This window comes from Streptomyces alboflavus (assembly GCF_000716675.1).
GTDB classification, from domain to species: Bacteria; Actinomycetota; Actinomycetes; order Streptomycetales; family Streptomycetaceae; genus Streptomyces; species Streptomyces alboflavus.
In genome coordinates this window covers 1-57,671 of record NZ_JNXT01000047.1, presented here as the reverse complement: position 1 = coordinate 57,671, position 57,671 = coordinate 1, and the positions used below count along the sequence as shown (strand labels likewise).

Annotated in this window: 41 protein-coding genes and 2 pseudogenes; 20 read left to right on the top strand and 23 right to left on the bottom strand. The window is 72.7% G+C overall.

What is annotated here, in order from left to right; translation table 11 throughout:
- Positions 1–341 precede the first annotated feature (341 nt).
- Positions 342–1,037, top strand: coding sequence for a hypothetical protein (locus OO63_RS29830; RefSeq protein WP_030358929.1), 696 nt, complete (start codon positions 342–344; stop codon positions 1,035–1,037).
- On the opposite strand, the gene OO63_RS29825 is transcribed toward OO63_RS29830, so the two are convergent.
- The gene (locus OO63_RS29825; protein WP_030358928.1) at positions 1,017–1,895 is read right to left on the bottom strand and encodes a phosphatidylinositol-specific phospholipase C; all 879 of its coding nucleotides are present in this window, start codon (positions 1,893–1,895) and stop codon (positions 1,017–1,019) included. The genes OO63_RS29830 and OO63_RS29825 overlap by 21 nt on opposite strands.
- A gap of 225 nt (positions 1,896–2,120) precedes the next feature.
- Here OO63_RS29825 and OO63_RS29820 point away from each other — a divergent pair, with 225 nt between their 5' ends.
- Positions 2,121–2,672, top strand: a complete 552-nt coding sequence (locus tag OO63_RS29820) for a glycoside hydrolase family 25 protein (protein ID WP_030358927.1) — start codon at positions 2,121–2,123, stop codon at positions 2,670–2,672.
- On the opposite strand, the gene OO63_RS44985 is transcribed toward OO63_RS29820, so the two are convergent.
- Complete coding sequence (locus tag OO63_RS44985) at positions 2,669–3,115, bottom strand: endonuclease domain-containing protein (RefSeq protein WP_033264601.1); 447 nt, start codon at positions 3,113–3,115, stop codon at positions 2,669–2,671. The genes OO63_RS29820 and OO63_RS44985 overlap by 4 nt on opposite strands.
- Before the next feature lie 361 nt (positions 3,116–3,476).
- A complete protein-coding gene (locus OO63_RS29810) occupies positions 3,477–4,496 on the bottom strand; it encodes a zinc-dependent alcohol dehydrogenase family protein (protein ID WP_030358926.1) in 1,020 nt (339 codons plus the stop codon).
- A gap of 101 nt (positions 4,497–4,597) precedes the next feature.
- Here OO63_RS29810 and OO63_RS29805 point away from each other — a divergent pair, with 101 nt between their 5' ends.
- On the top strand, positions 4,598–5,539 hold the full coding sequence (locus tag OO63_RS29805) for an AraC family transcriptional regulator (protein WP_030358925.1): 942 nt from the start codon (positions 4,598–4,600) through the stop codon (positions 5,537–5,539).
- A gap of 24 nt (positions 5,540–5,563) precedes the next feature.
- On the opposite strand, the gene nadE is transcribed toward OO63_RS29805, so the two are convergent.
- The 3 genes from nadE to OO63_RS29790 all read right to left on the bottom strand — a co-directional run bounded on the left by nadE (position 5,564) and on the right by OO63_RS29790 (position 8,266).
- Positions 5,564–6,394 (bottom strand): ammonia-dependent NAD(+) synthetase, encoded by an 831-nt coding sequence (gene nadE, locus OO63_RS29800; protein WP_030358924.1) that lies wholly within the window; start codon positions 6,392–6,394, stop codon positions 5,564–5,566.
- A gap of 90 nt (positions 6,395–6,484) precedes the next feature.
- Positions 6,485–7,465, bottom strand: coding sequence for a class A beta-lactamase (gene bla, locus OO63_RS29795; protein ID WP_030358923.1), 981 nt, complete (start codon positions 7,463–7,465; stop codon positions 6,485–6,487).
- 90 nt (positions 7,466–7,555) lie between these two features.
- Positions 7,556–8,266, bottom strand: a complete 711-nt coding sequence (locus OO63_RS29790) for a FadR/GntR family transcriptional regulator (protein ID WP_030358922.1) — start codon at positions 8,264–8,266, stop codon at positions 7,556–7,558.
- 162 nt (positions 8,267–8,428) lie between these two features.
- On the opposite strand from OO63_RS29790, the gene leuA reads away from it, so the two are divergent.
- Together leuA and OO63_RS29780 are read left to right on the top strand one after the other, a co-directional pair.
- Complete coding sequence (gene leuA, locus OO63_RS29785) at positions 8,429–10,198, top strand: 2-isopropylmalate synthase (protein ID WP_030358921.1); 1,770 nt, start codon at positions 8,429–8,431, stop codon at positions 10,196–10,198.
- Complete coding sequence (locus OO63_RS29780; RefSeq protein WP_030358920.1) at positions 10,195–11,064, top strand: ABC transporter ATP-binding protein; 870 nt, start codon at positions 10,195–10,197, stop codon at positions 11,062–11,064. Before leuA ends, OO63_RS29780 begins: the two co-directional genes overlap by 4 nt.
- A 78-nt stretch (positions 11,065–11,142) precedes the next feature.
- Here OO63_RS29780 and OO63_RS29775 read toward each other — a convergent pair whose 3' ends face one another.
- The 8 genes from OO63_RS29775 to OO63_RS29740 form a co-directional block, all read right to left on the bottom strand.
- Positions 11,143–11,355 carry an EF-hand domain-containing protein gene (locus OO63_RS29775; protein ID WP_030358919.1) on the bottom strand — a complete coding sequence of 71 codons (213 nt, stop codon included), beginning with the start codon at positions 11,353–11,355 and terminating at the stop codon, positions 11,143–11,145.
- Between the two features lie 157 nt (positions 11,356–11,512).
- Positions 11,513–12,457: a LysR family transcriptional regulator gene (locus OO63_RS29770; protein WP_051811325.1), complete on the bottom strand. Its 945-nt coding sequence runs from the start codon at positions 12,455–12,457 to the stop codon at positions 11,513–11,515.
- Between the two features lie 93 nt (positions 12,458–12,550).
- Complete coding sequence (locus OO63_RS29765; RefSeq protein ID WP_234311195.1) at positions 12,551–13,771, bottom strand: YncE family protein; 1,221 nt, start codon at positions 13,769–13,771, stop codon at positions 12,551–12,553.
- Positions 13,771–14,535 carry a polysaccharide deacetylase family protein gene (locus OO63_RS29760; RefSeq protein ID WP_030358916.1) on the bottom strand — a complete coding sequence of 255 codons (765 nt, stop codon included), beginning with the start codon at positions 14,533–14,535 and terminating at the stop codon, positions 13,771–13,773. Before OO63_RS29760 ends, OO63_RS29765 begins: the two co-directional genes overlap by 1 nt.
- Before the next feature lie 413 nt (positions 14,536–14,948).
- Positions 14,949–15,452, bottom strand: coding sequence for an ATP-binding protein (locus tag OO63_RS29755; protein WP_030358915.1), 504 nt, complete (start codon positions 15,450–15,452; stop codon positions 14,949–14,951).
- Positions 15,453–15,716: 264 nt separating this feature from the next.
- On the bottom strand, positions 15,717–16,487 hold the full coding sequence (locus OO63_RS29750) for an enoyl-CoA hydratase/isomerase family protein (RefSeq protein WP_030358914.1): 771 nt from the start codon (positions 16,485–16,487) through the stop codon (positions 15,717–15,719).
- A 123-nt stretch (positions 16,488–16,610) separates the two neighbouring features.
- Entirely contained in the window at positions 16,611–17,852 is a 1,242-nt protein-coding gene (locus OO63_RS29745; RefSeq protein WP_030358913.1) for a L,D-transpeptidase, read from the bottom strand.
- Positions 17,853–18,024: 172 nt separating this feature from the next.
- Entirely contained in the window at positions 18,025–19,287 is a 1,263-nt protein-coding gene (locus tag OO63_RS29740) for a L,D-transpeptidase (RefSeq protein WP_078619449.1), read from the bottom strand.
- Positions 19,288–19,443: 156 nt separating this feature from the next.
- On the opposite strand from OO63_RS29740, the gene glgX reads away from it, so the two are divergent.
- The 3 genes from glgX to OO63_RS29725 all read left to right on the top strand — a co-directional run bounded on the left by glgX (position 19,444) and on the right by OO63_RS29725 (position 24,495).
- Positions 19,444–21,825: a glycogen debranching protein GlgX gene (gene glgX / locus OO63_RS29735; protein ID WP_051811323.1), complete on the top strand. Its 2,382-nt coding sequence runs from the start codon at positions 19,444–19,446 to the stop codon at positions 21,823–21,825.
- Positions 21,826–21,886: 61 nt separating this feature from the next.
- On the top strand, positions 21,887–22,840 hold the full coding sequence (locus OO63_RS29730; RefSeq protein ID WP_030358910.1) for a LysR family transcriptional regulator: 954 nt from the start codon (positions 21,887–21,889) through the stop codon (positions 22,838–22,840).
- 245 nt (positions 22,841–23,085) lie between these two features.
- Complete coding sequence (locus OO63_RS29725; protein WP_051811322.1) at positions 23,086–24,495, top strand: carbohydrate-binding protein; 1,410 nt, start codon at positions 23,086–23,088, stop codon at positions 24,493–24,495.
- A gap of 171 nt (positions 24,496–24,666) precedes the next feature.
- On the opposite strand, the gene OO63_RS29720 is transcribed toward OO63_RS29725, so the two are convergent.
- From OO63_RS29720 to OO63_RS29705, 4 genes are read right to left on the bottom strand one after another with little or no spacing between them, the layout of a single operon-like run.
- On the bottom strand, positions 24,667–25,299 hold the full coding sequence (locus OO63_RS29720; protein WP_030358908.1) for a response regulator: 633 nt from the start codon (positions 25,297–25,299) through the stop codon (positions 24,667–24,669).
- Positions 25,289–26,761 carry a sensor histidine kinase gene (locus OO63_RS29715; protein WP_234311194.1) on the bottom strand — a complete coding sequence of 491 codons (1,473 nt, stop codon included), beginning with the start codon at positions 26,759–26,761 and terminating at the stop codon, positions 25,289–25,291. The genes OO63_RS29720 and OO63_RS29715 overlap by 11 nt, the downstream gene beginning before the upstream one ends.
- A gap of 47 nt (positions 26,762–26,808) precedes the next feature.
- Positions 26,809–27,666 (bottom strand): ABC transporter permease, encoded by an 858-nt coding sequence (locus OO63_RS29710; RefSeq protein ID WP_078619448.1) that lies wholly within the window; start codon positions 27,664–27,666, stop codon positions 26,809–26,811.
- Positions 27,663–28,667, bottom strand: a complete 1,005-nt coding sequence (locus OO63_RS29705; RefSeq protein WP_234311193.1) for an ABC transporter ATP-binding protein — start codon at positions 28,665–28,667, stop codon at positions 27,663–27,665. The genes OO63_RS29710 and OO63_RS29705 overlap by 4 nt, the downstream gene beginning before the upstream one ends.
- Positions 28,668–28,873: 206 nt before the next feature.
- On the opposite strand from OO63_RS29705, the gene OO63_RS29700 reads away from it, so the two are divergent.
- Complete coding sequence (locus tag OO63_RS29700; RefSeq protein ID WP_030358904.1) at positions 28,874–30,721, top strand: ABC transporter ATP-binding protein; 1,848 nt, start codon at positions 28,874–28,876, stop codon at positions 30,719–30,721.
- Complete coding sequence (locus tag OO63_RS29695) at positions 30,718–32,736, top strand: ABC transporter ATP-binding protein (RefSeq protein WP_234311192.1); 2,019 nt, start codon at positions 30,718–30,720, stop codon at positions 32,734–32,736. Before OO63_RS29700 ends, OO63_RS29695 begins: the two co-directional genes overlap by 4 nt.
- 25 nt (positions 32,737–32,761) lie before the next feature.
- Here the strand turns inward: OO63_RS29695 and OO63_RS29690 are convergent, their stop codons facing one another.
- Both OO63_RS29690 and OO63_RS29685 read right to left on the bottom strand, forming a co-directional pair.
- On the bottom strand, positions 32,762–34,378 hold the full coding sequence (locus OO63_RS29690; RefSeq protein WP_030358902.1) for an FAD-dependent monooxygenase: 1,617 nt from the start codon (positions 34,376–34,378) through the stop codon (positions 32,762–32,764).
- Positions 34,379–34,502: 124 nt separating this feature from the next.
- Complete coding sequence (locus OO63_RS29685) at positions 34,503–35,519, bottom strand: MBL fold metallo-hydrolase (protein WP_078619447.1); 1,017 nt, start codon at positions 35,517–35,519, stop codon at positions 34,503–34,505.
- A 76-nt stretch (positions 35,520–35,595) separates the two neighbouring features.
- Here OO63_RS29685 and OO63_RS29680 point away from each other — a divergent pair, with 76 nt between their 5' ends.
- The 3 genes from OO63_RS29680 (at position 35,596) to OO63_RS29670 (ending at position 40,578) form a co-directional block, all read left to right on the top strand.
- Positions 35,596–36,324, top strand: coding sequence for a TetR/AcrR family transcriptional regulator (locus tag OO63_RS29680; RefSeq protein WP_234311191.1), 729 nt, complete (start codon positions 35,596–35,598; stop codon positions 36,322–36,324).
- 657 nt (positions 36,325–36,981) lie between these two features.
- The gene (locus OO63_RS29675; protein WP_030358899.1) at positions 36,982–38,661 is read left to right on the top strand and encodes a M4 family metallopeptidase; all 1,680 of its coding nucleotides are present in this window, start codon (positions 36,982–36,984) and stop codon (positions 38,659–38,661) included.
- 273 nt (positions 38,662–38,934) lie between these two features.
- A complete protein-coding gene (locus OO63_RS29670; protein WP_033264599.1) occupies positions 38,935–40,578 on the top strand; it encodes a M4 family metallopeptidase in 1,644 nt (547 codons plus the stop codon).
- A gap of 145 nt (positions 40,579–40,723) precedes the next feature.
- Here OO63_RS29670 and glgP read toward each other — a convergent pair whose 3' ends face one another.
- Positions 40,724–43,354, bottom strand: a complete 2,631-nt coding sequence (gene glgP, locus OO63_RS29665) for an alpha-glucan family phosphorylase (RefSeq protein WP_030358897.1) — start codon at positions 43,352–43,354, stop codon at positions 40,724–40,726.
- 215 nt (positions 43,355–43,569) lie between these two features.
- On the opposite strand from glgP, the gene OO63_RS47425 reads away from it, so the two are divergent.
- Both OO63_RS47425 and OO63_RS29655 read left to right on the top strand, forming a co-directional pair.
- Entirely contained in the window at positions 43,570–46,149 is a 2,580-nt protein-coding gene (locus tag OO63_RS47425) for a protein kinase domain-containing protein (protein WP_030358896.1), read from the top strand.
- A 109-nt stretch (positions 46,150–46,258) separates the two neighbouring features.
- Positions 46,259–48,613 (top strand): protein kinase domain-containing protein, encoded by a 2,355-nt coding sequence (locus OO63_RS29655; RefSeq protein ID WP_051811321.1) that lies wholly within the window; start codon positions 46,259–46,261, stop codon positions 48,611–48,613.
- 10 nt (positions 48,614–48,623) lie between these two features.
- Here OO63_RS29655 and OO63_RS29650 read toward each other — a convergent pair whose 3' ends face one another.
- The gene (locus tag OO63_RS29650; protein ID WP_030359005.1) at positions 48,624–49,013 is read right to left on the bottom strand and encodes a VOC family protein; all 390 of its coding nucleotides are present in this window, start codon (positions 49,011–49,013) and stop codon (positions 48,624–48,626) included.
- 84 nt (positions 49,014–49,097) lie between these two features.
- Positions 49,098–49,559 (bottom strand): annotated as a pseudogene (locus tag OO63_RS44030) (hemerythrin domain-containing protein); the annotation flags it as partial.
- Positions 49,560–50,190: 631 nt separating this feature from the next.
- On the opposite strand from OO63_RS44030, the gene OO63_RS29640 reads away from it, so the two are divergent.
- The 5 genes and pseudogenes from OO63_RS29640 to OO63_RS45640 all read left to right on the top strand — a co-directional run.
- A complete protein-coding gene (locus tag OO63_RS29640) occupies positions 50,191–51,390 on the top strand; it encodes a S8 family peptidase (protein WP_030358894.1) in 1,200 nt (399 codons plus the stop codon).
- Positions 51,391–51,678: 288 nt separating this feature from the next.
- Entirely contained in the window at positions 51,679–53,763 is a 2,085-nt protein-coding gene (locus OO63_RS29635; protein ID WP_078619445.1) for an alpha-1,4-glucan--maltose-1-phosphate maltosyltransferase, read from the top strand.
- The gene (gene treS / locus OO63_RS29630) at positions 53,760–55,478 is read left to right on the top strand and encodes a maltose alpha-D-glucosyltransferase (RefSeq protein WP_030358892.1); all 1,719 of its coding nucleotides are present in this window, start codon (positions 53,760–53,762) and stop codon (positions 55,476–55,478) included. The genes OO63_RS29635 and treS overlap by 4 nt, the downstream gene beginning before the upstream one ends.
- A 167-nt stretch (positions 55,479–55,645) precedes the next feature.
- On the top strand, positions 55,646–57,148 hold the full coding sequence (locus OO63_RS29625) for a maltokinase N-terminal cap-like domain-containing protein (RefSeq protein WP_051811320.1): 1,503 nt from the start codon (positions 55,646–55,648) through the stop codon (positions 57,146–57,148).
- 44 nt (positions 57,149–57,192) lie between these two features.
- Positions 57,193–57,671 (top strand): annotated as a pseudogene (locus OO63_RS45640) (hypothetical protein); the annotation flags it as partial.

Here is a 57,671-nt window from a genome sequence, read left to right as displayed (position 1 = left end):
CCCTCGAACGGAGAAGAGCGCCTGTTCCGCCCCTGCCAGGGCGACTACCACCGAAAGCAGAACGGCCGCGGCCGGTGGTTACGTCAACGGCCTTGAGGTCTGTACCCAACTCCCGCATTGGAGGAGCACGACCATGGCGAAAACAGCAACAAGTGTTACTCCCGTCGGCGTCACCAAGCACCTACCTTCTGTGCCTCCACAGTCCGAAGCCCTGATTGTGGACGCAGGAATGCATGCGCGTGTCTGTACCTGCTCGCCCAGGCGCTCGGGGTACCGCTGCCTGACATGCCAGCGCCGTTCGTCACGACCCGTATCCCCGCCAAGCAGACCGAGGTGACGCCGTGACCGCCACGATCCCCCTCGACCTCACCCTCACGGTCCGACGCGGAACCACCTCCCCCGGCAAGGCCGCCGATATCTGCGACATCAGCCCTGCCGACGGCACCGCCACCCTCGTCTACGACAGGCACCTCACCAACCCCGGCACCGCCGTCTGGCTCGCCCGCACCTTGCTGCGCCAGCACGGGTACGCCGTCCGCGAGGTGATCCTCGACGGCATGGGCCCGGGCATCACTGCCCTGTTCCGGGAAGCGTCCCGGCTCCGCCTGGACGTCCACCTGGGCAGCGGCAAAGGCACTCCCAGGGTCGTCACCTACGACAACAGCCCGGCCGCATACCAAGTCCCGGCTGGCTGGGACCTGGCGGACGCCACGGACCGGCTGCCCGCCGCGCATGCGGCGGCCCGCCCTCACGTTGTCCGCGTGCTGCGCGCCATCGACGTAGAGAAGGAGAACAACGGCGGGCGTATGGACAAGGCCCTCGACGTGGCAGCCGGGATGATCCTGGAGACTGGGAACCCCGACCAGGCAAGCCTGAGCAGGCCAAAAGTGCAGGTCAACCCGATGACCAATAACCGTCCACATATACGTGAAGTACAAGGAGACGGCGCGCGGCGGGCTCGCCGTGAACATCATCGAGTGCTGAGCCCGGCCGCGCGCCGCCCCTCCGGGCGGGCGCTAGTTGTGTGCGATCAGTGACTCCACCAGGCCGGCGCGGGTGTTGGGATAGTCCATCGGGACGATCCCGAGCCCGCGCCAGCCGCGTCCCTCGGCGCTTTCGAGCAGGGTGTGCGTCCTCGGGTTGAGGTCGTCGGAGTTCCAGCGCGGCGGGATCGCGGCGGCCGTGCTGACGAAGTTGATGTACTGCTTGCCGGGCTGGGCCGCGGCCTTCCTGAAGTGGGCCTCGATCTTGGGGAACTTGGCGGCGGGCACGGCGTTGTAGTCGTCCTGGATGTCGAAGAGGCCGCCGTCGCCCCAGCGGATGCCGCCGGGCAGGCCGCCGTTGTCGGCGATGAGGACGACCTTCCCGCGGACCTCGCCGAGGCGCGGCCAGGCGTCGCCGATGTGGAACAGGGAGCGCCAGCCGCGCCGGTCCAGATAGTCGTCGAAGATCGTCCGGAACGTCGCGTCGCCCTCCTCCGAATACTCCTGCTTGACCCGCATCAGGACGGTCTCCGTGGGCTGCCCGCGCAGGAAGTCCCGGCAGGCGCCGAGCACGTCGTCGAAGTTCAGGTTCTGGTAGAACGCGCCGTGGTGGATGGTGAAGGACCCCTCGAAGGCCCGGCACCTGATGTCCAGGAAGCGTATGCCGGAGCCCAGTTGCTGCCCCAGCGTCGTGTTCTGGCACTCCACCCACCAGCCGCCGAAGCGGGCACCCGAGTCGTGCGTCCCGGGAATCGTGAGGCGCTGCAGCGGAGTCCCCGCGTCGATCCCCGCCATCCAGTTCTGCACGCCGAGCGCGCGCGTGCGGGTCCTTGCGGAGGCGGGGGCGGTGAGGAGGGCGGTGGCGGCGGTGGCCGTGGCGCCGGTGAGGAAGGCGCGGCGGGTCAGGGGCATGTGGGGTCCCGTATCCGTGAGTGGGGGGCGCGACAGGGAGCGCGTGCACGTACACATACACGTACGAGGACCAGGAACGCCAGTACGAGGGTGGAACCAGTCCCTCACGGGGAACGGTCAAGTAACAGTCAACCATTCACCGTTCACCCACCCCGCACGCGCCGGACCCGGCCACCCCACGGCCCCGGCGCCGGACCCACTCCCCCCCCCACCGCTGGAGGCCCCATGCTGCGCGGCATCGACGTCAGCTCCCACCAGTCGTCCTTCTCCACCGACGGCCTCTCCTTCGTCATCGTCAAGGCGACGGAGGGCCGCTCGTACATCAACCCCCGCCTCACCGCCCAGACGAAACTCGCCCGCGACGGCGGCTGCGTCGTCGGCTTCTACCACTTCCTCTGGCCGGGGAACATCACCGCCCAGGCCGAGTACTTCGTGAGCAAGGCACCCGAGAAGGCCGGGGACTTCCTGGCCGTCGACTGGGAGTGGACGGGCGACCACACGGCCGCCACGAACGCGGAGAAGGACCGTTTCATCCGCGAGGTGAAGCGACTGCGGCCGAATCATCGCGTGATGCTGTACGCGAACCGCGATTTCTGGTTGAACCGCGACACGACTTCGTACGCGGGCGACGGCCTCTGGATCGCCGACTACGTGACGGCGGGCAAGCCCCGCATCCAGGCCAAGTGGCGCATCCACCAGTACACGTCGACGCCGCTGGACAAGAACGTGGCGGACTTCGCGAGCGAGGACGCGATGCGGGACTGGGCCACTCCCTAGCCGACCTGGGCAGGCGCCTCCGCCCGGAGCTGCTTCGCCGGCGGGTTGGCGAGGTAGCCGTTGAGCAGCTCGAAAGTGCGTAGCTCGGGCGGGAGCGCCTCGTACCAGGCGAGACCATAGGTGTTGCAGTTCGAGCACACGAGGCCACGCACGCATGCTCCGCAGCACCCCCGGCCGGGGCAGCAGGCGTGATCGTGGTCGATGTGCAGCGAGCGCCTCGCCTCCTCTTCGAAAACCCCGCAGATGGCGCAGGATCCTCTCTGGTGCCGGAGCAGCAGGTCGAGGAAGTCGCTCGTCACGCCGTAGAGAGCGAGCCGTACCCGTTCGGCGTGGCACGGCTTGCAGTAGGGACGTGGGGCGCCGCCCCGGTTGAGGAGGGAGTACTCCGAGACGGACTTGCTCTCTCCGCATCCGAGGCACTCGACGACACCGTGCCGGAGCATCGCCTGGTAGGACGCGCTGTCTCTCTTCTTCCGTAAGGGAGCGAGGGGCCGTCCCGCGCTCCGCTGGTCGTAGTGCCCTTTGCAGAGCCCTCTGGCAGAAACGGCCCGGTCACAGCCATCGAACGCACATGACGGGTAGCCACCCGGTGTGGAGCGATGACGCGTGATGCGGGCCAAGGGCCTGCCTCGATTGAACTGGGAGTAGTGGGCGGGGCACAGCCCCTTCGTCAGGCGATACCTGTCGGACGACCGGTCACACGTCCAGTCATCCCCGCTTGCAGAACAATTGCGCATGTATCGATCAACGAGCCGAACGGCCTTACGTCACCCCGGCATTGACGCCGGCGTGATCGCCCGATCGCTACGGCCGCACCACGATCTTGCCGATGTGTGTGTTCGACTCCATCAGGCGGTGGGCGTCCGGCATGTGGGCGAGGCCGTCGAAGGTCTGGGCGATCGCGGGGCGCAGGGTGCCGTCCCGTAGGCCCGAGTTGAGGTAGGCGGCGGCGCGGCGGCGGGCGTCGGGGGTGTCGGTGACCAGGGCGTTGTTGTAGCCGTGGACGGTTACCGGCCAGGTCATCGGGACGGTGGCGGGGCGGGCGTCGAGCCAGCCGTAGAGGATGTACGTGGCGTCGTCGGCCGCCGCCTCGCCGAGGGTCTGGAAGGCGGGGCCGCCGATCGCGTCCAGGACGATGTCGGCGCCTCGGCCTTCGGTGAGGCGTTTCGTTTCCTTCGCCACGTCTTCCGTGTCGGTGACTATGACGTGTTCGGCGCCCAGGTCGAGGAGTTGCCGGCGCTTGTCCTCGGTGCGGGTGGTGGCGATGGGCGTGGCGCCCGCTCGGCGTGCGACCTGGAGGGCCGCCGTGCCGACCCCGCTGGACGCGCCGGTGATCAGGACGTGGTCGCCGGGGCGCATCCCCGCGCGCAGGTGCAGGGCGCCGTAGGCGGTGGTGTACGTGAGCCAGACGGCGGCCGCCGTGACCGCGTCGACGTCGGCCGGGCGCCGGGCGACCGCCTGCTGCGGCAGGACGACCCGGTCCGCGTACACGCCGTGGGCGCTCAGCTCGAAGTTGCCGGTGGTCAGCACGGTGTCGCCGGGCGCGAACGCCGTGACGTCCGCGCCGACCGCCTCGACGACGCCCGCGGCCTCGTAGCCGTTGCGGGAGGCGGGCAGGGTGGGCTGGTAGTAGTAGGTGCCGGAGCGGAAGAGGGCGTCGGCGCGGTTGAGGCCGAGTGCCTCGACGCGGATGAGGACGTCGTCCGGGCCCGGGGCGGGGAGTTCCACCTCGCGCACCGTCAGGACCTCGGGGCCGCCGGTCTCGTCAAAGAGCACTGCCCTGGCGGTAGTTGTTGCCGTGGGTGCTGTCGTCGTTGTCGTCATGGCCTCCACGCTAGGCAGCGCGCACGAGACGAACCATGCTTGCTGGTCTCGGTTTTCTGTCTGTACGTCTCGCTGCTCGGGGTGCGCGCTACGGTTCGGACATGGACGTACTCAGTGACGCGGTCGCCTCCATACGGCTGGGTCGGCCGCACTCGGCGATCTGGGACAAGTACGCGCCGTGGGGCGCGCGGTTCGAGGCGTCCAGCGGGGCCGGGTTCCATGTGCTGCTGCGGGGGTCGGCCTGGCTGGTGCCGGGGCGGGAGGGGACGGAGCCGATCGCGCTCGCGCCGGGGGACATCGTGTTCGTCGCCCACGGCTGCGGGCACGCCCTGATGAGCGAGCCCGGCGCACCGCTGGAGCCGTTCGAGCTGGAGCCGGACGGCACCTGGCCGCGCCCGCCCGAGCGGCTGCCGGACGTGGCGGCGGGCGAGCCGCCCGCCGCGGTGCTCCTCTGCGGCGCCTACCGCCTGGACCGCGCCCGCGCCCACCCGCTCCTGGCCGAGCTGCCCGAGGTGGTCCACCTGCCCGCCCGCGTCGGCGCGCACAGCTCGCTGCGCGCGGCCGTGGAGCTGCTCGGCGCCGAGCTCGACGACCCGAAGCCGGGCTCGGACACGATCGTGTCGGCGCTGCTCGACACGCTGCTCCTGTACATCCTGCGGGCCTGGTGGCTGGGCGAGCGGCACGGCTCCGGACATCCGACGGGCTGGGCGGCGGCGCTCGCCGACCCGGCGGTGGCGGCGGCGCTGCGGGCCGTGCACGCCGACCCCGCGCACCCGTGGACGGTGGCGGAGCTCGGCGCGCTCGGCGGGCTCTCCCGGGCGCCGTTCGCCCGCAGGTTCGCGGCGACGGTGGGCTCGCCGCCGCTCGCGTACCTGACGTGGTGGCGGATGACGACGGCGGGGCGCCTCCTGCGCAGTGAGGACACGCCCTTGCGGGTGGTCGCGGAACGCTGCGGCTACGCCTCGGAGTTCGCGTTCGCCAAGGCGTTCAAGCGGCAGTTCGGGGTGGCGCCGGGGCGGTACCGCAGGGGGCGGGCCGCGTAGCCGTTCAGGGTGAGACCTAGCCGTTCAGGGCGCGACGGGCAGCTGTCGCTTGTGGTCGGTGAGGCGGTAGCGGCGGACGATGGTGTCGAAGGCGCGCGCGTCCACCGGCTTGCCCTCCAGGAAGTCGTCGACGTCGTCGTAGGTGACGCCGAGGGCGTCCTCGTCGGCCTTACCGGGGTCGAGGGTCTCCAGGTCGGCCGTGGGGGTCTTCCACACCAGCTCGGCGGGGGCGCCGAGGGCGTCGGCGACGGCGCGCACCCGGCGCTTGGTGAGGCCGGTGAGCGGGACCAGGTCGGCGGCGCCGTCGCCGAACTTGGTGAAGAAGCCGGAGACGGCCTCGGCGGCGTGGTCGGTGCCGACGACCAGGCCGTCGTGCGCCCCGGCGACCGCGTACTGGGCGATCATGCGCTGCCGGGCCTTGATGTTGCCGTGCACGAAGTCCTGGTGGTGGGCGTCGCGGAAGCGCACCCCGGCGGCCAGCGAGGCCTCCAGGGCGGCGTCGCTCGCGGGCTTGATGTCCACGGTGAGGACGTCGTCGGCCTGGATGAAGGAGAGCGCGAGCTGGGCGTCGTGCTCGTCGGCCTGGACGCCGTAGGGAAGGCGCATGGCATGGAAGCGGGCCTCGTGCCCGGCGGCGCGGGCCCGCTCGACGGCGAGCTGGCAGAGCCGTCCGGTGGTGGTGGAGTCGACTCCGCCGCTGATGCCGAGCACCAGGGAGCGCAGGCCGGTGGCGGTCAGCCGCTCGGCGAGGAACGCCACCCGGCGCTCGATCTCGCGCTCGGCCTCGAAGACCTCGGCCACCTGGAGTTCCCGGGCGATCTCCTGCTGCAGGGCGATGGCCGCCGACTCGCTCACGTCTGGCTCCTTGTTCCGGTTCACGATGTGCCGTCCCACCCTACCGAGGCCTCCTCAGGCCTACCGAGGTCCACCAAGGCCCACCGAGCCCTACCGAGGGGCTTTCCCGGGCAGCACGGACGTCACGTACTCGGCGGCCTCGGCGAGCAGCGCCTGGTCGTACGGGGCGTCCTTCGCGGCCTTGCTCGTCATGATCGCGAGGAGCACGGGCGGCGCGGACCTCGGGGGCCAGAGGACGGCGATGTCGTTGAGGGTGCCGTGGTCGCCGGTGCCGGTCTTGTCGGCGATGGTCCAGCCGCGGGGCAGTCCGGCCTTGATCCGCTCGGCGCCGGTGGCGTTGCGCTTGAGGAGGTCGAGGAGGAAGGCGCGCTTGCGGCCCGGGAGCGCGTCGCCGATGACGATCTTTTGGTACGTGCCGCCGAAGGCGCGGGGCGAGCTGGTGTCGCGGGGGTCGCCGGGGGTGGCCTGGGTGATCGCGGGTTCGACGCGGTCCATGCGGGTGACCTTGTCGCCGAGGCCGCGGGCGTAGGCGGTCAGGCGGTCGGGGCCGCCGAGGTCGCGGAGCAGCAGGTTCCCCGCGGTGCCGTCGCTGTAGCGGATGGCGGCGTCGCACAGTTGCCGGATGGTCATGCCGGTGTCGACGTGGCGGGCGGTGACAGGGGCGTGCTTCATGAGGTCGGCTCTGCTGTACCTGACGCGCTTGTCGAGGTGGGACAGCGGGTTGCCGTCGAGGACGGCGGCCGCGGCGAGGGCCTTGAACGCCGAGCAGAAGGCGAAGCGCTCGTCGGCGCGGTGGGCGAGGGTGGTGCCGGTGGCGGTGTCGAGGGCGTAGACGCCGAGGCGGGCGTCGAACTCCCGCTCCAGGTCGGCGAACCGACGGCGGTGGCGGCGGGCGCCCGGAGCGGGGGACGGGGACTGGGACTGGGACCGGGCCGGGGATTCGGTCGGGCCCACGTGCGTGCCGCGTGGGTACCTGACCGGGTCCTCGTCCGTCGAGCACGCGGCCAGCGGGACGAGCGCCGCCGCCCCCAGGAGTCCGCGGCGTGTCAGGGCCGAGCGCGGCGACGTCATGACCATCCCCCGTCAGGCTTTGCGAACACAACGAGCTGAGGCGAACGATACCTTCGGCCCAGCCCCGCCCGGCGCCCGCCCCGGCCCTCCTCAGCCCCGCCCGACCTCGTCGCCGATCCCCGTCAACTTGCCGAAGGTGGCCCGCAGTTCGGCGAGCGCCACCCGCTCCGCCGCCTCCGGGTCCCCCGCCTCGACCGCCCGGACCAGCGCCTCGTGGGCCTCGTCGCCGTGGTCCGACTCCGCGCGGTGGATGTCGATGAGGTCGAGCAGGGCGATCAGTCCCTCGCGCAGGGCGGGCACGAACTCGCCGAACAGGTCGGTGAGGACGGGGTTGTGCGCGGCGGCGACGACGGACGCGTGCAGGGCGATGTCGGCGTCGATGAAGGCGGCGTCGGCGGCGGGGGCCGCGGCCCTGCGGGCGGTGAGCGCGGCGTGCATGGCCCGGATGTCGGTGGGGGTGCGGCGGGTGGCCGCGAGCCGGGCCGCCTGCACCTCGACCAGCATCCGCACCTCGTACACGTCGCCGATCTTCGCCCTGCGCAGCCGGGTCGGCCAGTCCTCGGCCGGTGCCGAGGCGATGACGAAGACCCCGGCGCCCTGCCGCGCCTGGACGAGCCCGGCCCCGGCGAGCGCGCGCAGGGCCTCGCGGACCGTGGAGCGGCCGACGCCCAGTTCCCCGGCGAGGGTCGTCTCGCCGGGGAGCTTGCTGCCGACCGGCCAGTGGCCGGTGGTGATCTGTTCGCGCAGCCGCTCCGTGGCCTGTTCGACGAGGGGGCTGGGGCGGAGGGAGCCGAGCGGCATACGGGGGTCACCTGTCTGTGGTGCGGGCGTGAGGAACGTACGGCTGACTGCGGGCGTGGGAAACGTACAGCTGACGGCGTGCGGGCGTCCGGAGCGTACGTCGATTCTACTTGTCTGAGGAGTACTTGTCTGAGGACCTGAGGTGTGCTTAGGGTGCTCCGCATGATCTGGAACCCGCAGCGCCCCGGACCGATGCCCTTCCACCGCTACCGCTCCCACGAGGACCGCGTCACCGTCCTCGCCCCCGACCGCGGCTGGCCGTCGGCGCGGATCGAGAGCGCCCCGCTGTGGGTCCCCGTCGACCTGCGCGACGGCAACCAGGCGCTCGCCGAGCCGATGGACACCGCGCGCAAGCAGCGCTTCTTCGAGCTGCTCGTGTCGATGGGCTTCAAGGAGATCGAGGTCGGCTATCCGTCGGCGAGCCGCGCGGACTTCGACTTCGTGCGCCACCTCGTCGATCGGGTGCGCGCGGGCGCCGTCCCCGACGACGTCACGCCTGTGGTCTTCACCCCGGCGCGGACCGACCTGATCGACCGCACCTTCGCGTCGATCGACGGGCTGCCGCGCGCGGTGGTCCACCTGTACATCCCGACCTCGCCGGTGTGGCGCGACGTCGTCCTCGGCCGGGACCGCGCCACCGTGCGCGCCACCGTCACGGAGGCCGCCGCCCACATGGCCCGCCTCGCCGACGCCCGCCCCGACGCGCACATCCGCTTCCAGTTCGCCCCGGAGACCTTCAACCTCACCGAGCCCGACTTCGCCCTCGAACTGTGCGACGGGCTCACGGAGCTGTGGGACGCGAGCCCGGACCGCCCGGTGACGCACAACCTCCCGGCGACCGTGGAGATCGCCACGCCCAACGTGTACGCCGACCAGATCGAGTACATGCACCGGAACCTGGCGCGCCGCGACTCCGTCATCCTCTCCGTGCACCCGCACAACGACCGCGGCACCGGCGTCGCCTGCGCCGAACTCGCGGTGCTCGCGGGCGCGCAGCGCGTCGAGGGCTGCCTGTTCGGCAACGGCGAGCGCACAGGCAACGTCGACCTGGTGACGCTGGCCCTGAACCTGTACGCGCAGGGCGTCGACCCGATGCTCGACCTCTCCGACATCGACGCGGTCCGCGAGACCGTCGAGCACTGCAACCGCCTCCCGGTGCACCCCCGCCACCCGTACGCGGGCGACCTCGTCCACACCGCGTTCTCCGGCACCCACCAGGACGCCATCGCCAAGGGCCTCGCCCACCACGCCAAACAGGCCGCCGACCTCGGCGTCGAGCCGCACGAGGCGCCCTGGAGCGTGCCGTACCTGCCGATCGGCCCGGCCGACATCGGGCGTTCGTACGAGGCCGTGATCCGCGTCAACTCCCAGTCGGGCAAGGGCGGCACGGCGTATCTGCTGCGCACGCACCACGGCCTCGACCTGCCCGCGGGGCTGCGCCGCGACTTCTCCCGGGTGGTGCAGGAGGCGACCGACGACAGTGGCGGCGAGGCGCGCCCCGACGAGCTGTACGCGCTGTTCCGCACGGCGTATCTGGCGCCGGGGCAGCCGGACTTCGACGGCGCGGTGTCCGTGCTGTCCTGGGCCACGGACACCGCCGCGGACGGCGCCCACCGCTGCGTCTGCACGCTCCGGGCCGGGGGCAGGACGGGGGACTTCGAGGGCTACGGCAACGGCCCGCTGTCGGCGTTCGTGGACGCGCTGTCCGCCGCCGGGGTCGCGGTGGACGTCCTGGACTACAGCGAGCACGCCCTCACGTCGGGCGGGGCGAGTGAGGCGGTGGCGTACGCGCGGTGCCGGGTCGGCGGGGCGGGCACGGCCGAGGGGGCAGGCGGGCTGGAGGTCTGGGGCGTGGGCGTGGACACCTCGCTGCTCGCGGCGTCGGTGCAGGCGGTGGTGTCGGCCGTGAACCGGGCGGGGGCTACGGGATGACGACGCCCGCCACCCGCGCGCCGCACGGGGCACACCCGGCCGACCCGGCCCCGGCCTCGGTCCCGGCCCCCGCCACCCTCTCCCCCGTCCTGCGCGCCGACTCCGTCTCCGTGATCCGCGACGGCCGCCGCATCCTCGACGACGTCTCCCTCACCGTCCGCCCCGGCGAGCACTGGGCGCTGCTCGGCGCCAACGGGGCCGGCAAGTCCACGCTGCTCGGCCTGCTGGGCGCGCTCGGCCACCCCACGCACGGCGCGGTGACGGTGCTCGGACGCCGGCTCGGCACCGTCGACCTGCGTGAACTGCGCACGTACCTGGGCCATGTGAACCCCCGCCACCCGCTGCGCTCGCCCTTGTCCGTCCGCGACGTCGTCCTGACCGGCCTCACCAACAGCGTGGCCCGTGTGCCGCACCGGACGCCGACGGCGGCGCAGCGGGACCGGGCCGAGCTCCTGATCGCGACCATGGGCCTGACCGCCCGCGCGGACGCGCCCTGGCCGACGCTCTCGCAGGGGGAGCGCGGCCGGACCCTCGTCGCCCGCGCCCTGCTGCCCGACCCCCGCCTCCTGCTCCTCGACGAGCCCGCGACCGGCCTCGACCTGCCGGGCCGCGAACAGCTCCTGGAGAGCCTCGACGCGCTGCGCGGCGCGCGTCCCGGCCTGGCCACGGTCCTGGTGACCCACCACCTGGAGGAGCTGCCCGCGGGGACCACGCACGCGCTGCTGCTGCGCGCGGGCCGCGCCGTGGCCGCGGGCGCCGCAACCGACGTCCTCACCACGGAACGGGTCAGCGCGTGCTTCGCGCACACGGTGCGCGTGGAGCGGCGCGACGGCCGCTGGAGCGCGCGGGCCGGGGCGCGGGGCTGAGGCGGGACGTGCGAAGGGGCCGCACCCCGGACACCGGGTGCGGCCCCTTCAGGGCGCGGGGCGGCCGTGCCGCACGCGCTACTTGTTCAGGCTCGCCCAGAACTCGTCGAAGGACAGCAGCTTGTCGCCGTTCGCGTCCTTGGACTTGATGATGGCCTCGGCGACCGACTCGGTGACGTTCCAGTCCCCCATCTGCGCCATGGCCTGCTTGTACTCCGCGGCCGTGATGAATCCGTCGCCGTCCGCGTCGAACCGCTCGAACTGCTTGCGTGCCTCTTCGATGTCCGCCACCGGGTCCGCCCCTTCGTTCCGCACTACTGCGTTCTGCACTACTGACGGAGGTCAGGGTAACGGCCGGACCGGGTGACGATCGCAGTGAGTACCGGCCATGGCCAGGACATCGAGGGCGATCATTCCGTCGTGCCTGGGGATTCTCGCGTCGTCTGAGTCAGCTGCGTGAAGCGCCGTCCGGGACGCACGTCGTGCCGGGCGGCGCCAGCGGGGGCGCGATCTCAAGGACGACGTCGGCGAAGGCCCGCACGCGCTTGTCGGCGTCGTCGCGGGTCCGCCACACCAGGCCCTGCTCGACCGGCGGCATGTCGGCGACCGGCAGGAAGCGGAGGTCCGGCCGCTGGTACAGCAGCGGCAGTTGCGCGTCGCCGGGCACGACGGCCCGCCCGGTCGCGACCAGGGCCAGGGCCTCGGCGTAGGTGGTGCACGGTTCGCTGTGCCTGCCGATCGGCTGCCCGCCGGGCGTAAGCCGGGGCATGTGGAAGTCGATCCACTCGGCGGGGACCGTTCCCTCGACGGAGATGAAGGTCTCGCCCGCCAGATCCTCGAACGACACCGCTGTGCGCTCCGCGAGGCGGTGGTTCGCGGCCACGGCCAGGTAGCGGACGCCGCGCGTGACCACCGCGCCGACCGTCAGGTCCGGCTCGTCGACCGGCAGCGTGATGAGCAGCAGATCGGCGGTTCCGTCGCGCAACTGCGCCACATTATGGTGCAGTTGCGTCTCGACGACCCGTACGCCGCACTCCGGGTTCCGTAGCTCGAACACCTCGCGGGCGGCGCCCACCCAGCGTCCGCTCTGGCTGCCCATGAACCCGACGGTGAGCGTGCCCGTCATGCCGCGCCCGGCGAGCTCCGCGCGATCGAGTGCCCGCCTGATGCCCTCGTACAACGGCTGCAGTTCGTCGCGCAGCCCGGCGCCGACCTCGGTCAGCGCGACGCGTCTGCTGGTGCGCGCGAACAGCGCCACCCCGAGCCGCCGCTCGGTCTTCTTGACCGTCTGCGTGACGAGCGCGGGCGACACGTGCAGACGCGCGGCCGTGCGAGCGAAGTGCAGCTCTTCCGCGAGCGTCAGGAATATCTCCATCTCGGCGCGTTCCATCATCCGACTGATCCCCCCCTTGATCACACAGCCGATGTACACGATTCTGCCGCATCGTTCACACTCTCTGAACGAAGGCTCCCCCCCGGCGGCCGCTCAGCGGAAGATGCCGGTGTGCCCCAGGGAGTAGCGGCCCGGCTGCGGATACACGGCCAGGCCGTGCGGGCCGCCGCCGACGGGGATGCGGGCGAGTTGGACGCCGGTGCGGGTGTCGATGGCGTACACCTCGGAGTCGTAGCGACCGGACAGCCACAGGACCTTGCCGTCCGCCGAGACGCCGCCCATGTCGGGGCTGCCGCCGTCGGGCAGGTGCCACTTCTTGGTGAGCTTGTTCCTGGTGAAGTCGAAGACCGAGACCGAGCCCTCACCGCGGTTGGAGACGTACATCTCGCGCGAGTCCCGGCTGACGTAGAGGCCGTGGCAGCCCTTGCCGGTGGGCAGCAGCTCGGGCTTGGAGAAGGTGTCGCCGTCCAGGACCCACATGCCGTCGGCCATCATGTCGGCGACGTAGAACTTCTTGCCGTCCGGGGAGACCTTGACGTCCTGCGGCATGGCGCCCTTGAAGGGCAGTTTCTGCTGGCCGACGACCTTCATCTTCTCGGTGTCGACCTTGAGGAGTTCGCCGGAGAACTCGCAGGACACGATGAAGTAGCGGCCGTCGAGGGAGAAGTCGGCGTGGTTGACGCCGTAGCAGCTCACCGGTTCGGTCTTGACCCGCTTCATGGTGTGCGGGTCGCGGAAGACCAGCTCGCGGTCGAGCGAGGCCATCACGATCGCGTGCTTGCCGTTGGGCGTGAAGTAGAGGTTGTACGGGTCGTGCACCTCGACGGGCTTGCCCGCCTTGCCGGACTTGGGGTCGATGGGCGTGAGCGTGTGGCCGCGGTTGTTGTTGACCCACAGCGTCTTCATGTCCCAGGACGGCACGACGTGCTGCGGCTGGACGCCGACCTTGATCGTGTCGATGACCTCGTACGTCTTGGGGTCGATGACGGAGACGGTGTTGGAGTTGGTGTTGGGGACGTAGACGCGCGAGGGGAAGTCCTTGACCACCGGGGAGAGCTTGTTCGGGCGGTCGGCGGCGTAGACGTCCTTGGGGTCGAGGACGGGCGGCATGCCGGGCAGGCCCTGGACGGCCTTCGGCTTGGCGGGCTCGGGCACGGCCTTGGTGGACAGCGCCTTGTTCTGCCGGTCGGCCTGCTCGGTGCCGCAGCCGGCGAGGGCGGCGGCGACGGCGGTCCCGGCGGCGAGCAGGACGGCGGTCCGCCGGGTCAGCGTCAGGGGCAGCGGGGTGCGGGTGCGGGTTCGAGTGCGGGTCATCAGGTCAGCAGCTCCGTGGTCGTGACCGCGCGCAGGCCGCGGCGGTGGAGTTCGTCGAGGACGGCGGGGAGCGCGGCGACCGTGTCCGCGTACCCGAAGTGCAGGCTCACCACGGAGCCCGCGCGGGCCCCGTCGGCGACGGTGCGGGTGACGGCCGCGGCGCCGGGCGAGGTGAAGTCCAGGGAGTCGACGTCGTACGAGAGGACGTGCGGGTAGCCCGCGCGGCGCGCGAGGCGCGCGACGAGGGGGCTGGCCCGCTGGGCGCGCGAGGGCCGGAACCAGTTGCCGATGCCGCCGGTGAGGCGTCGGAGCCGGTCGGCGCACCCGGTGATCTCCGCGTACGCGGCCCGCTCGGGCAGCGCGTTGATGTCCCGGTGGTTCTGGGTGTGGTTGCCGAGGTCGTGGCCGCCGTCGAGGATGCGGCGCGCCAGCTTCGGGTGGGCGTCGAGCCAGGTGCCGACGGCGAGGACGGTGACGCGGGCGCCCGCGCGTTCGGCCTCGGCGAGCACGGCGCGGGCGGTCCTGGGGTCGCCCTGGCCGTGGAAGGTGAGGGCGACCTCGGGGCGGCCGCGGGGGCTGTGGGCGATCTGGACGGGCAGGCCGGGGAAGCCGCGGGGGCCGGGGGCGGGCGCCCGGTGCGGCTGCCTCGCGGGGCGCGGCGCACGGCTGCTCTCCGCCGGGGCGCAGCCCGCGAGGGAGGTGAGGGCGAGCCCGGTGCCGATGCGCAGCGCGCCGCGCCGGTCGGTCGAAGTCACGCGACCCATTTATAGGGCGGCGACCCCCGAAAGCCGCTGATCGACATGAGGTGCGGTCCAGACCAACAGGTTCCGCCGGAGCTCGCGATGACCGCTCACAGGCACCGTTTAGCCATCGTTTACAAGGCGCGTGCTCTATCTCACCAAGGATTCACCTTTAAACTGTCACACTATGGCAGCCAATGCCCGAATTAGGACTTTTGGATCGGAGGCCCCCGTCTGCCATAGTCGACGAAGCGACCCTCTTTGACCCGAGCCACGTCGCCTTTACGGGCCGCGGACCACACCCCATCGGTCCCGGCCCCGCTCGAAGGCCCCCGACAGCGCCGCACCCACGGCCCCGGGGGCTTTCGCGTACGCGGCCGGCGTTCGGTGATCCGCGCCGACGTTCCGTGATCCGCGCCAGCGCTCGGTGATCCGCGTCAGCGCTCGGTGATCCGCATCTCGAACCAGGTCGTCTTGCCCCGCGGCAGCAGGTCCACGCCCCAGCGGTCGGCGAGCTTGTCGACGAGGAAGAGGCCCCGGCCGCTGATGTCCAGCTCATGGACGGGCATCAGACACGGCAGCCCCCGCGAGGGGTCGCGCACCTCGACCCGGATCCAGCCGCGCCGCCGCAGCGTGCGCAGACCGAAGACGCGCGCGCCGGTGTGCCGCACGGCGTTGCCGACGAGCTCGGACACCAGGAGCACGACGTCCTCGGTGAGCTTGGGCGTCAGGCCCCAGTGGCGCAGGACGACCACCTGCGCGAGGCGGCGGGCGATGGCCGCGGACTCCGGGCGGGAGGGCAGCGGGACCTCGGCGTCGGTCGGGTTGCCGAACAACTCCAGTGCCTTCAGCGCGTGTTCGTCCTCCACCGCCGGAGACCAGCGCGCTGCGGTCGCACCCGGGCGCCGCCGCTGCTGTTCGAAACCCTCCTGCCCCGCCATGCCCCCCATCATGGCCGCACCGCGACCGCATTGGGGCCGTTCCGACGGAATAAGCCCCCCGGAAGCTTCCGTTCCGGGGGGCCGTCCAGGCATATGCCTACGGCAGTTCAGCCTCTGCCGCACCCCCTCTCACCTGCGATGACTTCTTGCTCACAAGTGATCACGGAGCGCCCGCAAGAGCCCTGCCTTAAGGTTGTCTTAAGCCTGCCATAATCCGCCCCTTCGGGGGACACTTTGGCTGACGGGCCTTCAACTGGCTTGACTTCAGCGGAACTTCGCCTTGCCGGGACCGTCCTCCACGAAGCTGCGCATGCCCCGCTCACGGTCCTCGGTGGCGAACAGGCCCGCGAACCACGTGCGTTCGATGGCGAGACCGGTGTCGATGTCCGCCTCAAGACCCGCGTCCACGCTCTCCTTGGCGGCCCGCAGCGCGAACGCCGGCCCCTGGGCGAGCTTCGCGGCCCACGCGCGGGCCTGCTCGTACACCTCGGCGGCGGGTACCACCCGGTCCACCAGGCCGATGGTCAGCGCCTCGTCGGCCTTGACCATACGGCCGGTGAAGATGAGGTCCTTGGCCTTGGCCGGGCCGACGAGCCGTGGAAGGCGCTGGGTGCCGCCGGCGCCCGGGATCAGGCCGAGCAGGATCTCGGGCTGGCCCAGCTTGGCGTCCTCGGCGGCGATGCGGAAGTCGGCGCACAGCGCCAGTTCGCAGCCGCCGCCGAGGGCGTATCCGGTGACGGCGGCCACGACCGGCTTCGGGATCCGGGCGATGGCGGTGAAGGAGTCCTGCAGGGCCCGGGACCGCACGATCATCGCCGCGTGGTCCATGTCCTGCATCTCCTTGATGTCCGCGCCCGCCGCGAACACCTTCTCGCCGCCGTAGAGGACGACGGCCCGGACGTCGTCGCGGGCCGTCGCCTCCGCCGCGAGGTCCTTCAGGCGGTCCTGGAGCGCGATGTCCAGGGCGTTCATCGGGGGGCGGTCGAGACGGATGGTGCCGACGCCGTCGGCGACTTCGAGATGCACAGTTGTCATGCGTGGCACGTTAACGCTCCGCTGGTTGTGCCGCGCCGTGGCGTCGGTTGTCTGCGGCTTCGCCGTGGCTTGGCGCGCAGTTCCCCGCGCCCCTTCGGGGCGCCGCCCCCCTTTCGGGAAGGTCTACGCCTTCCACTTCTCCCAGGACATGTTCCAGCCGCTGTAGCCGTTGTCCGGCGCGATGATCTTGTCGTTCGAGTTCTTCACCACGACGACGTCACCGACCATCGAGTGGTTGAAGAACCAGGCGGACGGCGCCTTCTTGTCGTAGCCGCCGCGCACGTCGCGCAGGCCGATGCAGCCGTGCGAGGCGTTGTAGTTGCCGAACGCGCCGCCGCCCCAGTAGTTGCCGTGGATGAACGTGCCGGACGTGGACAGACGCTGGGCGTGCGGCACGTCCTTGATGTCGTACTCGCCGCCGTAGCCGACGGTCTCGCCGTTCATGCGGGTCACCTTGAGGCGCTCGCTGACGACCATCTGGCCGTTCCACGTCTCGTAGCCGGGCTTGCCGGTGGTGACGGGGATCTTCTTGAGGACCTTGCCGTCGCGCACGACGGTCATCTTCTTGGTCTTCACGTCGACGGTGGAGACCTGGCTGCGGCCGATCTCGAAGGTGATCGTCTTGGCCTGCTTGCCGTAGACCCCGGGGCGGCCCTCGACGCCGTCGAGGTTCATCTTCACGGTGACCTTGGTTCCGGGCTTCCAGTACTTCTCCGGGCGGAAGTCCAGGCGGTCGTTGCCGAACCAGTGGCCCTCGACGGGCACGGACGGATCGGTCTTGATCTCGATGGCCTTCTCGACCGCGTCCGGCGACGTGATGCCGCGCGAGAAGTTCACCGAGAACGGCATCCCGACGCCGACCTTGGTGCCGTCCTCGGGGTTGAACTGGCCGACGAAGGTGTTCTTCGGCACGAGGGTCGTGAACGCCGAGTCCTTGGCGGACGTGCGGCCCTCGGAGTCCTTGGCGATCGCGTGGACCTTGTACTTGGTCCCGGCGGCGAGGTGCCGCTCGGGCGTCCACTTCGCGCCACCGGCGACGATCTTGCCGGGGACGGTCTTGCCCTTGGGGTCCTTGACCGTCACCTCCGACAGCTTGCCCTTGGCCGCGGATATCTTCAGCGCCCCGCTGGTGGCGACGGCGTCCGCGCCGTCCTTGGGGGCGATGGTGACGACGGCCTGCGAGGGCTTGTTGTCGTCCGCCTTGCCCTTGCCGCCGTCCCCGTCGCCGGAGTCGGAACCGCCGCCGCACGCGGTGACGAGCAGCAGCGTCGCCCCGGACGCCGCCGCGAACAGTGTGTTGGCGCCCCGCCGCCGCCCGCGCTTTCGCGCGTGGGCCGACGCCCCCGATATCGGTCGCCCGTTCAAGATTTTCTCCCCTCGCACGGCCCCATCAGGCCCGCACTCCAGTGCCCCGCGCGGTGGTCGAGAATGAGCCGACTCGCGCACTGCGCTAGATAACCACAGGCCCCGAAGCGATGACTCCCCGCCAATGTCACCGTTCCGTTCCAACTGCGTTCACGGTGCGGACCTGTGGCCGTCAGGGGCGGCTCGAGCGCGGCTTCTTGTCGCCCTTCTTCCCATCTGCGGCTTTCTTTCCCGTCTTCCACTCCTCCCAGTCCATGTTCCAGCCGCCGAGTCCGTTGTCGGGAGCGACCTTCTTGTCGTTGCTGTTGACGACCTCGACGACGTCACCGATGAGGCTGCGGTCGAAGAACCAGCCCGCGGGCGTCCGTGAGCTGCCGCCCTTCACGTCGCGCAGGCCCACACAGCCATGGCTGACGTTGGTGTTGCCGGGCGCGTGCGGCGCCCAGTAGTTGCCGTGCAGGAAGGTGCCCGAGGTGGTCAGGCGCATCGCGTGCGGCACGTCCGGGATGTCGTACTCGCCGCCGAAGCCGACCGTGCGGCTGTTCATGCGGGTCACCTCGAGCATCTCGGTGACGACCATCTTGCCGTTGTACGTCGTGGTCTTCGGGGCGCCCGCGGTAATCGGGACCGTGGAGAGCAGCTCGCCGTCGCGGCGCACCTCCATGGTGTGCGCGGCGGCGTCGACCAGGCTGACCTGGCTGCGGCCGACGGTGAAGGAGAACGTCTTGTCCTGCAGGCCGTAGACGCCGGGCGCGGCCCTGACGTCACGCAGGTCCAGGTCCACGGTGACTTTGGTGCCGGGCTTCCAGTACTTCTCGGGGCGGAAGTCCAGGCGCGTGGCGCCGAACCAGTGCGGCCGGATCTCCACGGCCGGCTCCGCGGTGACGCGGACGGCGCGCTGGACGGCCTCCTTGTTGACGACCTCGCGGTTGAACTCCAGGGAGACGATCATGCCGGTGCCGACCGTGGCGCGGTGCTCCGGCGTGACGTACCCGATGAAGCGCTCGTCGGGGACGAACGTCTTGAAGGTGGTGTGCCGCGCGGTGCGCCGCCCGTGGCCGTCGAGGGCGACCGCGTCCACCGTGTACTCGGCGGCGAGGGCGAGCGGTCCGTCGTCCACCGGGCGCCACGTCGTGCGGTCCGCGCCGATCCGCCCGGGCACCTCGGCCTCCTGCGCGTCCTGCGACCGCACCACCCGCACGGACTCCAGGCGCCCGTCCGGCACCCGCACCTCCAGGCGCTCCCCGGCGCGCACGTTCTTGTCGCCGTCGCCGGGCGTGACCCTGATCGCGTCGGCGGGCCGCGGCGGCTTGCCGAGCACCCCGTCGAGCTCCGAGCCGGAGCAGCCCGTGGCTCCGAGTACCAGTCCTGCCCATGCCACCGCTGCGGCCAGCGCGGCCCCTGCGCGCCGAGCGCGCCTCGTTGCCTGTCTCACGTGGGTCCCAACGACCGTGCCCGCCCGGGGAAACGTGAGTGCGACGCACCGGCTGGGCAGAACAGACAGCAAGGACGTCGTGCGGGCAGCCGCGGCCGGGACGCCGCACGCCCTGAGCGCGCGCGTCGACCGGCCGGAGCCGCGGGAGGCGAGCAGGTGTCGAGCGCAGCCGAGCAGGAGGCAGTCCAGCGGGCGCGGGCCCGGGTCCGCGGCCGGCCGGACGGCGGCACGGACACCGCCGCCGGGGCCAACGGCGGGCGCGGGGCGCGGGCCCGGCAGGCGCCCGCGCGGACGGTGTGGCCGGGGGCGCCGACGCCGCTCGGGGCCCGGTTCCGGGTGGGGCCCGACGGGGTCGCGGGCACCAACTTCGCGCTGTGGGCGGGCGGTGCGGAGGCCGTCGAGCTGTGTCTGTTCGACGAGGACGGCGGCCGTGGCGGCCGGGTCACCGAGACGCGCTGCCCGCTCACGGAGCTGACGCACGAGATCTGGCACGGCTTCCTGCCGGGGGTCCTGCCGGGGCAGCGGTACGGCTTTCGGGTGCACGGCCGCTGGGACCCGTGGACGGGCGCCCGGTTCAACGCGGCGAAGCTGCTGCTCGACCCGTACGCCCGCGCGGTCGACGCCGGGGAGGGCAACGACTACGGCGCGCTGCCGCCGGAGGTGTACGGCCACGTCCGGGACTGGCCGCAGCAGCACGTCGCCGACACCGTGCGCGACGACCGCGACTCGGCGCCGTACGTACCCAAGGGCGTCGTGGTGCACGACGACGCGCCGGACGACGAGTGGTGCGACGACCGGCGCCCGAAGACCCCCTGGGCGGACTCCGTCATCTACGAACTCCACGTCCGGGGCTTCACCAAGCTGCACCCGGGGGTCCCGGAGCCGCTGCGCGGCACGTACGCGGGGCTCGCGCACCCGGCCGCCGTCGACCATCTCGTGCGCCTCGGGGTGACGGCCGTCGAGCTGCTCCCCGTGCACCAGTTCGCACACGAGGACCATCTGCTGCGCCGGGGCCTGAGGAACTACTGGGGCTACAACTCGATCGGGTACTTCGCGCCGCACGCTGCGTACGCGGCGTCCGGCACCCGCGGCCAGCAGGTCGGCGAGTTCCGGCGGATGGTGCGCGCGCTGCACGAGGCCGGGATCGAAGTGATCCTCGACGTCGTCTACAACCACACGGCAGAGGCGGGCGAGCTGGGGCCCCAGCTGTCCCTGAAGGGCATCGACAACCGCGGCTACTACCGGCTCCAGGACGACGCGCGCCGGTACGCCGACTACACCGGGTGCGGCAACACCCTGCACGTCGTCCAGCCGCACGTCCTTCGTCTGATCACCGACTCGCTGCGGTACTGGGTGTCGGAGATGGGCGTGGACGGCTTCCGCTTCGACCTCGCGGCGGCGCTCGCGCGCTCCTTCCACGACGTCGACATGCTCTCGCCGTTCCTCGCGGTCATCGCGCAGGACCCGGTGCTCCGGCGCGTGAAGCTGATCGCCGAGCCGTGGGACGTCGGGTCCGGCGGCTATCAGGTGGGGGCGTTCCCGCCGCTGTGGACGGAGTGGAACGACCGGTACCGGGGTGCGGTGCGGGATTTCTGGCGGGGCGCCCTGCCCGATGTGCGGGACCTCGGCTACCGGCTCTCGGGGTCGAGCGACCTGTACGCGTGGGGCGGGCGGCGGCCGTACGCGTCGGTGAACTTCGTGACGGCCCACGACGGCTTCACGCTGCGCGACCTGGTGACGTACGAACGCAAGCACAACGAGGCCAACGGAGAGGGGAACAGGGACGGTTCGGACGACAACCGGTCCTGGAACTGCGGGGTCGAGGGCGAGACGGACGACGCGGACATCGCCGCGCTGCGGCGGCGCCAGCTGCGGAACCTGATGACCACGCTGCTGCTCTCGACGGGCGTGCCGATGCTCGTCGCGGGCGACGAGATGGGCCGCACCCAGCGCGGCAGCAACAACGCGTACTGCCAGGACAACGAGGTCAGCTGGGTGGACTGGGAGGAGCGCGAACAGCCGGGGTGGCGGCAGCTGTTCGGCCTCACGGCCCGGCTCATCGCGCTGCGGCACCGGCATCCGGTGCTGCGGCGGCGGTCCTTCTTCTCCGGCCGCGCGCACGCGGCGGACGGGCTGCGGGACCTGGCGTGGTTCACGGCGCGCGGCACGGAGATGACGGAGGCCGACTGGTACGCGCCCGCGGCGACGCTCGGGATGTATCTGTCGGGGCGCGACATACCGGGGCGGGACGCGCGCGGGGCCGCGGTCACGGACGACAGCTTCCTCGCGGTCCTGCACACGGCGGAGCGGCCCGTCGACTTCGTCCTGCCGGGGCCGCCGTGGGCCGCCGCGTACGAAGTCCTCGTCGACACCTCCCTGGAGGAGCAGGAGGACGCGCCGGGTGCGCTGCTGGCCGCGGGGGCCGCGGTGCGCGTCGACGCGCGGTCGGTGCTGCTGCTGCGGGCCGTTCCGGGGGACGCGGCGCCCGGGGGCGCCGGGGCCGAGGGCGCTGGGGTGCAGGGGGCGCCAGGGACTTGATGGGCTTTCAGGTCCGTACCAAGGTATTGCCCATGGCGCGGACCCGGACGAAGCTCACCGCATGGACCTGGAGTTGCGGCACCTGAAGACGATCCGGGCGATCGCCGACGCGGGCAGCCTCACCAAGGCTGCCACCGCCCTCGGCCTCGCGCAGCCCGCCCTCAGCACCCAGCTGAAGCGGATCGAACGGGCCCTGGGCGGGGAGTTGTTCGAGCGCGGGCGGTCCGGGGTGCGGCCCACCCCGCTCGGTGAGTTCGTGCTCGCCCGGGCCCGGATCGTGCTGCCCGCGGTCACCGGGCTCCAGGAGGAGGCCGAGCGGTTCACGCGCGGGTGGCAGGACCGGCGCGGGTTCCGGCTCGGCGGTACGCACGGGCCGCTGCTCGGTGGGCTCGTGGACCGGCTCGCCGCCGCGCACCCCGACCAGGCCGTGTCCACGTACACCTCCTGGTCGGAGCGGGAGATCGCCGCCCAGGTGGCCGACGCGCGGCTCGACTTCGCGCTCGTCGGGACGTGCGGGGCGAGCATGCCGCCGGAGAACGAGCGGCTCGTGTGGCGCGAGGTGGCGCGCGACCCGGTGTTCGTCATGCTGACCACCGGGCATCCGCTGGCCGGGGCCACAGAGATCGACCTCGCCGATCTCGCGGGCGAGGCGTGGACGGACGTGCCAGGGGACGGGTGCTTCGGGGACTGCTTCACCGCGGCGTGCGCGCGGGCGGGCTTCGCTCCTTCGTCCGTGTACGAGACCGACACCGCGTCGTGCGTGCATCTGGTGCAGGTGGGGCGGGCCGTGGGGTTGTGCCGGGCCACGTTTCCGCCGACCGGAGGGATCGTGACGCGGCCGCTGGCGGGGGCGCCGTTGTACTGGCGGCATTTGTTGGGGTGGCATCCGGAGACGTACGCGCACGACAGCGCGGCGGAGGTGCTGGCGCTCGCGCGGGCGGTGCATGCGGCTGCCGCCGCGCGTAGTGAGAGTTATTCGGCGTGGTTGGCTCTGCCGGGGGCGGATGTGGGCTGAGGTGGGTGTCCCGTTGCCGTGGGACGGCGCGCCCCCGATCGCGCTGCGCGCTCGTCCTCAATCGCCGGACGGGCTACATACTCCCCCCGACTTGCGAGGGGTCCATAACATCCACGCAGGGGGGCAACTGGCATCTATGTGACGCCTGTTGACCCTTCTACGGTGTGGTCGACCGGAGAACGAGCGGATCCCGCTTCCCCGCTTGGGGGTCCGCCGCTCCCCGTCCACACCGAGGAGAGACCCCCATGCAGCTCAGACATTCCTCCCCGACTCAAGACGGCCGGAAGGTGCTCCGCCGCGCCCAGGCGGCGGGTGCCGCGCTCGCCGCCGCCGGTGCGCTCGTCCTCGCCGGTCTGCCCGGCTCGGCGGTCGCCCAGACCGACTCCCCGTCCCCCTCCCCCACACCCCGCGACGCGGCGGCGGCCGCCGCCGTGGAGCAGACGTCACCCGCGGTTCTGAAGGCGATGCAGCGCGACCTGGGCCTGACCGCCGCGCAGGCCAAGGCACGGCTGGTCAACGAGGCCGAGGCGGGGGCCGCGGGCGGTGCGCTGCGGTCGGCGCTCGGCCGTGACTTCGCGGGCGCCTGGGTGACCGGCGCCACCTCGGCCACGCTCACCGTCGCCACCACCGACGCCCGGGACGTCGCGGCCATCGAGGCCGAGGGCGCCCGCGCCCTGGTGGTGCGCCACTCGCTGGGTCAGCTGGACGCCGCGAAGGCGAAGCTGGACCGGGCCGCGAAGAGCACGCGTACCGCTGACGCGCCCGTGTGGTTCGTCGACGTGAAGTCCAACGCGGTCGTGGTGAAGGCCGTCAAGGGCGCCGCGGCGCACAAGCTGGTGAAGGCGGCGAAGGTCGACCGCGGGCTCGTCGAGGTCCAGCGGACCGCCGAACGGCCGCGGCCCTTCTACGACATCGTGGGGGGTGAGGCGTACTACATGGGCAGCGGCGGCCGCTGTTCGGTGGGCTTCTCCGTCACCCAGGGCGCCACGCAGGGCTTCGCGACCGCGGGCCACTGCGGGCGCGCGGGCACCACCACGCGCGGCGTCAACCAGCAGGCCCAGGGCACGTTCCGCGGCTCGATCTTCCCGGGCCGGGACATGGCGTGGGTGGCCACGAACGCGCAGTGGACGGCGACGCCGTACGTCAAGGGCTCCGGGGGCCAGCGCGTGAGCGTCGCGGGTTCGACGCAGTCGCCGGTGGGCGGCTCGATCTGCCGCTCCGGATCGACCACCGGATGGCACTGCGGCACGATCTCGCAGCACAACACCAGCGTCACCTACCCCGAGGGCACCATCAACGGTGTGACCCGTACGACCGTGTGCGCGGAGCCCGGTGACTCCGGCGGCTCGTACATCTCGGGCAGCCAGGCGCAGGGCGTCACCTCCGGCGGTTCGGGCAACTGCCGCTCCGGTGGCACCACGTTCCACCAGCCGATCAACCCGCTCCTTCAGCAGTACCAGCTGACGCTGAAGACCACGGGCGGCGGCCAGGACCCGGACCCCGGCGACCCGACCGGCACCTGGGCGGCGGGCTCCGTGTACGCGGCCGGTGACACCGTCACCTACAACGGCGCCACCTACCGCTGCATCCAGCCGCACCAGGCCCAGCCCGGCTGGGAGCCGCCGAACACTCCCGCCCTGTGGGAGGCCGCCTGACCCTGTGACGGGCCCGCCCTGACCGGCGGGCCCGTCCGGGACCCGGGCGGGACCACTGCTCATCCACGCTGGTGGGAGCGTGGATGCGGACCCATGGCCGTCAGGCCGCGACTCCGGGGGGAGGCGTGGCCGCAAGGACCGGATTCCGGCTTCGGCGGACCGCGTGGACGGTCAGTCGAGGATGCCGCGGCGATACGCAGTCGCGACGGCCGCGGCCCGGTCCTTGACGTCCAACTTGCCGTAGATATGGGTGAGATGGGTCTTGACCGTGGCTTCGCTGATGAACAGCCCCTTCGCGATGTCGCGGTTGGACGTGCCCCTGGCGACGAGTGCGAGCACTTCCCGTTCGCGGGTGCTCAGCCGCTCGTCGTCAGGGGCACGTACGCGTTGCACCAGGCGGGACGCGACGGCCGGGGAAAGCACCGTGCGGCCCTCGGCGGCGGCGCGGACGGCGCCGAACAGCTCGTCACGCGGGGCGTCCTTGAGCAGATAGCCCGTCGCCCCGGCCTCGATGGCGGGGAGCGTGTCGGTGTCCGTGTCGTACGTCGTGAGCACCAGGACGCGGGCGCGGGCGCCGCGCCGGGACAGCTCGGCGATGGCGTCGACCCCGCCGCCGCCCGGCATCCGCAGGTCCATCAGGACGACGTCCGGGTCGAGCCGCGCGGTCAGCTCGACGGCCTGGACGCCGTCGGCCGCCTCGCCGAGGACCGTGAATCCGGGCGCCGACTCGAACATGCCGCGCAGCCCGTCGCGCACGACCGGGTGGTCGTCGACGACGAGGAGGGTGATCACTTCAGTGTTCATCGCCCACCAACGGTACGCGCGCCGACACGGCCGTTCCCCCGCCGGGCTCCGACTCGACGGTGAGGGTGCCCGCGATGCGCTCGGCGCGGGCCCGCATGCCGGCGAGGCCGAAGCCGCCGGCACGGGTGCGGGCGGTCCTGGCGAGCGGGTCGAAGCCGCGGCCGTCGTCGCGGACGTCGAGGGTGACCTCCCCCGCCATGTACGAAAGGGTGACGCCGACGCGGGTCGCCGCCGCGTGCCGGGCCGCGTTCGACAGGGCCTCCTCGACGATGCGCAGCAGGGTCGACTCGATCTCCTCGTGCAGGGGCCCGTCGGTGCCCGTGACCGTGAAGTCGGCGCGCACGCCCGTGCGGTCGCCCCACTCGGCGACCGTCTTGCCGAGGGCCTTGGGCAGGCTGTCGTGCTCCAGCGCGACCGGGGCGAGGTTGTGCACGGAGCGGCGGGCCTCGCCGAGGCTGTGCCGGGCCAGGTCGGTGGCCCGGTCCAGGTGCTCGCGGGCGAGCTGCCGGTCGGGGGTGTTCGCGACGACCTGGAGCTGGGCGATGATGCCGGTGAGGCCTTGCGCGATGGTGTCGTGGATCTCGGCGGCGAGGCGTCTGCGCTCGTCGGCGACGCCCGCTTCGCGCGCCTGGAGCAGGAGTTGGGCGTGCAGTGCGGCGTTCTCGTCCAGGGCCTGCTGGAGCGCGGCGTTGGCCGCTTCGAGCTGGTCGATGGTCCGCTCCTGGAACCGGGTGCGTTCCTCCTCCTTGTTGGCGAGGTGCGCGAAGACCGTGAGCAGCCCTACGTTGACGCCGAGCATCGCGCCGAACACCACCCAGCCGATCCGCCCCTGCGGCGGCAGCCCGCCCGCCTGCGCGCCCGCCATCGTCACCGCGGTCGCGAAGAGCCCGACCGGGACGAGCCGGTGCTTGAGCAGCCGCTCGGACCCGAAGTACCCCGTGACGGCGTAGAACACGAAGAACGGGTTCAGCCACGACAGCGTGAACGCGAGCGCCCACCGCAGGAAGTAGTACGCCCCGCCGGAGCGGGAGGGCCCCGGCCGGGAGCGCGCGGCCCCGATCCACCAGACCTGCAGCCCCACGGCGGCGACGATGAGCCCCGCCGCCAGGGCCCACGCGTCCCACCCCATGCCGACGACATCGGCGGTCGCCGCGGAGAGCAGGCTGCCGAAGGCGAGGAGGACGAGGGGGCCCCAGCGGTGGAACAGCTCCCAGCGTTCGGTGATGAGGGTGGTCGGCGTGGAGGTGGTTGTGGGGGTCGTGACGGTGAAGTCGGTGTCGGGGGCGGGCCCGGTGCCGGGGGCAGGCCCGGTGCCGGGGGCAGGCCCGGTGCCGGAGACAGGCCCGGTGCCAAGGACAGGCGGCGCGCCGGGGACAGGCGGCGCGCCCGGGGTCGCCCGAGCGGTGGGCCTGCCGGAGTCGGCGGGGGTGTCGGGGCCGTTCGGCGTGCCGGGTCGTGCCATGCGCTCAGTCTCGTCCACCGGGACCGCGGCCCCCACCGTGCCCCCGGTCACTCCCAGCGGAACCATCGCGCCGCCGCCGCCGTGAGCACCGCCGTCCACAGCACGAGGACGCCGAGGTGGACCGGTCCTGGCCAGTCCCCGGCCGCCGCCTCGTTCAGCGCTTCCGCGGCCGCGCCGAACGGCAGGGCCTCGACGATCTGGGCGAGGGTGTCCGGCATCGCCTGCACCGGCAGCCAGACGCCCGCGCTGAACATCATCGGGAAGAACACCGCCGAGCCGACCGCTGTCGCCGCCTTGGAGGTGCGCGAGAGCGCCGACACCAGGGCGCCGAGCGCAAGCGCGGAGGCCGTTGCCAGGACAAGGGCGACCGCGTACCCGAATATCTGCCGGGGCAGCGCCACGTCGAAGACGGCCCGGCCCACTGTCAGGGAGAGCAGTGCCGAGCCGAGCGCGGCGGCGCCGTGCAGTCCCATCTGTGCGCCGAGCACGGCGGCGGGCCGCACGGGGGTGGCCGACATCCGGCGCAGGATGCCGCGCTCGCGATAGCCCGTGATGACCGGCGGCATGGCCTGGATCCCCGACATGATCATGGAGAGCAGCACGGTCACGGGGACGTAGGCGTCGACCAGGCGGATGCCGCCCAGGTCGTCCTGTGCCTCCCGGAAGGACGGGACGGACCCGAGGACCGCCAGGAGCACCGTGGGGAAGGCGAGGATCCAGAAGAGGGAGCCCGGCTCACGCCGGAACAGCCGCACTTCGGCCTTGAGGACGGCTCGGGCGGCACCGGGGGCGCGGGCCGGGGCGGCGTGCGGGCCGGGGGCGGGCCCGGGGGCGGCGGGGCTGGTCGTCGCGGGGACCGAGTCGGCCGCGGCGGCGGAGCCGGGGGAAGCTGCGGGAGTGGTCATGCCGGGGCTCCGTGGTGTCCGGGGCGGGTGGGCGCGTGGCCGTCGGTCGGGGTGGGGGCGTGGCCGTCGGCCGGTGCGGACGGGTCGGTCGCGTCGGTCGCGGTGGTCGTCAGGTCGAGGAAGGCGTCGTCCAAGGTGGCGTCGGTGACGCGGAGTTGGTGGGCCGTGATGCGGTGGCGGGCCAGGAGGGTGAGGAGGGCGTCGACCGTGGCGTCCGTGCCGTTCAGGGTGAGGCGGCCCTCCTTCTCCGTGGCGGAGCTGAGCCGGGGCAGCGCGGCCAGGTCGGCGGGGGCCAGCGGCACCGACGGCGTGAAGGAGATGACCGTGGAGCCGGCGGAGCGACCGATGAGTCCCGCGGGGGTGTCGAGCGCGGCCACCCGGCCTCGGTCGATCACCGCTATGCGGTCGCAGAGCCGCTGGGCCTCCTCCATGAAGTGGGTGACGAGCAGGACCGTGACACCGCTGTCCCGCACCTCCTCGATCAGCTGCCAGGTGTCCCTGCGGGCCCGTGGGTCGAGGCCGGTGGTCAGCTCGTCCAGGACGACGACGCGGGGGCTGCCGATCAGGGCGAGGGCGATGAACAGGCGCTGCTTCTGGCCGCCGGAGAGCTTGGCGAAGCGGGTGCTCAGCTTGTCGGTGAGGCCGAGGCGCTCGGCGAGCGGGCGCCAGTCGGCCGGGTGGGCGTAGAACGCGGCGTACAGCTCGAGGGCCTCGCGGACCGTGAGCTTGGGCTGGAGCTCGCTCTCCTGGAGCTGCGCGCCGAGGACGCGGGTGACCCGCGCGTGGTCCGCGACCGGGTCGAGTCCGGCGACGCGCACCGCGCCCGCGTCGGGCACGCGCAGGCCCTCGACGCATTCGACGGTGGTCGTCTTGCCCGCGCCGTTCGGCCCGAGGACGCCGAAGATCTCGCCCTGCTCGACGGCGAACGAGACGCCGTCGACGACGGCACGGCCGCCGTAGACCTTGCGCAGGTCCCTGACTTCGATGATGGGAGGAGGCATGCGACCAGCCTCGCCGTCACGGCCCCCGCCCCACATCGCCCATCCCGCGCGACCACCATCAACCGATCGGTCGATGGCCCCCTACGACCCCTCGGAGCTGCGCGGAAGCGGCCGTCCCAGCGGGCACGGACTAGGACCAGCGACCGACCAGGACCGGACCAAAACTCGGTGGGCGCTGTCAGTGGTGAAACGTAGGCTCGCCCCTGATGTCCACCACACACGCACCTGCCCAGGACCCCGGCCGACGCTCGGCCGTCAGGACGCTCACGCGGCTGTGGCCGTATGTGCGCCCCGTACGGACACGCCTGTTCACGGCGGCGTTCGTCGCCATCGTGGCGTCCTGTACGGGCCTGCTGTTCCCGCTCGTCCTGAAGTGGATCGTGGACGGCCCGGTGGCCGACCGGGACACCGGGGGCGTCTGGCTCGGGGCTCTGCTCCTGCTGGGGCTCGGTGTCGTCGAGGCCGTGCTGTTCGGCTTCCGGCGCTGGCTGGTCGCGCGGCCGCTCGCGGGGGTGGAGGCGGAGATGCGGGCGGACCTGTTCCGCCACCTCCAGCGGGTGCCCGTGGCGTTCCACGACCGGTGGGCGTCCGGCCAGTTGCTGTCGCGCGGCACGACCGACCTGATGCTGGTGCGCTTGTTCCTCGCGTTCCCGCTGACGTTCCTGGTCGTCAACGGCACGACGATCGCGGTCGGCATGGCCATCCTGCTGGCCCAGGACTGGACGCTCGGCCTGGTGCTGCTCGCGCCCGTGGTGCCGATGGTGGCCTTCCTCGCGTACTTCGAGGGGCGGTACGCCGCCGTGGCGCGGCGCGCGCAGGACCAGGTGGGCGATCTGACGACGGTCGTCGAGGAGAGCGTGCTCGGCATCCGGATCATCAAGGGCTTCGGGCGGCACCGCAGTCAGGCCCGGGCGTTCCGCGAGCTGTCGGGCACGCTGCGCGGCACGGAGCTGGTCAAGGCCCGCCTCCTCGCCGCGATCTACGGCGTGATCATGACGCTGCCGGAGCTGGCGATCGGCGCGGCGCTCGTGCTCGGCTCGGTCCAGGTGGCCGACGGCGACCTCTCGACGGGCACGCTGGTGGCGTTCCTGTCGACGGCGCTCGCGCTGCGCTGGCCGGTGGAGTCGATCGGTTTCCTGCTCGCGATGAGCCAGGAGGCGGCGACGGCCACGGAGCGGTACTTCGAGGTGCTGGACGCGGAGCCGGAGTCGGACACGGGCGCGGGCACGGGCCAGGGCCCGGGCGGCCCCGGCTCCGCGCCGGACCCGGGAAAGGCGGCCGCGGTCGCCGCCGTCCCCGCACCCCGCGCCCCCGCCGACGGCATCCGCTTCGAAGCCGTCGAGTTCCGCTACCCGGACGCCCCGGACGCCGCCCCACCCGTCCTGGACCGCATCGACCTGCACATCCGCACGGGCGAGACGCTGGCCCTCGTCGGCGCCACCGGCAGCGGCAAGACCACGCTGACGGCGCTCGTGCCCCGGCTGCACGAGGTGACGGGCGGGCGCATCACGCTGGACGGCGAGGACATCGCGGCGATGCCGCGCGAACGGGTGCGCACGCTGGTGTCCATGGCGTTCGAGGAGCCCACGCTGTTCTCCGCCTCCGTGGGCGAGAACGTGCTCATGGGGGCCGACGGCAGCGCGGGCGACGCGGAGTTGGGGCGGGCCCTCGCGATCGCGCAGGCCGCGTTCGTGCACGGGCTGCCGAAGGGGGCGGACACCCAGGTCGGCGAGCAGGGTCTGAGCCTGTCCGGCGGGCAGCGGCAGCGGCTCGCGCTGGCCCGCGCGGTGGTGGGCAGGCCGCGCTTCCTCGTCCTCGACGACCCGCTGTCGGCGCTCGACGTCCACACGGAGGCGTTGGTGGAGGCGGCGCTGCGGCGGGTCCTGAAGGACACCACGGCGCTGGTGGTGGCGCACCGCCCGTCGACGGTGCTCCTCGCGGACCGGGTCGCGCTGCTGTCCGGGGGCCGGATCACGGCCGTGGGCACGCACCAGGAACTGCTGCGGGAGAACGCCGAGTACGCATGGCTGATGTCTGGGGGGACGGACGAATGAGCACGGTCGGCGACAGGGGTCGCAGCGGCGACGGGAGAACGGGGCCGGACGACGGGCCCTCGGCTCCCCCCACCAGGGAAGGCACCGCCCACGAAGGCACAGCCCACGAAGACAGCCGCCACGAAAGCACCACCTACGAAGACAGCATCCACAAAAGCACCGCCCACGAAGGCACCGCCCACGAAGGCACCGCCCCAGAAGCCCTGGACGACGCCTTCGACAACGACACCCTCCCCGCTCCCCCGGGCGCGACCGGCACCCTGCTGCGCTCCCTCCTCGCGCCCCGCCGCGCCCGCGTCACGCTGGCCGCCGTCCTGCTCCTCGTGCAGCAGGCCGTCATCCAGGCCGGGCCGCTGCTCGTCGCGTACGCCATCGACCGCGCCGTGCCCGCGTTCCGCGCGGACGACCACGGCCCGCTGATCGCGGTAGGCGTGGCCTACCTGGTGTGCGCGGCGGCCGCGGGGGCGTTCCAGTACGCCTTCATCGTGGCGTCCGCCCGCGTCAACCAGGACGTGCTGCTCGACCTGCGGGGCCGGATCTTCCGGCACGCGCAGGCGCTGAGCGTGGACTTCCACGAGCGGTACACGTCGGGGCGGCTGATATCCCGCGCCACCACGGATGTGGAGTCACTGCGGGAGCTGCTCAACGAGGGCCTGCAGGAACTGCTCACGGTGGTGCTGTCGTTCGTCACGATCTCGGCGATGCTGCTCTGGCTCGACCTGGGGCTCGGCGCGGTCGCCGTCCTGTCGTTCGTGCCCCTGTACGCCCTGATCCGGCTCTACCAGCACCGTGCGGGCAAGGTGTTCCGCGTCCGCTCGACCGCAGTCGCCGCCGTCATCGTGAAGTTCACGGAGACGATGAACGGCATCCGCCCGGTGCGCGCGTTCCGCCGCGAGCAGGCCAACGAGGCGCAGTTCGCGACGCTCAACCACCGGCACGAGCGCACCAACGGCGACGCGCTCCTGGAGATGGCGCGGTACGTGGTGGGCTCGCGGCTCGTCGCGAACACGGCGGTCGCGGGCATCGTGCTGTGGGGCGCGTACCGCGTGGCGCAGGACACGCTCGCGCTCGGTGTGCTCGCCGCCGCGGTGCTGTACCTGCGGCGCCTGTACGACCCGATCGACCGGCTCGGCATGTTCCTCAACTCGTACCAGTCGGCGGCGGCGTCCCTTGAGAAGATCGCGGGCCTCCTCGCGCAGACGCCGTCCGTGCCGGAGCCGGAGCCCGGCACCGAGAAGCAGCTGCCGCCGCCTGCCTCCGAGCACCCCGGCCGCACCGTCGAGTTCGACGGCGTGCGGTTCGCATACCGCACGGGCGGTGAGATCCTGCCGCGCTTCGACCTGACGCTGCCCGCCGGGCAGACCGTGGCCGTCGTCGGCTCGACGGGCGCGGGCAAGTCGACGCTCGCGAAGCTGCTCGCGCGGTTCTACGACCCGTCGCAGGGGCAGGTCCTGCTGGACGGCGTCGACCTGCGCGAGCTCGGGGGCGCCGAGCTGCGGCGGGGCGTCGTGATGGTCACGCAGGAGGCGTTCCTGTTCTCCGGCACGGTCGCGGAGAACATCGCGATCGGCCGCCCGGAAGCCACCCGCGGCGACATCGAGCGGGCCGCGAAGGCCATCGGAGCCCACGACTTCATCATGTCGCTGCCCGACGGCTACGACACCGACGTACGCAAGCGCGGCGGCCGCATCTCGGCGGGCCAGCGCCAGCTGGTCGCCTTCGCCCGCGCGCTGCTCGCCGACCCCGCCGTCCTGATCCTCGACGAGGCCACCAGCTCCCTGGACATCCCCGGCGAGCGGGCCGTGCAGCGGGCGATGGACACGGTGCTGCGGGGCCGCACGGCCGTCGTGATCGCGCACCGCCTGTCGACGGTGGAGATCGCCGACCGGGTCCTGGTCATGGAGCACGGCCGGATCGTGGAGGACGGCACGCCCGCCGAACTCATCGCGGGGACGGGGCCGTTCGCGGAGCTGCACCGGGCGTGGCGGGACAGCGTCGTGGGCAGCGGCGCGTAGCGGCCCGACCCGGGGTCGGCCGGGCTCAGGCGGCCGGGCCGGTCACGGCGGCGAGGGCCTCCGGGAGGGTCGCCCCGGTCGGGGGTCCCGCGGGCCAACGGGCCGCGACATGGCCGTCGGGGCGGACGAGCAGGGCTCCGTGCGGGCCGAGGCCGCAGGCGTCGGCGTGCTCGCCCGGCAGCGGCTCGACGCGCACCGGCCACGGCCCGCCGGTCCCCGGCTCCCAGCGCGCGGGATCGGGGGCGAGCACGGTGAACCACTCCCCGCAGGCGTCGAGCGTGGAGCGCCCGGGGGCGAGCCAGAGGTGGGGCATCCGACACCCCGGTGTGGCCGACGGAAGGTAGTCGGTGCCTTCGTCACCGCCATCGCCGTACGACGGCTCCGGCAGCGTGCCGCCATCGGCAAGGACGGCACCGGAGTCATAACGGACCCCGAGCACGAGCCCGAGCTGGGCGAAGTACCGCTCGGACCACGGGAGTTCCACCCGCTCTCGCACACCCGCACCGGACCGGATCTGCGCACGTCGCCGATCCTGGACCTCGAACCCCAGCTTCGTGTTGGCGACCGCCTGCCGCAGCGTCCGATGGGCGACGGGCAGCCGCTCCGCCTCGTACGAATCCAGCAGACCGGGCCCGGCCCAGCCCCGCAGGACGCCCGCGAGTTTCCAGCAGAGGTTGTGGACGTCGGCGAGGCCCGCGTTCATGCCGAGGCCGCCCATGATGGGCAGGGCGTGCGCGGCGTCGCCGGCGAGCAGGGTCCGGCCGTGGCGGAAGCGTTCGGCGACGGCGGCGTTCATGGTCCAGTGCTGGACGCGCAGCACGTCGGCGTCGACGTCGGTACCGATGGCGTGCGCGACGAGGGCGGACCAGTCGGTGTCCCCGGCGTCCTCGGGGGTGGGGGCGAGCCAGGACCAGCCGCCCTCGGGGTAGAGCGGCAGGAAGGTGCCGTGGGCGGTGAAGTAGACGCCGGCGGGCTGCCGGGCCGCCAGGGCGCTCAGGTCGGCGTCGAACACGACGGTGGTGACGCGGGCGAGTTCGCCGGGGCCGGTGGTGGCGATGCCCAGGTGCCGCCGGACGGTGGAGTGGGCGCCGTCGGCGGCGAGGACGTAGCGGGCCCGTACGCGGGTCTCCGTGCCGCTCCGGTGGTCGAGGAGCACGGCCACGGCTCCGTCGGCGTCCTCGGTGAGGCCGACGAGTTCGACGCCGAACCGCACGGGCGCGTCCGCCGCGTCCACCGCGTCCAGGAGGAGGGGTTCGAGCCGGTCCTGCGAGGTGACCGCGCCGGTCACGGGGCTCTCCGGCACAGGCGCGCGCACGCCCACTATCGCCGCGCTCGCGAAGTCGTCGCCGGACAGGGTGTCGCGAAACCGGATGCGGCCGTACTCCGGCGGGAACGCGACGGCGGCGACGGGGACGGCGAGGCCGAGCCCCCGAAAGATCTCCATGGAGCGTACGTTGACCAGTCGGGAGCGGGGGAAGGGCGACAGCTCGGTGCGCTTCTCGACCAGGGACGTGCGGACGCCCCACCGCTCCAGGAGCACGCGGGCGGTGAGCCCGACCGGCCCACCGCCCACGATCAACACGTCGACGTCCACATCCACGTCCACGTCCACGTCGGCGTTCGCTTCGGACATGTCGGGCATGTCTGCCATCTCCCGCTCGCTCGACGGCCGGGGCACGCGGCGGCGACCGCGCCGCCGCGACGCCCATCATCCGCGCCCGGCGGCCGACCGCAACGCCCGCGCGTCCGCGTACACCCGAATGCGCTCAGGCGGCGCCCCCGGCCGCGTAGAACGCGCGGGCCGCGAGGCCGATCCACTCCGGCCGCTCCCAGGTGCTCCAGCGGGCACGGGCGGCCTGGTCGACGGCGGCCGCCGTCTCGTCGGCGGAGGCGCCTTCACCCCGCAGCCGGTGGGTCTCGGCCCGGACGTACACGAGGTAGTCGCGGACGTCGCGGATCAGGGCCGCGTCGGTGACCTCGCCGTGGCCGGGGACGACGATCTCCGGGCCGAGGGCGAGGAGTTCGTCGAGGACGGCGATCCAGCGGTCGCCGTCGACATCGGTGTCGTACGGCGGGAAGTACGGGGCGATCGGGAAGATCCGGGTCTCCAGGAGGTCTCCGCCGAAGAGCACCCGGCCGTCGACGAGGACGATCTGGTCGGACGCGGTGTGCGCGGGGCCGACCGGCCGCAGCTCGGCGACGCGGCCGCCGAGGTCCAGCTCGACGCTCCCCTCGTACGTCATGTCGGGCTCGACCAGTGTGACGCCCTCCAGCTCGGCCGCCACGGCGTCGCCCAGACCCTTGAACATGTCGAGGTACGCGCTGCCCTTGCGCCGCAGCTCGTCGCGCTGGCCTTGGTTATAGACAATGGTGGCCGCACCCTTGAACGCCTGGGCCCCGAAGCCGTGTTCGGGGTGGAAGTGGGTGAGGGTGAGATAGAGCTTCCGGTCGCCCGCGAGTTCCCTGGCCCGTTCCAGGACGTACGCGCCGTTGCGCGGGCCGATGCCGGTGTCGACGACCAGGGCGGCGTGCGCGCCCACGACGATGCCCACGTTCGGGACCAGTTCCACGCGGCCGTCGGGGATCACGTGGACGCCGTCGGCCACTTCGACGGGTGCTCCGCGCACGATCGGCGGGGGTGTGCTGGTCAGGTCGGGCGCCCCTTCCGCGACTTCGGCCGACGCGCCCTCCGGCGCACCGCGCGACGCCGTCTCCGACACCCCCTCCGACCCCGCTCCGGCCGATCCCCGAGCCGACCCCTCCAGCGGTCCCTGCGTGCCCATGACCCCTCCAATCTAAGCGGCGTTCAGATTGCACGGGCACCGTAGCACCAATCTGAGCACTGTTAAGATGGAGGGCATGGGAGAGGACACCATGAAGGGCAAGAGCACGGGGCGAGGGCGCTATCACCACGGGGACCTGCGGGGCGCGCTCCTGGACGCCGCCGAGGCGCTGGTCCGTGAACGCGGCGTCGACGGCTGGTCGTTGCGGGAGGCGTCCGCCCGGGTCGGGGTCAGCCCCAGCGCCGCGTACCACCACTTCTCCTCGCGTGACGCGCTGGTCGGGGCGCTGTCGCTGCGCGTGCTCGGCCAGCTCGGTGAGCGCATGGGCCGGGCGGCCGACCTTCCCGCCGAGGCCGACCCGCACCGGCGCCTCGTGGCCGTCGGCCAGGCTTATGTGCGGGCGGCGCTGGAGGATCCGGCGGTGACGCGGCTCGCTTTCGGGGCGGGGGCCTCGCCGGCCGGGCGGGGGTCCGGGGTCGAGCCCCGGGAGTCCGGGGTCGACCCCCTGGCCCCCCACCCCCACCGCGTCCTCGACGCCGAGCTCGACCTCCTCGTGAAGTCCGGCCACTTGGCGCCCGCCGCCCGCACCGGGGCCGACTTCGTCGTCTGGACGGCGATGCACGGGCTCGCCGCCCTGCTCGCCGACGGGCTCATCGCCGTCGACGGCCCGGAGGCAGCGGACCGCCAGACGGAGCGCACCGTCCGCGCGACGCTCACCGGCCTCCACCACGAAGCGACCCCGTCGGAACCCTGGCCAACCCCCCACTCGGCCCACACCACCCGCACAGCCGACGCCCCCTCCTGACCACACCCCAACCCGACAGCACCCGGGGGCCGCACCTCTCCCCCACCACATCACAGTCACCGCCGACCGGGGCTGTGCCCACCCGTGCCGCCCCTGGCGGCCCAGCTGCCCACAGGGTGGGGGCAACTGGCAGGGACCGCACCCCACCGGACCGATCCCCGCAATCCGGACCGGAGGGGACGTGCCGGTATGTCCGCGCGCAGCTCGGCTCACCACGAGGGGCGTACAGGAGCTGTGGGCGACGACGCACACGCGAGCACGGACATACCGGCGCGGCCCCGCCCCACAACCGGACAGAGGGCGAAAGGACCGCAACCCCGAACCGGGCAGAGGACGAAGGGCAGCAAGCCCGAACCGGACAGCGGGCGAAGGGCGGCAAGCCCGAACGCACCCCAACACCCCCCAACGCGCCCCGCGAGAAACCGCATACCGGACACAAAAATTCGAACACCGAACGTATTCCAGCCAAAGTGAGTTCACCGACCTGACATGTCCCTGCCCCGAATGGCACCCTTCCCCTCACCAGCCGCACGCGCGCTCACGCGTGCGCGGCGCCCAGCTCACCGCACCACGTACTGCCTGCTCCGCCCCGGACGGTCACCGCCGTCCGGTCGCCCCCTGGCCGCTGGACCAGCGGCCGCGCAGAAGGAGTCCGTGTTGAGCAACTCCCCCACACCCCGCAGACGTACCGCCCGCCGCCGCACCACCGCCATCGGCACCTTCACGGCCGTAGCCGCCCTCCTCGGCATGGCCGTGCAGGCGGGCACCGCGTCAGCCGACAACCCGGCCTCGGGCACCAAGGTCGACACCGGCGCCCTGCCCATGAAGCTCTCCCCGTCCCAGCGCGCCGAGCTGATACGCGAGGCGGACACGAGCACGGCCGCCACCGCCGCCACCCTCGGCCTCAGCGCCAAGGAGAAGCTCGTCGTCCGCGACGTCGTGAAGGACCGCGACGGCACGACGCACACCCGCTACGAGCGCACCTACGCCGGACTTCCAGTCCTCGGCGGCGACATGGTGGTCGCCACCGACAAGAGCGGCAAGGTGACGGACGTCAACCGCGCCTCCAAGGCGAAGCTCGCCGGAACCGACACCGGGGCCGAGGTGAAGCCGGCGGCCGCCGAGAAGCAGGCGCTCGGCGCGGCCAAGTCGGAGAAGTCCACGAAGACCAAGGCGTCGCAGGAGCCGCGCAAGGTCGTGTGGTTGGTCGACACCAAGGGCGGCGCCCCCGTCATCGCGTACGAGACGGTGATCGGCGGAGTGCAGAAGGACGGCACGCCGAACGAGCTGCACGTCATCACCGACGCGGCGACCGGCAAGAAGCTGCGGCAGTGGCAGGCCGTGCACAACGGCACCGGCAACACGATGTACAGCGGCCAGGTCACGCTCGGCACGGCGCAGTCGGGCTCGCAGTACACCCTCAGCGACACCCAGCGCGGCAACCACCGCACGTACAACCTCAACCGGGGCACGTCCGGCGGCACGCTGTTCACGGGCCCGGACGACGTGTGGGGCAACGGCCAGCCGTCGAACGCGGAGACGGCGGGCGCGGACGCGCACTACGGCGCGGCGCTGACGTGGGACTACTACAAGGGCGTGCACGGCCGCAACGGGATCCGCAACGACGGGGTCGGCGCGACCTCGCGGGTGCACTACGGGAACAACTACTCCAACGCGTTCTGGCAGAACGGATGCTTCTGCATGACGTACGGGGACGGCGCGGGCAACGCCAAGCCCCTCACGTCCATCGACGTGGCGGCCCACGAGATGACGCACGGCGTGACGTCGGCGACGGGCAACATGCAGTACAGCCGCGAGCCGGGCGGTCTGAACGAGGCGACGAGCGACATCTTCGCCGCGGCCGTGGAGTTCAACGCCAAGAACCCGAGCGACGTGGGCGACTATCTCGTCGGCGAGAAGATCGACATCCGGGGCAACGGCACGCCGCTGCGCTACATGGACAAGCCCTCCAAGGACGGCCGTTCGCTCGACAACTGGAGCAGCAGCGCGGGCAACGTGGACGTGCACTACTCCTCGGGCATCGCCAACCACTTCTTCTACCTGCTCAGCGAGGGCAGCGGGAAGAAGGTCGTGAATGGCGTCTCCTACGACTCGCCGACGTACGACAACAAGCCTGTGACCGGAATTGGCATCGACAAGGCCGCCAAGATCTGGTTCAGGGCACTCACCACGAAGTTCAACACGACCACCAACTACGCGGCGGCACGGACCGGCACGCTCGCGGCGGCGAGCGAGCTGTTCGGCGGCACGGCGAGCGCCGAGTACAAGGCGGTGGCGAACGCCTGGGCGGCGGTGAACGTCGGCACCCGGCCGTAGTCACCCCACCGCAGTCGTGAGACAGAGCCGCCCCGGGCAGCGCTTTCCCGCCAACTGCCCGGGGGCGGCACCCCTCTTCACCCACTGTTCGCATTGCGGACCTTGACCTTCGGCCAACGAACTTCTTTTGGCCAACATTCAATCAAGGTCCTGACATGCACCTGCCCCAAATGGCACGCTTCCCCCGCACGGCACACCAGTTACATCCGCACAGCACTTATCGGCCCGGGTGGTCCCCCATGCCACCCGGGCTCCCCCACACAAGGAGCTTGCGTGACCCCCCACATATCGAGGAAGCGTTCCACCCTGGTCATCGCCACCGCAGCCGCCGCCGGAGCGCTGCTCACCGCCGGACTGACCACCGGCGCCTCCGCACAGCAGGACGTCAGCGGCAACGCCGCCGAGGCCTCCGCCGCCTCCCCCATGCGGCTCTCCGCCTCCGTCCGCACCGGCCTGATCCAGGACGCCGAGACGAAGACGGCGGCCACCGCCGAGAAGATCGGTCTCGGCGCCAAGGAGAAGCTCGTCGTCCGCGACGTGGTCAAGGACCGCGACGGCACGACGCACACCCGCTACGAGCGCACGTACGACGGCCTGCCCGTCCTCGGCGGCGACCTGGTCGTGCACACCGCCAAGAGCGGCGCGGTCAAGGGCGTCAGCAAGGCGACGAAGGCGACCGTGAAGGTCAGGTCGACCAGCGCGAAGCTCGCGCCGAAGGCGGTCGCGAAGGCCGCGGAGTCGACGGCGGCGAAGACCGGTGAGACGAAGAAGACCGACGCGAACGCGCCGCGCAAGGTCGTCTGGGCGGCCGAGGGCAAGCCGACCCTGGCCTTCGAGACGGTCGTCACCGGCACGCAGAAGGACGGCACGCCGAGCGAGCTGCACGTCATCACCGACGCGGCGACCGGCAAGAAGCTGTTCCAGTACCAGGCCGTCGAGAACGGCAAGGGCCACAGCCAGTACAGCGGCGACGTCGAGGTGGGCTCCACCAAGGCGGGCAGCGGCTTCGAGCTGACCGACGGCGGCCGCGGCAACCACAAGACACTCGACCTGAACCACGGCTCAAGCGGCGGCAAGCTGTACACCGACGCGGACGACACCTGGGGCACCGGCAAGCCGGCCGACACCCAGACCGCGGCCGTCGACGCCGCCTACGGCGCGGGTCTCACCTGGGACTACTACAAGGATGTGCACGGCCGCAGCGGCATCAAGGGCGACGGCAAGGGCGCCACGTCCCGCGTGCACTACGGCAACAACTACGTCAACGCCTTCTGGCAGGACTCCTGCTTCTGCATGACGTACGGCGACGGCGAGGGCAACGCCAAGCCGCTCACGTCCATCGACGTGGCCGCGCACGAGATGACGCACGGCGTCACCTCGGCCACCGGCAACATGGAGTACAGCGGCGAGTCCGGCGGCCTGAACGAGGCCACCAGCGACATCTTCGCCGCCGCCGTCGAGTTCAAGGCGAACAACGCCCAGGACAAGGGCGACTACCTGGTCGGCGAGAAGATCGACATCAACGGCGACGGCACCCCGCTGCGGTACATGGACAAGCCCTCCAAGGACGGCAACTCCCTGGACTACTGGGACACCAACGCCGGCAACGTCGACGTGCACTACTCGTCCGGCATCGCCAACCACTTCTTCTACCTGCTGAGCGAGGGCAGCGGCGCGAAGGAGATCAACGGCGTCAAGTACGACAGCCCGACCAAGGACGGGTCCAAGGTCGAGGGCATCGGGCGTGAGAAGGCCGAGAAGATCTGGTTCAAGGCGCTGACCACGTACTTCACCACGACGACGGATTACGCGCAGGCGCGCAAGGACACGGTCAAGGCTGCCGCCGATCTGTATGGGGTCGACTCCGCCGAGGCGAAGGCTGTCGCGGCCGCGTGGACCGGTGTGAACGTCAAGTGAGCTGGCCCCTGGGCCTTTAGAGCCGGGCGGCGCCCGGGGGGGGGAGCTGTCCCCCGGGCGCCGCCCGCACCATGTGGTTTGGACCGTGCGGGTCCGATGTGGCTGGGCGCGCAGTTCCCCGCGCCCCTTCGGGGCGCCCCTCCCCTTACCGCATCAGCACCCCCGCCCCCTCCCCCGTCCCCTCCGACGGCACCGCCACCAAGCCCATCTCCGCGCCGTCGGACAGCAAGTGGTGGGCGGGCAGGATGCGGACCGTGTAGCCGAAGGGGCCGGTGCGGTCCAGGGCGAGGGGGCCCTCGTACAGGAGGCGGCCCTCGGGGTCGGGGCCGCTCGCGGGCTTCAGCGCCACCGGGGTCACGTCGGTGAGGTGGTCCTCGGGGTCGACGCGGCCCGCGATGGCCTGGACCTCGACGTCGTCGGGGGTGAGGTCGCCGAGCTGGACGCGGACGCGCAGGGCGAGGGTGGTGCCGAGTTCGGCGGTGGCGCCGACGGCGGAGGCCTCCACGTGGTCGACGGCGACGCGGGGCCAGGCCGCGCGGACCCGGGTCTTCCAGGCGGCGAGCGAAGCGGCGGCGTCCGGCACGAGCACGCGGTGGGCGCGGGCGGCGGGGACGTACAGGCGCTCCACGTACTCACGCACCATGCGGCCCGCGAGGACCTTCGGGCCGAGGCGGGTCAGGGTCCTGCGGACCATCTCGATCCAGCGGTCGGGCAGTCCGCCGGGGCCGTGCTCGTAGAAACGGGGGGTGATGCGGCGCTCCAGGAGGTCGTAGAGCGCGGCGGCCTCCAGGTCGTCGCGGCGGTGGTCGTCGGTGGCGGCGCCGTCGGCGGTGGGGATGGCCCAGCCGAAGTCGGGCTCGAACCACTCGTCCCACCAGCCGTCGAGGACCGACAGGTTGAGGCAGCCGTTGAGGGCGGCCTTCATGCCGGAGGTGCCGCAGGCCTCCAGGGGGCGCAGCGGGTTGTTGAGCCAGACGTCGCAGCCCGCGTACAGCTTCTGGGCCATCGCCATGCCGTAGTCCGGCAGGAACACGATGCGGTGGCGCACGCGCGGGTCGTCGGTGAAGCGCACCAGGTCCTGGATGAGCCGCTTGCCGCCGTCGTCGGCGGGGTGCGCCTTGCCCGCGACGACGATCTGCACGGGCCGCTCGGGGTGGCCGAGGAGTTCCATCAGGCGGTCGCGGTCGCGCAGCATCAGGGTCAGGCGTTTGTACGAGGGGACGCGGCGGGCGAAGCCGATGGTGAGGACGTCGGGGTCGAGGACCTCGTCGATCCAGCCCAGTTCGGCGGTGGCGGCGCCGCGCTGGCGCCAGGAGAGGTGCAGGCGCCGCCGGACCTCGTCGACGAGCTGGGCGCGCAGTTCGCGGCGCAGCAGCCAGATGTCGCCGTCCTGGATGTCGGCGACGGCGTCCCAGCGTTCGGAGCCGCCGACGGACAGGGCCCGGTCGGTGCGCCGCTGCCCGATCTGGCGGGCGCCGAGCCGGATCACCTCGGGGGCCACCCAGGTCGGGGCGTGCACGCCGTTGGTGACGGAGGTGATGGGCACCTCCTCGGGGTCGAACCCGGGCCACAGGCCCTGGAACATCTCCCGGCTGACCTTGCCGTGCAGGGTGGAGACGCCGTTGGCGCAGCGGCCGAGGCGCAGGCCCATGACGGCCATGTTGAAGAGGTTGGGCTCGCCGCCGGGGTAGGTCTCCATGCCGAGGCGCAGGATCTGCTCGACGTCGACGCGGGGCAGTTCGGCGTCGGGGCCGAAGTGGTGGGCGACGAGTTCGCGGTCGAAGCGGTCGATGCCCGCGGGCACGGGGGTGTGGGTGGTGAAGACGGTGCCGCCGCGCACGGACTCCAGGGCCGCGTCGAAGCCGAGGCCGTCGCCGACGCGTTCGTGGATGCGTTCCAGGCCGAGGAACCCGGCGTGGCCCTCGTTGGTGTGGAAGACCTCGGGTTCGGCGTGTCCGGTGAGGCGGCAGTAGGCGCGCACGGCCCGCACGCCGCCGATGCCGAGCAGCATCTCCTGGAGCAGGCGGTGTTCGCTGCCGCCGCCGTAGAGCCGGTCGGTCACCTCGCGGGCGGCCGGGTCGTTCTCCTCCACGTCGGAGTCGAGCAGGAGCAGCGGTACCCGGCCGACCTGTGCCTGCCAGACGTGGGCGCGCAGGGAGCGGCCGCCGGGCAGGGCGAGCCGCACCTGGGCGGGGGTGCCGTCGGTGTCGCGGAGGAGGGTGAGGGGCAGCTCGTTGGGGTCGAGGACGGGGTAGTGCTCCTGCTGCCAGCCGTCGCGGGTGAGGGACTGGCGGAAGTAGCCGTGCCGGTAGAGCAGTCCGACGCCGATGAGGGGCACGCCGAGGTCGCTCGCGGCCTTCAGGTGGTCGCCGGCGAGGATGCCGAGGCCGCCGGAGTACTGCGGCAGGGCGGCGGTGACGCCGAACTCGGGTGAGAAGTAGGCGATGGCGCCGGGCAGTTCACGGCCGGGCTCGCGTTGCCGCTCCTGGTACCAGCGCTCCCCGGTGACGTACTCGCGCAGGTCGCCGGCGGCCTCGCGCAGGCGCCGCAGATAGCCGTCGTCGGTGGCGAGGGCGGTGAGCCGCGCGGACGGCACCGAGCCGAGCAGCCGCACGGGGTCGCCGCCCGCGGCCTCCCACAGGGCCGGGTCGGCGTCGCGGAACAGGTCGCGGGTCGCCGGGTGCCAGGACCAGCGCAGATTGCGGGCGAGCTCGGCGAGCGGGCCGAGCGGGGCGGGCAGGACGGGACGTACGGTGAATCGACGGATGGCTTTCACGGGGCACCTCTGTCGGAAAGGGGCTCTGTCGGAAAGGCGTACGTGACGTTGTCGGCGTATCGAAGGTAGCGGCGCGGGGGCCCGGCAACCACGGCGCACGGGGCGCGCCCGGAGCGCCCACATTGACGTGGACCAGCCGCGCCATCGGGGCCGTCGTGGGGATAACGTGACCCCCGGTCACGAGAGTTCACGCGGTCACAGGGGGTACGGGGCGGATGATCGGCCAGCTGCGGGAGTCGTCACCACGCCGGATAGGACCGTACGAGACGCTGGCGCGGCTCGGCGCGGGCGGCATGGGAGAAGTGTTCCTCGGGCGGCCCCTCGACCTCTCCGCGTACGGGCCCGGTGACCTGGTCGCCGTCAAGGCCATCCGCAACGAGCTGGCGACGGACGCGGTGTTCCGGCGCCGCTTCCGGCGGGAGGCCGAGGTCGCCGCCGCGATCCGCGACCCGTACGTGGCGCGCCTGGTCGGCAGCGACACCGACGCCGAACAGCCTTGGCTGGCCACGGAGTACGTGGTCGGCCCCACCCTCGCCGAGGCGGTACGCGGCCACGGACCGCTGCCCGCGGGCGCCGTCGCCTCCCTCGGCGAGGGCCTGGCGCGGGCCCTCGCCGCCGTGCACGGCGCGGGGGCGCTGCACCGCGACCTCAAGCCCGCGAACGTCCTGCTCGCCCTCGACGGGCCCAAGATGATCGACTTCGGCGTGGCCCGGGTGCAGGCGGCGTCCACCATGACGTCGACGGGGCTCCTCGTGGGCACGCCGGGCTTCATGTCGCCCGAGCACGTGGCGGGCGGCAGACACGTGGTGGCCGCGTCCGACGTCTTCTGCCTCGCGTCCGTGCTCACCTACGCGGTGACCGGGCGCGATCCTTTCGGCGACGGCCCGGTGGCGGCCGTCCTGTACCGGGTCTCGCAGGCCGAGACCGACCTCACCGGCATGCCCGACGAGCTGCGGTCCGTGCTCGCGGCCTGCCTCGTGCGCGACCCGGACGAACGGCCCGCGCCCGCCGACCTCGTCGAGCGGTTCGGCGCCCTCCGTGAGGCGGCGAGCGCCCCCGGGTGGCCCGAGCCCGTCCGCGCCCGCACGGCCGAGGCGCGCCGGGATGTCGAGCAACTGTGCGCCTCGGGGCGGCCGTTGCTGCCGGTGCCGGTGTGGCCGGAGGCGGCGGGGGCCGGGCATCCGGCGACGGCCCAGGACGGGCCTGCGACGGCGCCGGGGCAGGGCGGGGCCGAGCAGGCCGGTGCGGGGCACGGCCCGGGCGGCGCGCACCGGTTGCCGACGATGAGCGGCTCCCCGCCCCGCGTGCCGGGGGCCGCCACCGGTCCCGCCCGCTCCCGGCGCCGCCGCGCCGTCCTCGGCATCGTCGCCGTCGGCGTGGTCGCCGCGGCGCTCGGCGGGGCGCTCGCGGTGTGGGGCCCGGGGGCGTCGGACGGGGGCGGGGACGGCGGCAGCGGTGGCGCGAGCTCCGAGGGCCCCGGCCGCGGCGGGCGGTCCGGCTGGGTCGAGCCAGGACCGAAGGCCCCCGCGGCCGTCAAGAAGCTGATCGCGCGGGCCGAGGTGAGCGCCGGCGGCACGGCGGACGCGTCGGGCGCCGTACCGCAGATCGCGACCCAGCGCCCCAAGGGCTGGAAGGCCTGGCAGGGCAGGCTCAGCCACGCCCCGATGGGCTGCTCCGCCGACACCCGCGCCCTCGTGTGCCTGCTCACCAACGGCACGTACGAGGCCGTGCGCACGAGCGACGGCAAGCGGCTGTGGACGTCCGGGAAGATCGACCCGGAGAGCGGCATGGACGAGGCGTACTACGGCCCGAGCGGATCCTTCTTCATGCCCGGGGACCGCCTGGAACCGGGCGTCAGGGGCGGCAGGGCGGCCATCGCCCGCGACGGCGTCCTGCAACTGCGCGACTCCGCGACGGGAAAGGTGCTCTGGAAGGCCCAACCGCCGGACAAGCGGCGCGTGTTCAGCGGTACCCCGTTCCTCGACGACGACGTCGTGCTGGTCGTCGCGCAGGTGCCGTTCGTCCAGGAGGACGACCCGGCGCCGTCCCTGTTCGCGTACGACGCCGTCACCGGCCGCCTCCGCTGGGAGAAGACGCTCGGCGAGGCCGCCCGGGCCAAGGCGGAACTGAATCTGTACGGGGTACGGGCCCTGCGCGACGGGGTCGTCTACGCCGACCAGAAGCGGGGCCTCGCCGCGTACGACGCCAGGACCGGCGACCCCCTCGGCCGGTCCGACGAGACGTGCGGCGCGGTCCTCGCGACCGCGAAGGCGGTGCTGTGCGCCACCGGCGAGGAGGGCGGCGGCCCGGGGGCGCGCGCCGAGGTGCTGCGCCTGACGCCGCGCACCCTCAAGAGGATGGACGGCCCGCTGCGGTTCCCGCCGTCGAAGGGCGAAGGACCGGCGCCCTTCGTGACCGCCGTGGACGACGCCGTCGCGGTAGTCAAGGACAGCCGCGCGGGCCGGGTCCTCGTGCACGACGTACGCACGGGGAAGTCCCTGTACGCCGAGCGGACCCCGAAGGACAAGGTCCCGCCGTCGGCGCCGCTCATCCTCGGCAACCGCGTCGTCTACGCCAGCAACGCGGCGCTGTACACGCTTCCGCTCGGCGACGACGGCGGCAAGGCCACCCGCCTTCCGGTGCCCGGCGCACCCGGCGACCGCCCCGAACCGCCGCCGAACGCGGCCGGCACCGTCATCTCCGAGACGCTGCGCCCGCCGACCGTCCTGGCCCTCGGGGGCGTGGCGCACATCGTGTACGACGAGGGCAGGATCTCGTCGGTGGCCATTCCGTAGCGGGCCCGACTCCCCAGCAGGACCGACTCCCCGGCGGAGCCCGTCCCCTCTGCCTCGAATCTGCCTCGAATCTGCCCCGAACCGCCCCCGAACCGACCCGAGGAGCCCCATGCTCGTCCCCCTCCCGCCGGGCACCCCCCGCCGCATCGGCCCGCACACCCTGCTCGCCAGGATCGGTGCGGGCGGCATGGGCGAGGTGTTCCTGGCGCGCCGGGACCGGCGGGGCGACCGGGACGGGCAGGGCGTGCCGCCGCTGGTCGCGGTGAAGGTGGTGCGGCAGGACCTGGACCTCGACGACGCGTTCCGGGCGCGGTTCCGGCGGGAGATCGCCGCGGCCCGTGCCGTCACGGGACCGTTCACCGCCGCCCTGGTGGACGCCGACGCGGACGCCGAACGCCCCTGGCTGGCCACGGAGTACATAGCGGGCCCGTCCCTGGCCGACGTGGTCGAGCGCTGCGGTCCGCTGCCGGTCCCCGCGGTGCGCGCGCTGGGTGCCGCGCTCGCCCGCGCGCTCACCGCCGTGCACGGGGCGCGGGTCCTGCACCGGGACCTGAAGCCGGCCAACGTGCTGCTCGCGCCGGACGGGCCGCGCCTGATCGACTTCGGCATCGCCCAGGCCTTCGAGGCGACGGCCCTGACCATGACGGGCGTCCTGGTGGGCACGCCCGGCTTCCTCGCGCCGGAGCAGATCGAGGGCTCGCACGCGGTCGTGCCCGCGTCGGACGTGTTCTCTCTCGGCGCGGTCCTGTGCCACGCGGCGACCGGCCGCGGCCCCTTCGACGACCCGGAGGCCGCCGCCGTCGTCTTCCGCATCGTGCGGGGCGACGCCGACCTGTCCGACGTACCGCCGGAGCTGCGCGACACCCTCGCCGCGTGCCTGCACCCGACCCCGGAGAACCGCCCCACCCCGGAAGCCCTGGCCACCACCCTGTCCGCCCCCGGGGACGGCACACCCCCAAGCCCCTCCCCGGCCCCCGCCCTCTTCCCTTGGCCCGCCGACGTCCTGTCGCTCTTCGCCGAGTACCGGGAGGCCGTGGCGGCCAGTGAACGCGCCCACGACCAGGGCGGGTTCGCCGACGCCGCGACCACGGCGGGCGTCTCGGGGCCCCGGCTGCGGGCCGAGCCGTCCCCGACGCTGGGCGCGGCTCCGGCACCGCCGCCGGTCACGCCGCCCGCCGCCGCCCCGCCCCGGCGCGGCCGCCGTCGTCTGTGGGTCCTGGCGGCGGCGCTCACCACGGCCGGGCTCGCGGTGGCCGCCGTGACGCTGCCGGACGCGCTCCGGGACGGCCCCGGCGACGACCCGTCGAGGAAGCCGCCGGGCGCCCCCCGGGCCGTGGCCGACCGGGTGGTCACCGCGTACGGGAACCAGGACCACTCCGGCGAGTTCGGTCCGTCGGCGGCCGACCGTGCGAAGCGCCCGGACGACTGGCGGTTCTGGTCCCGCGAGCGGTCCCGGGGCATGGACGGCATGGGGAAGGGCTGCGTCCTGACCGGGGACACCCTCGTGTGCCGGGACGGGCGCGGCGCAGCCCGGGCCCTGAACGCGGCCACGGGTGCCGACCGCTGGTCGACGCGCGGCTTCCCGAGCGCGCCGAGCGGCTCCCAGGAGAACCCTCCGGAGGCCGACGCCGAGCGGGTCTACGTCCCGAGCGAACGCGGCGTCAGCGCGCTCGGCGTGAAGCGGGGCGACGTGGTCTGGCGCCACGGGACGCCACGGTACGCGGGCCTGATCGCGATGACGCACGCCCAAGGGGTGGTGTACACGGCAGAGTTCAACCTCGACGGCGCCCCCGACCCGTACACCACCACCGTGCGGGCCAGGAACGCCGAGACGGGGCGCCAGCTCTGGCAGACCACGCTCAAGGGCAAGCCCCAGGGCACACCACTCGTCCGGGGCGGCGTGCTGTACACCGCCCTGGAGAACGGCGGCGTGCTCGCGCTGTCCGCCAAGGACGGCGACCGGGCCGCCCGCGTCGCCAAGCCGTTGTGCGACAGCCTCCTCGGCCACCGCGACGCCTTGGTGTGCTGGTCCCGGACGCAGGACGGAGTGCGGATCCTGGACCCGGACACCCTCGCCGTGCGCCGGACCGTCGGGACGGGCAAACCGCTCGCCCCGCCGGTCGTGGGGAGCGCCGACGTCCTGGTCATCTCCCACTCCCCGCGCCCCCGCTCCCCCAACCGCCTGACGGGGTACGCCTGGCGGTCGGGGAAGCGGCTGTGGGACCTGCCCGCGGGCGGCGACGCCACGGCGCTCGCCCTGTCGAAGGACCGGGTGTTCGTCGTGAACTCGTTCGACGTCCGCGGCGTGCCGCTCGACGGCGACGCGGAGCGGGTCACCACCTGGTCCATCCCCTACTCCGCCACGGGCCCCGAACCCAAGACGCTGTACACGCCCCTCTTCCTCGGCGGCGCGGTGTTCGCCGAGTCCGGCAAGGGACCGATCGTCTCGGGCCGGATCCTGTGAGGGCCCGCGCTCACCGGTCCTGCGGATACCAGCGCAGCTCCACGGAGTTCCCGTCCGGGTCCTGTACGTAGATCGACTCGGCGTCGCCCCGGGCGCCGAATCTGCCGACGGGGCCCTCCAGGACGGTGAAGGTGCCGGAGTCGATGACCTCCTGCCAGTCCAGCGGCTCCACGACCAGGCAGATGTGGTCGACGTTCGACTCCTCGGCCTCGCCGCGCTCGCCGGAGACCAGGTCGATGATGGTCACCTCGCTGACGCGCGCCGAGGGGAACGGGACCTTCCCGGCACGCCACTCCTCGACCCGGACCGGCTCCAGGCCGAGGGTGCCGCAGTAGAAGTCCAGGGCCCGCTCGACGTCCCCGACGTTCAGGACGAGGTGGTCGAAGTCCTTGACGCGCACAGTGCTTCGCTCGGTGGTCACTGCTGTTCCTTCCTCGGGTGCGGGCGCTACCGGCGGGAACGGTACCTCGGCGAGCACGGGAACGAGCCAGGTCTCCTCGTACTCCAGATGTTCCGTCAGGTCCGCGGCCAGACGGTCGAACTCCCCGAGGAACTCCTCGGGTTCGGCCGCGGCGAGGTCGGCGAGCAGCCCGACGAGGCTCTCCTTGAGCCGGGCGATGGCACGGTGTTCCGTGCTCAGCCGGTCCAGGGCGGGCCGCAGGTGCGGGTGGTGCGCGGCGACGCCGGGGAAGACGTGGTCGTCCTCGCTGGTGTGGTGGAAGGTCAGCGCGTCGCAGAACTCCAGGCAGCGCTGCCTGATCTGCAGCCCGAGGCCGGGCGCGGGCGGCTGTCCGGGGCCCTGGTGGGCGGCGCGTTCGGCGAAGTGCGCGGCGGCCTCGGCGCGCAGCTCGACCAGCTGGCCGCGCAGCCAGTCGTGCACTTCGAGGAGCTTGTCGGCGAGGGTGTGGATCTCCCGGGGGGCGGGCGTGGCGGCGGGAGCGGGCATGGGCGTGGGCATGCGGAAGGGGTTCTCCAAGCGCAGAAAGAAGAGAAGAAAGAAAGGAAGAAGAGGGGTACGCGAGGCGCGCTCAGGCTCGATGGGCCCGGCGCGCGGGCACGGTCACGTCGAGGACGTCGTGCCGGTGCGCGGCGAGGTGAAGTGATCAGTACACAAGGTCATGTCCCTTGGTGCGGGTGCTCGCCCGGTCACCGGCCTGCCCACTGCTTTCTGGCCGGTGCCACGCGGCACTCGCCCATTACAGACGCCTCTCCCGCGCCCTGTCAACGCACGACGGCCGGGGTCGGGTCGGCACCCGCCCGCTCCCCCGCCGGAGTCCGGACCGCGGCGGGGGTCCGGGACGGGTTGCCGCCCAGGGCCCTGAGGTGATCTTCCCGAACCTCCAAACCCCAAGTCAATCCTAGGAATTACTCGTACGAACCAAAGCTGGAGCTTGAATCCACGGCGCTTTGATCATGCTTCGTGGCGATACCACCCGTTCCACCCGCTGATGCGGCCTTGTCGCCCCTCTCCCCGCACGAGACGCTGCGGGGGACGGCGCCGCCGACGCACCGTGCCCGCGGACGCGCGCGCACCCGCGGCGGGACCTGCCGTCGGACCCAGGGGAGGGAATCCAGCCATGGCTGCACCACGGGCAAGACACCTACGTCCCAAGGGAATTCTCGCGGCCGCCGTCACGGCGGCCGCGCTGTCGATCGTCCCGACCACCGCACACGGCGCACCCGCGGCGCCCGACACGCCGACCGGCCAGGGGGCGGCCCGGAGCGGCTACGTCGTGACGCTCGCGCCGGGCACGGACGCCGCGTCCGACGCGGGCCGCGACCTCGCCGCCCGGTACGGGGCGAGCATCGACCGCACGTACAGCGCGGCGCTCAACGGCTTCGCCGTGCGGGCGGACGCGGCACAGGCGGCCCGTCTCGCCGCCGACCCGGCCGTCGCCTCCCTCGTCCCGGACACCCGGGTGCGCACGGGCGCGCGGCAGCAGAACCCGCCGTCCTGGGGCCTGGACCGCATCGACCAGAAGCGGCTGCCGCTCGACAAGTCGTACACCGCGCCGCGGCGGGCGGGCGCGGGCGTCACGGTGTACGTCATCGACACCGGCGTGCGCACCTCGCACCGCGACTTCGGCGGGCGTGCCCGCTCCGGGCGGGACTTCGTGCAGAACGACGGGGTCGCGCAGGACGGCAACGGCCACGGCACACACGTGGCCGCGACGGTCGCGGGCACCAAGTACGGCGTCGCGAAGAAGGCGAAGGTCGTGGCCGTGCGGGTGCTCGACGACGAGGGCAGCGGCACCCTCGGCCAGGTCCTCGCGGGCATCGACTGGGTGACCCGGCACGCCCGCAAGCCCGCGGTCGCCAACCTGAGCCTCGGCGGCCCGCCCAACGCCCAACTCGACGCGGCCGTCCGCGCGTCCATAGCGTCGGGCGTGACGTACACGGTCGCCGCGGGCAACGAGAACAAGCCGGTGAGCCAGTCCTCGCCGGCCCGCGTCAAGCAGGCCCTGACGGTCGGCGCCACCGACCGGAACGACGCCCGGGCCGCCTTCTCCAACCGGGGTGCGGGCCTCGACCTGTTCGCGCCCGGCGTGGCGATCCGGTCCGCGTCGAGTCGGAACGACACCGCGTCCACGCTCTCCTCGGGTACGTCGATGGCGGCGCCGCACGTCGCGGGCGCGGCCGCGCTGTATCTCTCCGGCCATCCGTCGGCGCGGCCCGCCGACGTCGCCAAGAAGCTCGTCGCGCGCTCCGCCAAGGGGCTCGTGTCCAGCCCGGGGGCCGGGTCGCCGAACAGGTTGCTGCAGGTGAGCGGCCTGTAGTCGGCTGCTTCGCCTGTCTCGCGCCGATGGCGCGCCGCCCCGGGACCGGCTCCGCCTGCACGGGCGGGGCCGGTTCCGTGCCTTCGGGACCGGGTTCGGGGAGCGGCTGGTCTTGTGCGTGCCGTTACGCGCGAGTAGTTAACAAAGCGCCGGATTGCCCACCCGAGAACCGTGGGAAGGCTCCTCCGGTACGCACCCGCACCCGCCCCTCGCGGGCCCGCAGCGGGTGCGCCGCGGAACCCCTCCACGACTCATCTCCGCCCACTCGCACGCGGAACAGGAGCGGTCATGCCTCAACCCCGTAAGGCGCCAAGGGAGTTCACCGTCCGACCCCGGACCGGACGGATCCCCGTCCTGGACGTGGCACCGGTCGTGCACGGCGGCCGCGCCCCCGCCAAAGCCGTCGTCGGCGAGACGTTCCAGGTCACCGCCACCCTCTTCCGCGAAGGGCACGACGCGGTGGGCGGCAATGTCGTGCTGCGGGATCCCTCGGGGCGAGAAGGGCCCTGGACCCCGATGCGGGAGCTCGCGCCGGGCACCGACCGGTGGGGCGCGCGGGTCACGCCCGACCGGGAGGGCGAGTGGACCTTCGCCGTCGAGGCGTGGGGCGACCCGGTGACGACCTGGCGGCAGCACGCGGGGATCAAGATACCCGCGGGCATCGACACCGAGCTGGTCCTGGAGGAGGGCGCCCGGCTGTACGAACGGGCCGCCGCGCAGCTGCCCGCGCCCGCCACCTCCACAGCCGCCGCCCCGGCCACGTCCCCCACCCCCGCCGAGATCCTCCGCACCGCCGCCGAAGCCCTGCGCGACCGCGCCCGGCCGCCCGCCGCGCGACTCGCCGCGGCCCTCACCCCCGAGGTGGACGCCGTCCTCGCCCGCCACCCCCTGCGCGAACCCCTCACCTCCAGCGAGGAGTTCCCCCTGCGCGTGGACCGTGAGCGGGCGCTCTTCGGTGCCTGGTACGAGTTCTTCCCGCGCTCGGAGGGCGCCGTGGTGCGCGCGGGCGCCCCGCCCGTGAGCGGCACCTTCCGCACGGCCGCGGGGCGTCTGCCCGCCATCGCGGACATGGGCTTCGACATCGTGTACCTGCCGCCGATCCACCCCATCGGCAGCACCTTCCGCAAGGGCCCGGGCAACTCCCTGTCGGCGGGGCCGGACGACGTCGGCGTGCCCTGGGCCATCGGCTCCCCCGAGGGCGGCCACGACGCCGTCCACCCGGACCTCGGCACCCTGGACGACTTCGACGCGTTCGTCGCCGAGGCGGCCCGGCTCGGCCTGGAGGTGGCCCTGGACTTCGCGCTGCAGTGCTCGCCGGACCACCCCTGGGTGGACAAGCACCCCGACTGGTTCGCCCACCGGGCCGACGGCACCATCGCGTACGCGGAGAACCCCCCGAAGAAGTACCAGGACATCTACCCGCTGGCCTTCGACCGGGACCTGCCGGGCCTGGTCGCCGAGACCGTCCGGCTGCTGCGGTTCTGGATGGGCCACGGCGTACGGGTCTTCCGCGTCGACAACCCGCACACCAAACCCGTCGTGTTCTGGGAGGAGGTGCTCGCCGAGATCCACCGCACCGACCCGGACGTGCTGTTCCTCGCGGAGGCCTTCACCCGCCCCGCGATGCTGCGCACCCTTGCCGCGATCGGCTTCCACCAGTCGTACACGTACTTCACCTGGCGCAACACGAAACAGGAACTCACCGAGTACCTAGAGGAGTTGGCGGGCGAGACCGGGCACTATCTGCGGCCCAACTTCTTCGTGAACACCCCGGACATCCTGCACGCCTACCTCCAGGAGGGCGGGCGGCCCGCGTTCGCGGCGCGGGCGGTGCTCGCCGCGACGCTCTCGCCCACCTGGGGCGTGTACAGCGGCTTCGAGCTGTGCGAGAACACCCCGGCGCGCCCCGGCAGCGAGGAGTACCTGGACTCGGAGAAGTACCAGCTGCGCCCGCGCGACTGGGCGGCCGCCGAGCGCGCGGGCACCACCATCGCGCCCCTGATCGGCACCCTGAACCGGGTCAGGCGCGCCAACCCGGCCCTCGCCACCCTCCGTGACCTGCACTTCCACGACGTCGACAACGACTCGGTGATCGCCTACTCGAAGTCGGCGGCGGACACCGGCGGTTCGAACACGGTTCTGGTGGTCGTCAACCTCGACCCCCACCACACCCAGGAAGCCACCGTCTCGTTGAACATGCCACAGCTCGGGCTCCAATGGCACGAGTCCGTGCCGGTGCGCGACGAGCTCACCGGCGAGACCTACCACTGGGGCAGGACCAACTACGTGCGCCTCGACCCGGCCCAGGCGCCCGCGCACGTGCTCGTCCTGCGACCGTCCTCACCGCTGATCGGAGGGTCACCCACATCATGATCTTCAACGAGCCCGTCCAGGACACCTTCGAGGACACGCCCACCAAGGACCGCGACCCCGACTGGTTCAAACGCGCCGTCTTCTACGAGGTCCTGGTCCGCTCCTTCCAGGACAGCAACGGCGACGGCGTCGGGGACCTCAAGGGCCTCACCGCGAAGCTGGACTACCTCCAGTGGCTGGGCGTGGACTGCCTGTGGCTGCCGCCGTTCTTCAAGTCGCCGCTGCGCGACGGCGGTTACGACGTGTCGGACTACACGGCGGTGCTCCCCGAGTTCGGCGACCTCGCGGACTTCGTGGAGTTCGTGGACTGCGCCCACCAGCGCGGCATGCGCGTGATCATCGACTTCGTGATGAACCACACCAGCGACCAGCACCCGTGGTTCCAGGCCTCCCGCAGCGACCCCGAAGGACCCTACGGCGACTACTACGTCTGGGCCGACGACGACAAGCAGTACCAGGACGCCCGCATCATCTTCGTCGACACCGAGGCCTCCAACTGGACCTTCGACCCGGTCCGCAAGCAGTACTACTGGCACCGCTTCTTCTCCCACCAGCCGGACCTCAACTTCGAGAACCCGGCCGTCCAGGAGGAGATCGTCTCCGCCCTGCGGTTCTGGCTCGACCTCGGCATCGACGGCTTCCGCCTCGACGCCGTGCCCTACCTGTACGCGGAGGAGGGCACCAACTGCGAGAACCTGCCGCGTACGCACGAGCTGCTCAAGCGGGTGCGCAAGGAGATCGACGCGCACTACCCCGACACGGTGCTGCTCGCCGAGGCCAACCAGTGGCCCGAGGACGTCGTCGACTACTTCGGCGACTTCGCCGAGGGCGGCGACGAGTGCCACATGGCGTTCCACTTCCCGGTGATGCCGCGGATCTTCATGGCGGTGCGCCGCGAGTCCCGCTACCCGGTCTCGGAGATCCTCGCCAAGACCCCGGCCATCCCCTCCGGCTGCCAGTGGGGCATCTTCCTGCGCAACCACGACGAGCTGACCCTGGAGATGGTCACCGACGAGGAGCGCGACTACATGTACGCGGAGTACGCCAAGGACCCGCGGATGCGCGCCAACATCGGCATCCGCCGCCGCCTGGCCCCGCTCCTCGACAACGACCGGAACCAGATCGAGCTGTTCACCGCCCTGCTCCTGTCGCTGCCGGGATCGCCGATCCTGTACTACGGCGACGAGATCGGCATGGGCGACAACATCTGGCTCGGCGACCGGGACGCGGTGCGCACCCCGATGCAGTGGACGCCCGACCGCAACGCGGGCTTCTCCTCCTGCGACCCGGGCCGTCTGTATCTGCCCACGATCATGGATCCGGTCTACGGCTACCAGGTCACCAACGTCGAGGCGGCCATGTCGTCGCCGTCGTCGCTCCTTCACTGGACCCGCCGGATGATCGAGATCCGCAAGCAGAACCCGGCGTTCGGCCTCGGCTCGTACACCGAACTGCCCTCCTCCAACCCGGCGGTGCTCGCCTTCCTGCGCGAGGCGCCCTCCACCGGTGACGACGGCGACGACCTGGTCCTGTGCGTGCACAACTTCTCCCGCTTCGCCCAGCCCACCGAGCTCGACCTGCAGGCCTTCAACGGCCGCCACCCCGTCGAACTCATCGGCGGAGTGCGCTTTCCGGCCATCGGTGAACTGCCGTACCTGCTGACCCTCGCGGGGCACGGGTTCTACTGGTTCCGGTTGCGCGACGACTCGGCGTAAGGTCGCCGTCACGGGCGGCGTGAGTCGGCCTCGCCGGCGTGACCCACCCCGCACGGGGCACTCGTCCACGGCACGACCCGCACGGCACCTCCCGCACACGGCACCTCCTCTGCTCGGCACCTCCCTCGGTACCTGACTTGTCCGCGCCGCGGAAAGGACGGGACATCATGTCGGAAGCCGCCACCCGCCCCAGTGCCGACCCCGGCGCGCTCCTCGCGTCCCTCGATCCGCTGCTGCGCGGCTGGCTGCCGCGCCAGCGGTGGTTCGCGGGCAAGGGCCGCCCGGTCGCGGGCTTCGATCTGGTGGCGGCGACGGAACTGCTTCCGCCCGGTGCCGAGCAGGGACTGCTGCATCTGCTCGTCCGCGTACGCCAGTCACTGCCGGGCGCCGCCCCGGCGGCCGGCCACGAACTGCCCCCCGACTGCTACCAGTTGCTGCTCGGCATCCGCACCGAACTCCCGCCGAGGCTGGCGCCCGCCCTGATCGGCCATGTCACCGGCGGCCCGCTGGCCGGGCGCACCGTGTACGAGGCGCTGCACGACCCGCGTCTTGCCGCGCTGCTCCTGGAACGGCTGCGGCTTCCGGGGCGCCTCGGCGTGCTGCGGTTCCTGCGGGCCCCGGGGAACGGCTCCGCCCCGGGCTCCCCGGGCTCGCCCGCCGCCGGGAACGCCCACGGCATCGACATACCGCCCGGACTCGTGCCCCGCGCGCTCGGCGCGGAGCAGTCCAACTCCTCGCTCGTGTACGGAGACACGTTCATCCTGAAGCTGTTCCGGCGGGTGGTGCCGGGCGTCAACCCCGACCTGGAGCTGCCGCTCGCCCTCGCCGCGCAGGGCTGCCGCCGGGTGCCGCCGCCCGCCGCGTGGATGACGGCCGACGGCGCCGACGAGCCACTGGTCCTCGGGGTCCTCCAGCCGTACGTGGCCGGGGCGACGGACGGCTGGGAGCTCGCACTCCAAGTCCTCGCCAAGGGCGCCGACTTCAGCGCCGAGGCCCGCGCGCTCGGCCGCGCCACCGCCGAGGTGCACGCCGCCCTCGCCGCCGCGCTGCCCACGGTGACGCTCGGCCGCGCGCAGGTCGAGCTGCTCGCCCGGGGCATGACGGAGCGCCTGGACGCCGCCGCGCAGGCCGTCCCCGCGCTGCGCCCGTACGCGCCCGCCCTTCGCACCGCCTACGACGCGCTCGCCGACCTGGGCGGTGACCTCGGGGAGGGCGACACCGGCCTCATGGCCCAGCGCGTGCACGGCGATCTGCACCTGGGCCAGTGCCTGCGCGCCCCGTCCGGCACCTGGTCCCTCATCGACTTCGAGGGCGAGCCCGCGCGCCCGCTCGCCGAGCGCCGCCTGCCGCAGCCCGCCGCCCGCGACGTGGCGGGCATGCTCCGCTCCTTCGACTACGCCGCCCGCGTCTACCGCCCCTGGTCCCCGGAGTGGGCCGACACCTGCCGCGCGGCGTACTGCTCCGGCTACGCCGACGTGTCCGGCCGCGACCCCCGCACCTCCCCGGTGCTCCTGCGCGCCCACGAGACGGACAAGGCCGTGTACGAAGCCGTGTACGAGGCCCGGCACCGCCCGGACTGGCTGCCCGTGCCGCTGGCCGCCCTCGACCGGCTCACCGCGGGGTCCACGCGCGAGGGAGCCGCCGACCCCGGCACCGACGCCTCCCTCTGACCGCCCCGCCGCGCACCCCCGCCCGCTGACAGGAGGCCGCCCCCGTGACCCGCCGCCCCACCTCCCGCACCCCGTCGGACCAGCCCGAACGCGAGCCCGACGGCACCCCCCCGCAGCCGGATACGGCACGGTCGGCATCGGCAAGGGCCCCGCAGGCGGCCGGGCCGACCGGCGCGGGCGAGCAGCCGAGGACGCCCCAGGCCTCCGGTCCGGCGAAGAAGACCAAGCCCGCCAAGCCCGCCAAGAAGACGACGCAGACAGCCGAGTCAGCGAAGCCGGTCGCCAAGAAGACAGCGAAGAAGCCGGCCAAGAAGCCGGCCAGGACGGCAGCCGAGGCGACGGCCAAGAAGGTGGCGAAGACGGCGACGAAGACGGCCGAGGCCGCCGCGCCCGCGAAGAGCGGCAAGGCCGCGACGCCCGCCTCCGAGGCGCCCCGGACGACGGCGACAGCGACGGCCGCGGCGACCGCCTCCGTCACTCCCACACCCCCCGCTCACCCCGGCGCCCCCACTCCCCCCACTCC

Excerpts from the sequence above, each read along its gene's own strand:
- OO63_RS29730 (WP_030358910.1), top strand. The coding sequence starts at position 21,887 with ATGGACCTGGAGTTGCGGCACCTGAAGACGATCCGGGCGATCGCCGAC.
- OO63_RS29755 (WP_030358915.1), bottom strand. The coding sequence starts at position 15,452 with ATGGCGGGGCAGGAGGGTTTCGAACAGCAGCGGCGGCGCCCGGGTGCG.
- OO63_RS29625 (WP_051811320.1), top strand. The coding sequence starts at position 55,646 with ATGTCGGAAGCCGCCACCCGCCCCAGTGCCGACCCCGGCGCGCTCCTC.
- OO63_RS29750 (WP_030358914.1), bottom strand. The coding sequence starts at position 16,487 with ATGACAACTGTGCATCTCGAAGTCGCCGACGGCGTCGGCACCATCCGT.
- OO63_RS29765 (WP_234311195.1), bottom strand. The coding sequence starts at position 13,771 with ATGACCCGCACTCGAACCCGCACCCGCACCCCGCTGCCCCTGACGCTG.
- OO63_RS29635 (WP_078619445.1), top strand. The coding sequence starts at position 51,679 with ATGCCTCAACCCCGTAAGGCGCCAAGGGAGTTCACCGTCCGACCCCGG.
- OO63_RS29685 (WP_078619447.1), bottom strand. The coding sequence starts at position 35,519 with ATGGGCACGCAGGGACCGCTGGAGGGGTCGGCTCGGGGATCGGCCGGA.
- OO63_RS29655 (WP_051811321.1), top strand. The coding sequence starts at position 46,259 with ATGCTCGTCCCCCTCCCGCCGGGCACCCCCCGCCGCATCGGCCCGCAC.
- OO63_RS44985 (WP_033264601.1), bottom strand. The coding sequence starts at position 3,115 with ATGCTCCGGCACGGTGTCGTCGAGTGCCTCGGATGCGGAGAGAGCAAG.
- OO63_RS29720 (WP_030358908.1), bottom strand. The coding sequence starts at position 25,299 with ATGAACACTGAAGTGATCACCCTCCTCGTCGTCGACGACCACCCGGTC.
- OO63_RS47425 (WP_030358896.1), top strand. The coding sequence starts at position 43,570 with ATGATCGGCCAGCTGCGGGAGTCGTCACCACGCCGGATAGGACCGTAC.
- treS (WP_030358892.1), top strand. The coding sequence starts at position 53,760 with ATGATCTTCAACGAGCCCGTCCAGGACACCTTCGAGGACACGCCCACC.
- OO63_RS29705 (WP_234311193.1), bottom strand. The coding sequence starts at position 28,667 with ATGCCTCCTCCCATCATCGAAGTCAGGGACCTGCGCAAGGTCTACGGC.
- OO63_RS29725 (WP_051811322.1), top strand. The coding sequence starts at position 23,086 with ATGCAGCTCAGACATTCCTCCCCGACTCAAGACGGCCGGAAGGTGCTC.
- OO63_RS29820 (WP_030358927.1), top strand. The coding sequence starts at position 2,121 with ATGCTGCGCGGCATCGACGTCAGCTCCCACCAGTCGTCCTTCTCCACC.
- OO63_RS29780 (WP_030358920.1), top strand. The coding sequence starts at position 10,195 with ATGACGACGCCCGCCACCCGCGCGCCGCACGGGGCACACCCGGCCGAC.
- OO63_RS29690 (WP_030358902.1), bottom strand. The coding sequence starts at position 34,378 with ATGCCCGACATGTCCGAAGCGAACGCCGACGTGGACGTGGACGTGGAT.
- OO63_RS29695 (WP_234311192.1), top strand. The coding sequence starts at position 30,718 with ATGAGCACGGTCGGCGACAGGGGTCGCAGCGGCGACGGGAGAACGGGG.
- OO63_RS29810 (WP_030358926.1), bottom strand. The coding sequence starts at position 4,496 with ATGACGACAACGACGACAGCACCCACGGCAACAACTACCGCCAGGGCA.
- leuA (WP_030358921.1), top strand. The coding sequence starts at position 8,429 with ATGATCTGGAACCCGCAGCGCCCCGGACCGATGCCCTTCCACCGCTAC.
- bla (WP_030358923.1), bottom strand. The coding sequence starts at position 7,465 with ATGACGTCGCCGCGCTCGGCCCTGACACGCCGCGGACTCCTGGGGGCG.
- OO63_RS29805 (WP_030358925.1), top strand. The coding sequence starts at position 4,598 with ATGGACGTACTCAGTGACGCGGTCGCCTCCATACGGCTGGGTCGGCCG.
- OO63_RS29770 (WP_051811325.1), bottom strand. The coding sequence starts at position 12,457 with ATGATGGAACGCGCCGAGATGGAGATATTCCTGACGCTCGCGGAAGAG.
- OO63_RS29640 (WP_030358894.1), top strand. The coding sequence starts at position 50,191 with ATGGCTGCACCACGGGCAAGACACCTACGTCCCAAGGGAATTCTCGCG.
- OO63_RS29790 (WP_030358922.1), bottom strand. The coding sequence starts at position 8,266 with ATGCCGCTCGGCTCCCTCCGCCCCAGCCCCCTCGTCGAACAGGCCACG.
- OO63_RS29680 (WP_234311191.1), top strand. The coding sequence starts at position 35,596 with ATGGGAGAGGACACCATGAAGGGCAAGAGCACGGGGCGAGGGCGCTAT.
- OO63_RS29700 (WP_030358904.1), top strand. The coding sequence starts at position 28,874 with ATGTCCACCACACACGCACCTGCCCAGGACCCCGGCCGACGCTCGGCC.
- OO63_RS29710 (WP_078619448.1), bottom strand. The coding sequence starts at position 27,666 with ATGACCACTCCCGCAGCTTCCCCCGGCTCCGCCGCCGCGGCCGACTCG.
- OO63_RS29825 (WP_030358928.1), bottom strand. The coding sequence starts at position 1,895 with ATGCCCCTGACCCGCCGCGCCTTCCTCACCGGCGCCACGGCCACCGCC.
- OO63_RS29760 (WP_030358916.1), bottom strand. The coding sequence starts at position 14,535 with ATGGGTCGCGTGACTTCGACCGACCGGCGCGGCGCGCTGCGCATCGGC.
- OO63_RS29715 (WP_234311194.1), bottom strand. The coding sequence starts at position 26,761 with ATGGCACGACCCGGCACGCCGAACGGCCCCGACACCCCCGCCGACTCC.